Consider the following 56,060-nt stretch of genomic DNA (forward strand, 5'->3'; position numbering starts at 1 on the left):
GCTGGTCGGCGCCGGCCCGGGCGATCCCGAGTTGCTGACGCTGAAGGCGATCCGCGCCCTGCAGAGCGCCGACATCATCCTCTACGACGATCTCGTCTCGCCGGGCGTGCTCGAGCTGGCGCGGCGTGAGGCCAAACGCATGCTGGTCGGCAAGACCGGCTACGGCCCCTCGGTGAAGCAGGGCGACATCAACGCGCTGATCGTCTCGCTGGCGTCACAGGGCAAGCATGTCGTGCGGCTGAAGGGCGGGGACCCCGGCATCTTCGGACGCGCCGGCGAGGAGATCGAGGCCTGCCAGGCCGCCGGTGTTCCCGTCGCGATCGTGCCGGGCATCTCGGCCGCGCAAGGCGCGGCCGCCTCGCTCGGCCTGTCGCTGACCCATCGCGACCATGCGCGGCGCCTGCAATTCGTCACCGGCCATTCGCGCAAGGGCGAGTTGCCTGATGATCTCGACTGGCGCGCCATGGCCGATCCTGCCGCCTCGACCGTGATCTACATGGCGCGTGCCACCTTGCCCGGCTTCCGCGAGCGCGCCATCGCCGCCGGGCTCAACCCGGAAACGCCGGCCGTCGCCGTGCTCTCCGCCACCCGCCCGGACGAAAAGCGCGTCGCTGCGACCATCGCGACCCTGCCGGAGCGGCTAGGCGAACTACCGGCGAGCGGCCCCGTTCTGGTCCTGCTCGGCCACGCCTTCGGCCCGGCTCTGGCCGACGCCAATCCGGCAGCTGACCGCCGCCGTGCCTGATAGCGGCCCGGCCTCATCGCCGGGCGGGAACGTCATCGCCGGAGAAGCGTTTTCTCCTCCGGCGCCCAAGTTTGGAAGGCGCACATTGCGCTAGGTCATTGAGAAAAAACCGCCAATTCAGTACGTTTCGTTTGTTTTTCAGAACGGATCGAAGCTTGAACCGAGCCTCGCCGTGAACGCAACGGAGCCCTGACATGACGCGACCCGTTTACAGCCGCCTCCTCCGGGCCGGGCTTGTTCTGGGAGCCTTCACCCTCTGCTTCGGCGTCGTTGCCGGAGCCCGCGCCCAGACCGAACTCCTGAACGTTTCCTACGACCCCACCCGCGAACTGTATCGTGACATCAACGCGGCCTTCATTGCCGAGTGGAACGCGAAAAACCCCGACAAGAAGATCAGCACGATCCGTCAGTCGCATGGCGGCTCCGGCGCACAGGCTCGCACCGTCATCGACGGGCTCGATGCCGATGTCGTGACGCTGGCGCTCGCCGGCGACATCGACGCCATCGCCGAGCGCTCGAAGAAGCTGCCGCTCGACTGGCAGGCGCGTCTGCCGCATAACTCTTCGCCCTACACCTCGACGATCGTCTTCCTCGTCCGCAAGGGCAATCCGAAGTCGATCAAGGACTGGGGCGATCTGGTGAAGCCGGGCGTGCAGATCATCACGCCGAACCCGAAGACCTCAGGCGGGGCGCGCTGGAACTATCTCGCCGCCTGGGCCTATGCCGAGAAGGCCTTCAACAAGGACGAGGGGAAGGTGCGCGACTATATCGGCAAGCTCCTCGCCAACGTCCCGGTGCTCGACACCGGCGCGCGCGGCGCGACCACGACCTTCACCCAGCGCGGCATCGGCGACGTCTTCCTGTCCTGGGAGAACGAGGCCTTCCTCGCCCTCAAGGAGTTTGGCGCGGACAAGTTCGACATCGTGGTGCCCAGCCTGTCGATCCTGGCCGAGCCGCCGGTCGCCCTTGTCGACGCCAATGTCGACGCCAAGAAGACCCGCGAGCAGGCGCAGGCCTATCTCGAGTTCCTCTATACGCCGAAGGCGCAGGCGATCATCGCCAGGAACTTCTATCGCCCGCGCAACCCGGAAGCCGCCGACAGCAAGGACGTCGCCAACTTCCCGAAAATCGAGCTGGTGACCATCGATGGCGTCTTCGGCGGGTGGAAGAAGGCGCAGCCGACCCATTTCGGCGATGGCGGCACCTTCGACCAGCTCTACAAGCCGGCGCGCTGACGCCATGGCGGCGACGACGACGAGCTTCCGCTGGCGCGAGCCCAGCATCCTGCCGGGCTTCGGGCTGGCGCTCGGCGTCACCGTCGCCGCGTTGTCGCTGATCGTGCTGATCCCGCTGGCGGCCCTCTTCCTGAAGGCCGCCAGCGCGGGCCCCTCCGACATCTGGGCGGTGGCGACGTCCCCGCGCACGCTGGCAGCGCTCAAGCTTTCCTTCACGGCCGCGCTGTTCGCGGCGCTCGTCAACGCCGTGTTCGGCCTGATCCTGGCCTGGGTGCTGGTGCGCTACGAGTTTCCGGGCCGGCGCCTGATCGACGCGGCCGTCGACCTGCCCTTCGCCCTGCCGACCGCGGTGGCCGGCATCTCGCTGGCGGCGATCTATGCGCCGAACGGCTGGGTCGGGTCGCTGCTGGCGCCGCTGGCCTTCCGCGTCACCATCCCCTTCACCGATCTCTCCTTCGGCTTCGACGGCAAGGTCGCCTATACGCCGCTCGGCGTGATGGTGGCGCTGATCTTCATCGGCCTGCCCTTTGTGGTGCGCACCGTGCAACCGGTGCTGGAGGAGCTGCAGAGCGATGTCGAGGAGGCCGCGGCGCTGCTCGGCGCCAGCCGCTTCAGGACGATCTTCCGGGTGATCCTGCCGCAGGTCGCGCCGGCGCTGCTGACCGGCTTCGTGCTCTCCTTCGCACGGGCCGTCGGCGAATACGGCTCGGTGATCTTCATCGCCGGCAACGTGCCGATGGTGTCGGAAATCGCGCCCCTCCTGATCGTGATCCGGCTCGAGCAGTTCGACTATGCCGGAGCGGCCGTGGTGGCGACGACGATGCTGCTGATCTCCTTCGCACTGATCCTCGTAGGCAACCTGATCCAGGCCCGCGCCCGCAGGAGGTTCGGCGATGTCTGACGCCATTCTGCCCTCGGCCGTCGCGACGCAGGCACCTCGCAGCGCCAGCCGCGCGCGCGGCGAAAGCCTCGGCGTGCAGATCGTGCTGATCACCATCTCGCTCGCCTTTCTGCTGCTCTTCCTGCTGTTGCCACTCGTGACCGTCTTCATCGAGGCCGGCGCCAAAGGCTGGGATGCGTATCGCGCCGCGATCACGGAGCCCGATGCGCTGTCGGCGATCCGGCTGACGTTGCTCGTTGCGGCGATCGCGGTCCCGTTCAACATCGTCGTCGGCATCGCCGCTGCCTGGACCATCGCCAAGTTCGAATTCACAGGCAAGAACCTGCTGATCAGCCTGATCGACCTGCCGTTCTCGGTCTCGCCTGTGATCTCCGGCCTCGTCTTCGTGCTGCTTTTCGGCGCGCAGGGCTATTTCGGCCCTTGGCTGCAGGCGCACGATCTCAAGATTGTCTTCGCCCTGCCGGGCCTGATCCTGGCGACAGTCTTCGTCACTTTTCCTTTCGTGGCGCGCGAGCTGATCCCGCATATGCAGTCGCTCGGTTCGGCCGATGAGGAGGCGGCGCTGACGCTCGGCGCCTCACCCTGGCGCGTCTTCTTCATGGTGACGCTGCCGAACGTGAAGTGGAGCCTGTTCTACGGCGTCCTGCTCTGCAACGCTCGCGCCATGGGCGAATTCGGCGCGGTCGCGGTCGTCTCGGGCAAGATCCGCGGCGTGACCAACACCATGCCGCTGCACATCGAAATCCTCTATAATGAGTACATGGGAGCGGCCGCCTTCGCGGTGGCCTCGCTGCTGGCGGGCCTGGCCCTCGTCACCCTCGTGCTCAAGACCCTGCTGGAATGGCGCTACGGCGATGCGATCGCCGCCAGCCGCCGCCACTGACCCCGCGGACGAAGGAGCTGGGCCATGTCGGTCGCCGTCACCATCGAGACCATCGAGAAGCGCTTCGAGAACTTCCCGGCGCTGCGCGGCGTCTCGCTCGACATCCAGCCGGGAGAGCTCGTCGCGCTGCTCGGCCCGTCAGGCTCGGGCAAGACCACGCTGCTGCGCCTGATCGCCGGGCTGGAACAGGCCGATCGCGGCCGCGTCCTCTTCGGCGAGACCGACACGCGCGACCTCTCCCTGCGCGACCGCCGCATCGGCTTCGTCTTCCAGCAATATGCACTGTTCAAGACGATGAACGTCGCCGAGAACATCGCCTTCGGGCTGAGGTCCCGGCCGCGCCGCGAACGCCCGAGCAACGATGAGATTCGCAGGCGCGTCAGTGTCTTGCTCGAACTCGTTCAGCTTCCGGGTCTGGAGAAGCGCTATCCGAGCCAGCTTTCCGGCGGCCAGCGCCAGCGCGTGGCGCTGGCGCGAGCGCTCGCGATCGAGCCGCGGGTGCTGCTGCTCGACGAACCCTTCGGGGCCCTCGACGCCAAGGTCCGCAAGGACCTGCGCGCGTGGCTGCGGGAGCTGCACGGCCGCACCGGCCACACGACCGTCTTCGTGACGCACGACCAGGAAGAGGCGCTGGAGCTCGCCGACCGGGTCGCCATCCTCAATGACGGGCGCATCGAGCAGGTCGGCTCGGCCGACGACGTCTACGACCATCCGGCGACGCCCTTCATCTGCGAATTCCTCGGCGAGGTGAACAAGCTGCCGGTCAAGGTCGTCGGCAGCCAGGCCTTCTTCGGCGACCGGCCGGTGCTGGGCGGATTGTCGCAGAACCAGGGTGGCCCGGCCTCGCTCTATGTCCGCCCGCAGCATCTGCGCATCGTCGACGAGACGCCGCTGGCGCTGCCCGGCGTGGTCGAGCATCTGCGCCGCAACGGGCCGCTGCGCCGGGCTGAAGTGGCGGTCGAGGGGCTGAAGAAGCGTCTCGACGTCGATCTCGCCAGCCAGGTCGCGCCGGCGATCGGCGAGCGAATCCGCCTGCGCATCGCCCACGGCAATTTGTTCGCCGCTGCCTGATCCGGCATTTTTCGACATCGGCCGGTGCCGAAAACCGGTTTCCACTTTTCGGCCCGATGCCATAGCTTCCCTCCCGAATCCGGCCGGCGTTTCGCCGACGGTCCTCGATCCGGACAGGAGATCGCGATGAAAGCACGCGCGAAATGGGTGGAAGGCATGGCCTTCATGGGCGAGGCCGGCAGCGGCCATGCCGTGATGATGGACGGCGCGCCTGAATATGGCGGGCGCAACATCGGCATCCGGCCGATGGAGATGCTGCTGATCGGCCTTGCCGGCTGCACCGGCTTCGACGTCGTCAGCATTCTCAAGAAGGGCCGCGAGTCGGTCACTGGCTGCGAGGTCGAGGTCGAGGCCGAACGTGCCACGACCGACCCCAAGGTCTTCACCAAGATCCACCTCGCCTACCGCATCGCCGGCAAGGGCCTGTCGCACGCCAAGGCGGAGCGCGCCGTCACTTTGTCGAAGGAGAAATACTGTTCGGCTTCGATCATGCTCGGGGCGACCGCCGAGATGACCTACAGCCTCGAAGTGATCGACGAACTGCACAAGGAGGCTGCTGAATGAGCAGGGGCGAACTCGCAGGGCTGATCTCGCCGGAGGCGCTGGCCGCGCGGCTGGGCGACCAAAATCTTGTCGTCATCGACATCCGTACCGCCGCCGATGGCGGAAAGGCCGCCTTCGAGGCCGGGCATATCCCCGGCGCGGTCCATTCCGACTACGCGGCCGATGGCTGGCGGGCGAAGATCGGCAACGCGCCGGGCATGCTGCCGCCGCTCGACCATCTCGCGGCGCTCGCGGGAGGACTCGGCATCAAGCCGCATGACGACGTCGTCATCGTCCCGGCCGGCACCGCCGCCACCGATTTCGCCGCGGCGGCGCGGGTCTACTGGACTCTGAAGCTCATCGGCCACGGCCAGCAGGCGATCCTCGACGGCGGCTTCAAGGGCTGGACCGCCGATCTGCAGCGGCCGGTCGAACGCGGCGCTTCCGCGCCGAAGAGCACGGCCTCCTATCCCGTCGTGGCGCAGCAGCGCCTGCGCAGCACGACCGACGCCACCCTCGTCGCGTCGCGCAGCAAGCAGGCGAGCCTCGTCGATGCGCGCGGGCCGAGCTATTTCGAAGGGCGCGAGAAAGCTGCCGAGGCGACCCGCGCCGGCCATATCCCCGGCGCCATCCAGCGGGACTATGCCGGTGCCTTCGAGCCCGGCAGCGGCAAGCTCAAGGCGCCGGGCGAACTGGAGAAGCTGTTCTCGACCGTGCCGAAGGGGCCGGTCGTCTCCTACTGCAATACCGGCCATTCCGCTGCGGCGAACTGGTTCGTGCTGTCGGAAGTCCTCGGGCGCGACGAGGTCGCACTCTACGACGGTTCGATGACCGACTGGACGCAGGATCCCGAGCGCCCGGTGGCCACCGGCAAGGCGGCCTGATATCGCATCGTCATTGCGAGGAGCGAAGCGGCGAAGCAATCCAGGGTGCGTGGAGTTTTGTCGCCCTGGATTGCGTCGCTGCGCTCGCAATGACGTTTGAATTGCAAAACTGGTTGAAAAGGTTCAAAGGAAGCGCCGATCGCGTGCTGTGACGCGCGGCGCTTCCTGACATTTTTGACCGAGCCACCAGCCGATGAACGCCGTCGCGCCGAAAATCTCCTTCGTTTCGCTGGGCTGCCCGAAGGCGCTCGTCGATTCCGAGCGGATCATCACCTCGCTGCGCTCCGAGGGCTATGAGCTCTCCAAGAGCCATGCGGGCGCCGACCTCGTCATCGTCAACACCTGCGGCTTCCTCGATTCCGCCAAGGCCGAGTCGCTCGAGGCGATCGGCTCGGCGATGGCCGAGAACGGCAAGGTCATCGTCACCGGCTGCATGGGCGCCGAGCCGGAACAGATCCGCGACGCTTTCCCCAACGTGCTCGCGATCACCGGCCCGCAGGCCTATGAAAGCGTCGTCTCGGCCGTGCATCAGGCGGTGCCGCCGAAGCACGACCCCTTCGTCGACCTCGTGCCCGACCAGGGCGTGAAGCTGACGCCGCGGCACTACGCCTATCTCAAGATTTCAGAGGGTTGCAACAATCGCTGCACCTTCTGCATCATCCCGAAGCTGCGCGGCGACCTCGTCTCCCGGCCGATCGGCGACGTGCTGCGCGAGGCCGAGAAGCTGGCCAAGGCCGGCGTCAAGGAATTGCTGGTGATCTCGCAGGACACCAGCGCCTACGGGCTCGACATCAAATACGCGCCCTCGATGTTCAAGGATCGCGAGATCCGCACCCGCTTCTTCGAGCTCGCCCGCGAACTCGGCCAGATGGGGATGTGGGTGCGCCTGCACTATGTCTATCCCTACCCGCATGTCGATGAGGTGATCCCGCTGATGCAGGAGGGGCTCGTGCTGCCCTATCTCGACATCCCCTTCCAGCACGCCTCGCCGAATGTCCTGAAGGCGATGAAGCGCCCGGCCCATCAGGACCGCACGCTCGACCGCATCCGGAAGTGGCGCGACATCTGCCCGGACCTCGCGATACGCTCGACCTTCATCGTCGGCTTCCCCGGCGAGACCGAGGAGGACGTGCAGTTCCTGCTCGAATGGCTGAAGGAAGCGAAGCTGGAGCGCGTCGGCTGCTTCAAATACGAGCCGGTGAAGGGCGCGCCAGCCAACGACCTCGGCCTCAATCTCGTCCCCGAGGAGGAGAAGGAGGCCCGCTGGCACCGCTTCATGAAGGCCCAGGCCGAGATCTCGGCCCGCATCGTCAGGAGCCGCGTCGGCAAGCGCATCCCGGTGATCATCGACGAGGCCGGGCCGACCGTCGCCAAGGGCCGCTCCAAATGGGACGCACCCGAAATCGACGGCAATGTCTATGTCGCGAGCCGGCGTCCCCTGCGGCCGGGCGACATCGTCACGGTGAAGATCGAGCGTGCCGACGCCTACGATCTTCATGGCGTCGCCGTCTGAACAGTCACGTTCTCAATTGAAGGTGCAGAGCCGGCGGATGGTGCGGCCGTTGCGGTCGCGCGCCGTACCGAGGCTGCTGCATGCGTCGCTGGACGCCACGGTCTCGACCTGCGCCACCTGCCGGGGAGGCTCGCTGCAGACCCCGGCCGTGCAGCCGGTCTCGGCATAGCGCAGTCGGACCGAGCCGGGGACGCGCACGCGTCCCTTCTCGACGCCCTGCAGGATCGCATCGGTATGGGTGGCGGCTTGTCCACCGGTCCCTCGGGCCTGCTGGGCCAGCGCGACGCCCGAAAGGGCGACGACAGCGAAGAGGAACGCGGCGGCCTGAAACTTGGACGACATGAGCGTCGGGGTCCTGAATGGTCGCCAGCATGCGCTGGCACCGATTCGTCGCGGCACCCCGTGTCCGGGTTCATGCTTCGCATAAAAAATGCGCCCGGATGGCCGGGCGCATTGCTCCCACTTGGCGTCATTCCCGGGCTTGCCCCGGGAATCTCATGCCGAAAGGTCTCTGGTTTCCGAGATGCTCGGGGCAAGCCCGCGCATGACGGCCTTGGTCGAGCCCGATCAGGGAATCAGAACGGTCGAACCCGTCGTGCCGCGCGATTCCAGCAGGCGATGGGCTTCGGCCGCGTCCTTCAGCGGGAAGGTCGCGTTGACCGGTACCTTGACCTTGCCGCTCGTGACGGCGTCGAACAGGTTCTTCGCCATCGCGATCATGGTGTCGCGCTTGGCCGTGTGGGTATTGAGCGTCGGCCGGGTGACATAGAGCGAGCCCTTGCTGGCGAGGATGCCGAGATTGAAGGCCTCCACCGCGCCCGAGGCATTGCCGAAGCTCGCCAGCAGGCCGAAGGGCTTCAGCGTGTCCAGCGACTTCATGAAGGTGTCCTTGCCGACGCCGTCATAGACCACGTCGCAGAGCTTGCCGCCGGTGATCTCCTTCACCCGCGTCGCGAAATCCTCCTCGCGGTAGTTGATGACGTGGTCGGCGCCATGCGCCTTCGCCAGCTCCGCCTTCTCCTTCGAGCCGACGGTGCCGATCACAGTCGCACCCAGCGCCTTGCCCCATTGGCAGAGGATGAGGCCGGTCGCGCCGGCCGCGGCATGGACAAGGATCGTGTCGCCCGGCTTCACCTTGTAGGTCCGGTGCAGCAGATACTCGGCGGTGAGGCCCTTCAGCATCATGCTGGCGGCGGCCTCGTAGGCGATTCCCTCGGGCAGCGCGACGACGGAAGCCGCCGGCACGATGCGCTCCTCGGCATAGGCGCCGAGCGCCGAGACGACCGCGACGCGATCGCCGGCCTTGAATTCCGCAACGTTCGGGCCGACAGCGAGTACCTCGCCCGCGCTCTCATTGCCGAGCACGAACGGCAGTTGCGGTGCCGGATAGAGGCCCGAGCGGAAATAGGTGTCGATGAAGTTGAGGCCGATCGCCCGGTTCCGGATCAGGATTTCGCCGGGCCCCGGCTGCGGCAGGGTGATCTCTTCGAACTGAAGGACTTCCGGACCGCCGGTCTTGTGGGCGCGAATGGCTTTGACCATGAAATTCATCTCCCTCGGATGGATGGCCGACCATAGTTCATCGCACAGGAAAGCAGCATCCTTGCCGAACGCAGAACGCACCTTGCGACTTTGCGGACCGTGGCCAAGTCGCGGCTCATCGGATAGCGAAGAGCTATGAGCACGCACACCGCCGATCCGGTCGACATCGCCATCGTGGGCGCGGGCGCCGTCGGCCTCGCAGCCGCGCTGGCGTTGAGCCGCGAGGGGCGCAGCGTCGCCCTGCTCGGCCCCGTCGCGACGCCCCGCGACGGACGCACCGTCGCTCTGCTCGACGGCTCCTGGCGCCTGCTGGGCGAGCTCGGCGTCCAGGATGCCCTGCTGGCCAAGGCCGCTCCGCTCACGGTGATGCGCCTCGTCGACGACACCGGCAGCCTGTTCCGCCAGCCGCCGGTCGAGTTCCGCGCCTCCGAGATCGGGCTCGAAGCCTTCGGCTGGAATATCGAGAATGCCGACCTGACCACGATGCTGGCCGAAAAGGCCGGCAAGCTCCACGGCCTGCGGATGATCCCCGGCCTTGTGCGCGCCATCGAGCCGGAGGCCGGCGGAATCCGCCTCTCCGGAGATGATTTTGCCGTGCAGGCCCGGCTCGTCATCGGCGCCGACGGCCGCAATTCGCAGGTGCGTACCGCGGCCGGCATCACGAGCCGGGACTGGCGCTATCCACAGGTGGCGCTGACCGCGATCTTCGAGCACCGCCGCGACCATCGCGAGGCCTCGACCGAATTCCATACGCGCCAGGGGCCCTGCACGCTCGTCCCCCTGCCCGGGCGCCGCTCCTCGCTGGTCTGGCTGCTCGAGCCCGCGGAGGCGGAGAGCATCGCCGCGCTCGACGACGCGGCCTTCGCGCTGCGGGTCGAAAAGCAGGTGCAGTCGCTGCTCGGCGCCATGACCGTGAAAGGGCCGCGCGGCAAGGTTCCGATGGGAGGGCTTTCGGTCGATCGCTTCGGCGCCGGCCGCATGGCGCTGATCGGCGAGGCCGCACATGTCTTCCCGCCGATCGGCGCGCAGGGGCTCAATCTCGGCCTGCGCGACGTCGCGGCGCTGCGCGATGCGCTCGAAGGCGCCTCGGACCCCGGCGGCGAGGCCGTGATCGCAGCTTACGACGCCGCACGGCGGACCGATGTCCGGCTGCGGACCGGCGCGGTCGATGCGCTCAACCGCACGCTGCTGACGGATCTGCTGCCTGCCGACCTGATGCGCGGCGCGGGATTGCTGGCGCTCTCGCGGATCGGCCCCCTGCGGCGCTTCGTGATGCGGCAGGGGCTGGCGGGCGGCGCGGCCCATTGACGGCCGTCATGCTCGGGCTTGACCCGAGCATCTCCTGCCGGAGGAGGCTCCTGCTTTTTTCGGCCAGAGATTCTCAGGTCTACGCTTCGCTTCGCCCGAGAATGACGGCCTGCAACACCCTACTCGTGTCAGCGCCGCTGGCCGCGACCTTCCGCAACCCCTCGGCCCGCTCCCGAAACATTGGTGCCAGCGGCAGCGGCGTCGAAACAAGGCGCCGCCCGCCCGGTTCCTCGACCTGCGCATCGAGCAGGCCGCGGACCGTCATCTGCGGATCGGACACCGCCTCTTCCAGCGTGCGCACCACGGTGCAGCAGCAATCCAACGGCTCGACCACGGTGCGCCAGTAGTCGGCGCTTTCCCTCGCGATGATCTCTGCAATCGCGGCGCGGGTCGCTTCCGGATCGCGACGGTCGTCGCGCAACCGCTCGTCGAGACCGATCCCGTCGCAGAAGCTCTGCCAGAACTTGGGCTCGAGCGCCCCGACCGCGAGAAACCAGCCATCGGCCGTGGCGTAGAGCCCATAGCGCGGGCTCGCCCCGGTCAGGAGCCCCTCGCCGCCATCCGGGAAGGAGCCGGTCACCTGGCCCTGCGCCAGCCCGTACCAGGCGAAGGTCGGCATGGCATCGGCCATGGCGATATCGAGATGGCAGCCCTCGCCGGTGCGCTCGCGCTGGCGCAGCGCCAGCAGGATGTTGAGCACGGCCGGCATGGTGCCGCCGGCAATGTCGGCGACGAGCGGCGGCGGCAAGGGCGGCGCCTCGCCGCGCTTCAGCGACTGGCCGAGCAGGCCGCCGAGCGCCTGGTAGTTGATGTCATGGCCGGCCTCCTGCGCGCGCGGGCCGTCCTGGCCGAAGCCGCTGATCGAGCAGTAGATCAGCTGCGGATTATGGAATTTCAGCGCTTCATAGCCGAAGCCGAGTCGCTCCATCACGCCCGGCCGGAACTGCTCGATCAGGATATCGGCCTTTGCGATCAGCGGGGTAAGCCGCGCCAACGCGTCCGGCGCCTTCAGGTCGATCTCGACGCTCTCCTTGCCGCGATTGAGCACCGCGAAGGGCGCCGCCGTCTCACCGAAGCGCGGGGGGAATCCGCGCATATCCTCGCCGCCCGGCCGCTCGATCTTGATCACGCGCGCCCCAGCTTCGGAAAGGAAGAGGCTCGCCAGCGGGCCGGGCAGAAGCGTCGAGAAATCGAGGACCAGCAGATCGTCCAGCGGCAGCATCCGGCACCCTCAATGGAAGAGATCAGCCGTTATCCTGCCCGTCTTCACCAGCCACAGGAAGCCCGGCAGCGTGATCATCGACACGACGGTGCCGACGAGGATGCAGGCCGAGGCGCGCTCGATGCCGACGCGATACTGCGTCGCGATCACGAAGATGTTCAGGGCGGGCGGCAGCGCCGCCATGATGATCGCGGCATAGATCCAGTGCGCCGGGATGCCACCGAGCGCCGACAGCAGCACCCAGACCAGCAGCGGATGCAGCAGGAGCTTGATCACGACCAGCCCGGGAACCTCGCCCGGCATGGTCTTCATCGGCCTCAGCGCCACCGTGACGCCCAGCAGGAAGAGCGCGCAGGGCGCGGCCGCCTGCGAGAGCCAAAGCACCATCCGGTCGACCGCGACAGGTAGCTCGACCTTGAAATAGCTGGCCGCGACGCCGGCCAAGGTCGCGATGTTGAACGGATGCGTCAGCACCCGCCAGATCACCTCGCGCGTGGTGGCGAGCACGCTCTTCTTCTCGACGCCCGCCAGTGCCATCAGGAAAGGCACCAGCGAGAACAGCAGGATATTGTCGAAGACGAAGATCAGCACGACCGGGGCGCTGGCGCTGGGGCCGAGCGCCGCAAGGATCAGCGGCGGGCCCATATAGCCGATGTTGGAATAGGCCCCGGCAACGCCCTGCATCACCGCCTGCGGCATGTCGCCCTTGTTGTGCTTCAGCCCGAGCGCGAATGACAGGCAGAAGGCGCAGAATGTCGCCGTGGTCGTGCCGGCGATGAATTTCCAATTGGCGAGCTCGCTCAGCGGCTTGTCGGCGATCAGCCGATAGAACAGCGGCGGCAGCGCGACATAGATCAGGAAGAACTGCAGCCAGACGAGCCCCGCCTCCGGCAGCTGCTTGTAGCGGCCGATGGCGAAGCCGAGCAGGATCAGCCCGAAGAAGGGCGCGACCAGATTGAAGATGTTGAGAAGGTCGGCCATCCACAAGCAGTCGGTTCGGGGCTAGAACGCCCGCCGAGGTCGAGCCGCCCGCGGACACCTGCATCTAGCGCATGGGGCAGCGCCAGCAAGGCCATTCCAAGCGTGGACCTCTTCGCCAAGCGCAGAGGAGAGACTTCATGCCTAGGACTTAAAGCTCTCTCGTTCTTAGAGGCAAAGATTCCTAGTATTTAATACCTAAAACCCAATCGAAAGAACCATGGACGCGCGAAGTCGCCTCCGCCACATTCGCTGCGTCGCAGCATGGAGCGCCCGATGACAACAAAAACACCGCGCCAGTTCTTTCGCCCGCTCGCGATCGGCGCACCGGAGCCTTATCGGGAGCTTCCGCTCAGGCTCGAGCGCATGATCCATTTCGTGCCGCCCCATCTGGAGAAGGTCCGCGCCAAGGTCGGCGAGCTCGCCCCCCAGGTCGACATCGTGCTCGGCAATCTGGAAGACGCTATCCCGGTCGAGGCCAAGCAGGCCGCCCGCGACGGCTTCATCGCCATGGGCAAGGCCGTGGATTTCGGCAAGACTGGCCTGTGGACCCGCGTCAATGCGCTGAACTCGCCCTGGTTCCTCGATGACATCACCGCGATCATGGCCGAGATCGGCGGCAAGCTCGACGTCGTGATGGTGCCGAAGGTCGAGGGTCCCTGGGACATCCACTATGTCGATCAGCTCCTCGCCCAGTTCGAGGCGCGCCACGCCCTGCCGAAGCCGATCCTGATCCACGCGATCCTGGAAACCGCCGAGGGCGTGAAGAATGTCGACGCGATCGCGACCGCCTCGCCGCGCATGCACGGCATGAGCCTCGGCCCGGCCGACCTCGCCGCCTCGCGTGCCATGAAGACCACGCGCGTCGGCGGCGGGCATCCGGAGTACAAGGTGATTGCCGACCCCTCCCCCGATGGCGGGCCACGCGCCGTCGCGCAGCAGGATCTCTGGCACTATACGCTCGCCAAGATGGTCGACGCCTGCGCTGCTGCGGGGATCAAACCCTTCTACGGCCCCTTCGGCGATTTCGCCGATGGCGCAGCTTGCGAGGCGCAGTTCCGCAACGCCTTCCTGCTGGGCTGCGCCGGCGCCTGGACGCTGCATCCCTCGCAGATCGACATCGCCAAGCGCGTGTTCAGCCCCGACCCGGCCGAGATCGCCTTCGCCAAGCGCATCCTGGAGGCGATGCCGGACGGCTCCGGCGCCGTGATGATCGATGGCAAAATGCAGGACGATGCCACCTGGAAGCAGGCCAAGGTGATCGTCGACCTCGCCCGGCAGGTCGCCGCACGCGACCCCGACCTCGCGCAACGCTACGGAATGTGATTGGACAATACGGCGAGGTCGATTGATTTCGACGCATTTACGACGCATTGCTCTCGCAAGGGCGGCGAGAACGTAAGCCGGCGACGGATCGGCCGGCTCAGTATGGATGAGTCATGGAAGCGCGTTCGGCCAAATTCCGGATCGGGCAAGTGGTCAAGCACCGCATCTACCCCTTCCGCGGCGTGATCTTCGACGTCGACCCGGTCTTCTCCAACACCGAGGAATGGTGGGAGGCGATCCCGGAGAACATGCGCCCGTCGAAGGACCAGCCCTTCTACCATCTCTTCGCCGAAAACGAGGAGACGGAATACGTCGCCTATGTCTCGGAGCAGAACCTCGTCAGCGACGATTCCGGCGCGCCCATACGGCATCCGCGCGCCAAGGAGTTCTTCCGGCGCGACCGGAAGGGACGCTACCGAATCGACCATGCGGAGCTGCACTGAGGCCGCGGCTGCCTGTGCCGGGACGCACAGGCCATCACAATGATCAATGAAAAAGGGCCGGCTCCATCGAGCCGGCCCTTTCCGTTTGGTTCGTGCTCAGCCGATCAGGGCTTGGGCGGGGTCGCCGGAGCAGCACCCGGAGCCGGCGCCGCGCCGGGCGCCGGAGCAGCATTGGCGCCGCCGGCGCCGAGGCGCTGACGCAGCTCTTCCTGACGCTTGGCCAGCTCGTCCTGAAGCTGCTTCTGCTGATCCTCGAGCACCTTCGGATCGATCGGCGCGCCGTCGAAGCCCTTGGCGAAATCGGCGAGCGGAACGGCGAAGGTCACCTCGCGGGCGCCCTGGTTCTGGACGCTGATGTTGAGCGTGGTGCCCTTCTTCATCGCGTTGATGAAGTCCTCCTTGACCTGCGCCTCGGCGAAGCAGCCGTTCGGGAAGCAGATCGCGTAGCGGCCGCCCGTCGGCTGGGCGTTGTCGACGCCGAAGCGGATGCCGGGCTGCAGCATCAGGCCGAGCGGCATCAGGAAGCGGACGATCTTGTTCGGGTCACCCTTCACGTCATAGACGGCAGCCGCCAGCACCGGCTGGCCCTGATCCGAGACGAAATCGCGGGTGGTGTAGCAGATTTCCTTGTTGGCGGCCTGGTCCTTGCCGCAGACCTTGGTCCAGCTCGTCTGGGACGGCTCGGGCTTGACCTGGACGACGGCCGGGCCGCTGGCAGCGGCGGGCTGCTGCCCGGGGGCAGCCGGCTGCTGAGCCGGCGGGGCTGCAGGGCGGGCCGGGGCGGCGGGGCGCTGCGCCTGCGCGAAAGCCGCGACGGGCGCGAAGCCGACCGCCGCGCTGAGAACCAGCCCTAGAGCAGACGATGACAGGCGAAACGAAGCGGACATTCTCTGTCTTTCCTTATCAGGCGAATTCGGGGATCACGACTTCGCAAGCCGCGCGTCACCACCGACGGCCCAATCGCATGACGGCGCCGGCCATAGCAAGCCGTGCACATCAAGGGTGATTGAGGCGTTTGAATGACACCCGGACTCGGCTTTAGCGACTTCGCGCGCCGGATTCCAGCCCGAATAGCTAAGTGACGGCCGTCAGCCCATGCTATTCTTACGTAGGGAATCAGGTCTTACGATGGATTTTTGTCGATCGCCCTTGGCGATGAGCCGCCGCAGGGTCAACGCTATGCTCGCCTTGAGCCCGCTCGCCCTGTTGGCGCGCGGCGGCTCGGCGTTGGCTGATTCGGCCCCCGTGCAGCACGCCATAGCGATGCACGGCCAGCCTGCCCTGCCCCCTGGTTTCGCCCATCTGCCCTATGCCGATCCGAAGGCTCCGCGCGGCGGCCGGATCATCTTCGGCCTCCAGGGCACCTTCGACAGCCTGAACCCCCTGATCGTTCTCGGCGTCGCGCCCGATGCCGTGCCGAAATATGTGCAGCAGAGCCTGCTCTTCCGCTCGGCCGACGAGCCTTTCACCGCCTATGGCCTGCTGGCCTCGCAAGTGGAGCTCGACGCCGATCGCAGGAAGCTCGCCTTCGAGATCGACCCTCGCGCAACCTTCGCGGACGGCACGCCCGTCACCGCCGCGGACGTGCTCTTCACCGTCGAGATGCTGAAGACGAAGGGCAAGCCCTTCCACCGCTCCAGCCTCGCGCGCATCACCAAGGCATCGGCACCCTCGCAGAAGCGGGTCGAGTTCGAGCTCGGCGACGGCTCCAACCGCGAATTGCCGCTGGTGATCGGCGCGCTGCCGATCTTCGCCAGGCACGCGACCAATGCCGAGACATTTGGCGATACGAGCTTCAAGCCCGCGCTCGGCTCCGGCGCCTATGCCGTCGGGGAGGTCCGGCCCGGCGAATCGCTGACGCTCAAGAGGCGGAAGGATTTCTGGGCCGAGGACCATCCGCTGACCCGCGGCCTCTTCAATGCCGATGAAATCCGCTACGATTTCTACCGGGATTCCAACGCCCTGTTCGAGGCGTTCAAGGCCGGGCTCTACGATGTAAGACTCGAAGGCGATCCGACGCGCTGGATGACCGGCTACGATATCCCCGCGGTGCATGACGGGCGCATCGTTCGCCAGACCCTGCATTTCGACACGCCAAAGGGCATGACGGGGCTCGTCTTCAACACACGCCGCCCGGTGTTCTCCGACGTCCGGGCGCGCGAGGCGCTCGGCCTGTTGTTCGATTTCGAATGGGTCAACCGCAACCTGTTCCACGGCGTCTATCGGCGCGCCGGCAGCTTCTTTTCCGATTCACCCCTGTCCGCCCTCGGCGTCCCCGCCGATGGCCGCGAGAAGGCCTTGCTCGCCGCTTTCCCAGATGCAGTGCGCGAGGATATCCTTTCAGGCACGTGGAAACCCTCGGAAACCGATGGATCGGGCCGGGACCGCGAGCAGGCGCGCAGGGCGCTCGACCTGCTCAAGGGCGCCGGCTATGCGCTCCAGGACGGAGCCTTGCGCAACGGCAAGGGCGAACCCTTCGCCTTCGAGATCACCGTCACCAGCCGCCCACAGGAACGGCTGGCGCTGAACTACGCGCAGTCGCTCGGCCGCCTGGGGATCACCGCCACTGTCCGGCTGATCGACGACGTCCAGTACTGGCGGCGGCTCTCTGCCTTCGACTTCGACATGATCCAGTGGACCTGGCCGGCCTCCGCCTCGCCCGGCAACGAGCAGATCGGGCGCTGGGGCGCGGCGAACGCCGAGCGCAAGGGGTCGCTCAACTACGCAGGGGTGAGATCGCCCGCCGTCGATGCGGTGCTGCAGGCCCTGCTCGGCGCCCGCGAGCGCGAGGATTTCGTCGCCGCTGTGCGGGCGCTCGACCGGCTGCTGCTGTCGGGCTTCTACGTCGTGCCGCTCTACTACCTGCCCGACACCTGGCTCGCCCTTGCGCGGGACGTTGTGATGGCAGGGCGCCAGCCGGCCTATTTCCTCTCCAGTGAAACGCTGGCGCGCCTTCCGGCCACGCCCGCTCCTGCGAATTGAAGGGCCGTCGATGCGAGCAGAACAGGACGAGGCTTCCGCCCTGCTCGATGGGCTCGATATCGATACGCTGCTCAAGGCCCTGACGCGCAGGCGCGGCTATGAGGCCGCCCTGCGCGACCCGCCGGGGCGGCGCGGCTGGAGCGATGTCAGCCCGGCCTCGATCAATTTCCTGCAGCTCGATCAGCGCATCGACCAGCTCGCAAGGCTTCTTGCCGCCAACAAGGGACAGCCGGGCGCGAGCGTCGCGATCCTGGCGCCTTTGGGGCCCGAGGCGGTCGTTTCCGTGCTCGCCAGCCTGCGTGCCGGCCTCTCCCCGCTGATGCTGCCGCTGCACGGCAACGAGCTTGAACTGCTGCGCCTCATCGAGGCTTCAGGCGCGGTCATGGCGCTCGGCGTCAGTCGCGTCGGGCCATTGCGGCCGCTGTTGATGCTGCGCAATCTCGCGATGCGCGCCTTCAGCACCCGCTTTGTCGGCGGCTTCGGTCCGGACGTGCCCGATGGCGTCGCGCCGCTCGACACCCTCCTGGCCAATGCGAGCCTGCATCCCCTGCCCGGGCCGGTCGAGCGCCCTTGGCTGCAGGTCGCCGACGCCGTCTCGCTTCAAGGTCCGCAGCGGATTTCCGAGCGGGAGATTCTCGGCAAGGCGCTCGAGATCTCGCGGGCACTGAAGCCGATGACCTCCTCGCGGATCGTCAGCACCCTGGTCGGAGGCGATCTCGCGGCGCTCGCCAGCGGGCCGGGCATGGCGATGCTCACCGGCGTCGAATTACTGCCGCTCGGCCTGTTCCACCTCGGCGATCTCCAGGCCTGCATCGAAGGCGGGCGCAGCGTCCATCTCGTGCTGCCGGGCAACATGGAGCCGGCACTGGCCCATTCGCGACTGGCGGGCCATCCGGCGCTCGCCAGCCTTGTTTTCGTGCAGCGGACCGGCAGTCAGCTCTCCTATCCGGCAATTGATCGCCCCGATCTCGCCATCGTCGACATCGCGGTGCATAGTGCTTCGGACATCACCGTCATCAGGCGCCAGACGCCCACGGGCTGAACAGCGCGATGACGATGATGGGGCGCGCATTCTGCGGAGTGTTCACCATGCTTTCCGTCGGTCTTGTCCTGCTTTCGCTCTCCGCGAGCCCGGCACTTGCCGTCGCCGACAAGGTCCCGCGCTTCGATATCAACGCCTCCTGTGGCAGCGCCGATAAATCGGCCACGGGTATCGGCCGCCCCGCCAGCGCCTGCCGCGACGACGAGGAAAAGGCCCGCACCGCGCTGGAAGCGCGCTGGTCGGAATACCCCGCCCAGGCCCGGACGACCTGCACCGAAGGCGCGAGCCTCGGCGGGCCGCCGAGCTATGTCCAGCTCATCACCTGTCTGGAGTTGGCGAAGAAGTAGACTTGCCGCCGGAGAGCGCCGCGGCGCGCAGCAGCGCGTAGAGCACCAGCGCATTGAGCAGATGCCAGAGCCAATGCGTTCCGAGCGGCACAGCGCTGCAAAGCAGCCCGTCGATACTGCGCATCGTCAGCGAAACGGCGAAAACCACACCGGCCAAGGCCAGAAGCTTGCGCTGGCCGCTCAGGGCCGGATCGCGCGGCATGGCGAGCGCGATGCCGACAAGCCCGAGCAGGAAGGCCGCATAGCCGGTGGAGCCTGCCACCATCGCCGGCAGAACCGCACGCCCCGCCCAGGAGAGAACGAGCGCGAGGCCGAAGAACGCAAGCGTCCCGATCGCCGTGATCAACCCTGATGCACCAAGGAACCGGCTGAGCGCGAATGCGAAATAGCCGAAGGCGAAGAGCTGGATCGGCACGACATCGGCCAGCACCGCCCAGCGATTCGGCATGGTGTGGAACAGGAAGGAGCCGGCTCCGATCGCGACGACCAGCAGGATGAATGTGAGCGCGATGCCGTCGCGCCCTTCCTGCCGGTGCCAGAGCCGAAAGGCCATCAGCGCGGCCGCGAGAAAGGCCGCGTTCGTCACCGCATTGACGGGCTCGGCCCAGAAGCTCGCATCGAGTCTTTCGCAATAGCCGAACCGCATCGATCCGCCCGTCCCTTGCCCGCCTCAGCGAACCCCGCCGTTGCGACAGCGTCATGTCGCGTGCCGACTGTTGCCTTGCCGCGGCCGGTCCGCAAAGCTCACGCGCTCATGCCGGGGAACACCAATATGCGCAGCCTTCGCCTTTCATTGTCCGCAAGCCTCCTGCTCGCAGCCGGAGCCACTGCCCCGGCGTTTGCCAACCCCGAGACCTGCGCGAACCTCTGGACCGCCCGTAACGAGATCTACAAGGCGCAGGGCTACTGCTTCCGCACGCAGCGCGCGATCGCGGCATTCGGCAACGCGGGTTGCCAGTACGACAATATCGAGGACGTGCCGCTTTCCGCCAATGACCGCCGCGTGATCGCCGACATCGTCCGGCAGGAACGGGCGCTGCGCTGCCCGCGCTGACCCGAAATCGTTCACGGCGATTGCCTGTGGAAGGCAGGGCTGCCCTGCGTCCAGCGGGGGCGAGGCCGTGCTAGAAGCCCCGGTCGCGCGCCTGCGCCCGACCAAACAAGGCGATTCACGACCGGCATGACGACAGCGATCGAGATGGGAACGACAAGGACCGGCGAGCCCGGTCTCATCGATCTCGCCGAATTGCTGGCGACGCGCCTGCTCGTCCAGGGCAATTCGGGCTCGGGCAAGTCGCATCTGCTGCGCCGCCTGCTGGAGCAGAGCGCCCCGCTCGTCCAGCAGGCCATCATCGACCCGGAGGGCGATTTCGTCTCGCTCGCCGACCAGTTCGGCCATGTCGTTGTCGATGCCGAGTGCGGCGAGGCGGAGCTGCAGCGCGTCGCGCTGCGCGTGCGCCAGCACCGCGTCTCGGTGGTCCTGAACCTCGAAAACCTCGAGGCGGACGAGCAGCTGCGCGCCACGGCAGCCTTCCTCGGCGGGCTCTTCGACGTCGACCGCTCGCTCTGGTTCCCGATGCTGATCGTCGTCGACGAAGCCCAGCTCTTCGCCCCGGTGATGGCAGGCGAGGCCTCGGACGAGGCGCGCCGACTCTCGCTCGGCGCCATGACCAATCTGATGTGCCGCGGCCGCAAGCGCGGCCTTGCCGGCGTCATCGCGACCCAGCGCCTAGCCAAGCTCGCGAAGAACGTCGCGGCGGAAGCCTCGAACTTCCTGATGGGTCGCACCTTCCTCGACATCGACATGCAGCGCGCCGCCGACCTGCTCGGCATGGACCGGCGCCAGGCCGAAATGTTCCGCGATCTCGAACGCGGCCAGTTCGTGGCGCTCGGCCCTGCCCTGTCAAAGCGCCCGCTGCCGATCAGGATCGGCACCGTCAGCTCCGTCGATCGCGGCAGCGCGCCGGGGTTGATGCCGCTGCCCGAACAGGCGCCGGCGGAAGCAGGCAAGCTGATCTTCACGCCCGGCGAGGACGAGCCGCCGCCGATGGCGCGGCCGGTCCGCCCGGCGCCGCGCCCACGCCCGGACCCGAACGAGGTGCTGCGCCGGATCGAGACCTACCGCCCGGCTCCGCAGACCGAGCCCGAGCCCGAGATCGAGCTGGAGCCGGAAGAGCGCGAAGCGATCATGGTCGAGATTCTGCGCGAGCTGATGGCCGACCCTGAAGCACGCTCGCGCCAGGTCGCGGTGCTCTATCAGGATTTCACCGTGCGCTGCCGGATGCGCCGGCTCGGCCGGACGAATCTGAGCCTGGAGGAGTTCCGCCGCAGGCTCGCCGTGGCGCGGGCCGGCGTCAGCGACAGCGTCGCGACCAGCGAGGGCTGGCAGGCGGCAGTCGTGGCCTCGGGCACGCTGCCGGAAGACCTGCAGGGGCTCTTCCTCTACATCGCCCGCACCGCCATCGAGGGCAGGCCCTGCCCCAGCGATGCCGAGCTCGCCGAAGTCTATGGCAGCCACTCGCCCAGCCGGGCGCGGCGCCTGCTCGGCTATATCGAAGAGCGCGGCCTGATCGTCTGTCATGTCGACTTCCGCGGCCTGCGAACGCTCGCCCTGCCTGCGCTCGGCGTCGAGACCGCGCCGGGCCAGGCTCAGCCGCGCACGGCCGGGATGCCGCGCGGCGCCCGCGGATAGAAGCCAGCGCCGCGCGCTCGGTGACTTCAACTCACGAATGCTGTTCCAGCCGGCCGACTAATCACGCCGGCTTCGCACCACCATGTTCTGACCTCCACAGGAGATCTGGATCATGGAATATCGGCGTTTGGGCCATTCGGGACTGAAGGTTCCCGCCCTGAGTTTCGGCGCGGGCACCTTCGGCGGACAGGGACCGCTCTTCAGCGCCTGGGGCAACACGGACGCCAAGGAAGCGCACCGCCTCGTCGATATCTGCCTCGAAGCCGGGCTGAACCTCTTCGACACAGCCGACGTCTACTCGAACGGGGCGTCCGAGGAAGTCCTCGGCGAGGCGATCAAGGGCCGCCGCGACAAGGTGCTGATCTCGACCAAGACGACGCTGCCGATGGGCGACGGCCCGAACGATGCCGGCTCCTCGCGCAGCCGCCTGATCAAGGCGACCGAGGACGCGCTGCGCCGGCTCGGCACCGACTATATCGACCTGCTCCAGCTGCATGCCTTTGACGCCGGCACGCCGGTCGAGGAGGTTCTCTCGACGCTCGACGCGCTCGTCCGGGCGGGCAAGCTTCGCTATGTCGGCGTCTCCAACTTCTCCGGCTGGCAGCTGATGAAGTCTCTGGCCGCCGCCGAGCGTCATGGCTGGCCCCGCTATGTCGCGCATCAGGTCTACTACTCGCTCGTCGGGCGCGACTACGAATGGGAGCTGATGCCGCTCGGCCTCGACCAGGGCGTCGGCGCGCTGGTCTGGAGCCCGCTCGGCTGGGGCCGCCTCACTGGCAAGATCCGGCGCGGCCAGCCTCTTCCGGCCGGGAGCCGGCTGCACGAGACAGCCGAGTTCGGCCCGCCGGTCGAGGACGAGCAGCTCTACGCCATCGTCGACGTGCTCGATGCCATCGCGCAGGAGACCGGCAAGAGCGTGCCGCAGGTCGCGATCAACTGGCTGCTGCAGCGCCCGACGGTCTCCTCGGTCATCATCGGCGCCCGCAACGAGCAGCAGCTGCGCGACAATCTCGGAGCCGTCGGCTGGAACCTGACGGCCGAGCAGGTTGCGCGGCTCGATGCCGCGAGCGTCCGTACGGCGCCATACCCGTACTTCCCCTATCGGCGGCAGGAGGGTTTCGGCCGTCTCAATCCGCCGCTGGTCTGAGCCGTTATTGCGAGGAGCAGGGCGACGAAGCAATCCAGGGGCCGCAGGACGGACCACGTCAGCCGGATCCCCCTGGATTGCTTCCGTTCGCTCGCAATGACGGGCTGCTCCGTGCGAGCGCACTTCGGGAGATGACCGCCGCGCAAAACTTGACCACCCCGCCCCCGAACGTGCATGACCTGTGGCCGTATTCACGGGTCCAGCCATGCGCGTTCTGTTGATCGACAACTACGACAGCTTCACCTGGAACCTGGTCCACCTCATCGGTGGCCTGGGAGCCGAGGTCGATGTCTGGCGCAACGACGCGCTGTCGGTCGAAGAAGCGCTGGGCGGCGAGCATGATGCGATCGTGCTCTCGCCCGGCCCCTGCACGCCAAACGAGGCCGGGATCTGCCTCGATGTCGTCCGGCAGGGCGCCGCCCGCAAGCCAATTTTCGGCGTGTGCCTCGGCCTGCAGGCGATGGGGCAGGCCTTCGGCGGCGACGTCGTGCGGGCGCCCGTGCCGATGCACGGCAAGGTCTCGCCGATCAGGCACAGGGCACGCGGCCTGTTCCGCGGCATCAACGGGCCGCTGCAGGCGACGCGCTATCACTCCCTCGTGGTCGATCGCGATTCCTGCCCGACTGTCTTCGACATCGAGGCCGAAACCGATGACGGCCTGATCATGGCGCTCTCGCACCGGGAGCTGCCGGTCCACGGCGTCCAGTTTCATCCGGAGAGCATCGCCTCCGAGCATGGCGCGACGATCCTGCGGAATTTCCTCGATCTCGCCCAGCGATGGCGCAGCGAGCACGAAGCCGCCGCCCTGACCCCATCAGCCTGATTTCCGCAGAGTTTCCATGGACGACTTCAAACCCTTCATCGCCAAGGTCGCGACCGGAGCGACACTCTCGCGCGAGGAGGCGCGGGACGCCTTCGACACGATTCTCTCCGGCGAGGTCACCAACGCGCAGTCCGCCGCCTTCCTGATGGCGCTGCGCGTCCGCGGCGAGACGATCGACGAGATCGCCGGCGCCGTCGGCGCCATGCGCGGGAAGATGCTGCCGGTGAAGGCACCGGCCGAGGCGATCGACATCGTCGGCACCGGCGGCGATTCGTCCGGCTCCTACAACGTCTCGACGCTGGCTTCGATCATCACGGCAGCCTGCGGCGTGCCCGTCGCCAAGCACGGCAACCGCGCGGCATCCTCGCGCTCCGGCGCGGCCGACGTGCTCACCGCACTCGGCGTCAAGGTCGGGCTCGATTCGTCCGGGACGGAGCGCTGCATCGCCGAGGCCGGTGTCGGCTTCATGTTCGCGCCGACGCACCACGCCTCGATGCGCCATGTCGCGCCGGTGCGTACCGAGCTCGGCACGCGCACGATCTTCAACCTGCTCGGCCCGCTCTCGAACCCGGCCGGGGTGAAGCGCCAGCTGATCGGGGCCTTCTCCGAAACCTGGCTGGAGCCGATGGTCAAGGTGCTGGCCTCGCTCGGCTCGACTCGCGTCTGGGCCGTGCACGGCTCCGACGGGCTCGACGAGATCACCACGACCGGGCCGACCCGCGTCGTCTCGCTGGAGAACGGCAAGGTCGAAAGCTTTACGATCAGCCCCTCCGATGTCGGCCTCGAGCCGGCCAGGCCGGAGGAGCTGCGTGGCGGCACGCCCGAGCAGAATGCGGCTGCGCTGAACGCCGTGCTCGCCGGCGAGAGGACCGGCTTCCGCGACATCGCCGCCTTCAATGCCGCGGCAGCACTGCTCGTCGCCGGCAAGGCTGCGAACCTGAAGGACGGCTTCGCCCAGGCGACGTCCGTCCTCGACTCTGGCAAGGCCAAGGCGACGCTGGACGCCCTCATCAAAGCCTCGAACGCGTGAGGGCGGCATGACCGACATCCTCGCCAAGATCGAAGCCTACAAGCGCCAGGAGATCGCGGCCGCCAAGGCCGCCGTGCCGCTGGCCGAGATCGAACGCCGCGCCCGTGCCGCCGGCAAGCCGCGCGGATTCGCCGATGCTCTCGCCGCCAAGCTCGCGGACGGCAAGCCGGCCCTGATCGCCGAGATCAAGAAGGCGAGCCCGTCCAAGGGGCTGATCCGCGCCGATTTCGACCCGCCTTCGCTCGCCCGTGCCTATGCCGCCGGCGGCGCGGCCTGCCTCTCCGTGCTGACCGATGGGCCCTCCTTCCAGGGTCAGCCGGAATTCCTGACGCAGGCGCGCGAGGCCTCCGGCCTGCCGGCGCTGCGCAAGGATTTCCTCTACGAGCCCTATCAGGTCTACGAAGCCCGCAGCTGGGGCGCCGACTGCATCCTGATCATCATGGCTGGTGTCGACGACGACACCGCCAGGGCGCTCAACGAAACCGCGCGCGAACTCGGCATGGACGTGCTCGTCGAGGTTCATGACGACGCCGAGCTCGACCGGGCGCTCAAGCTCGAGAGCCGGCTGCTCGGCATCAACAACCGCGATCTGCGCAGCTTCCACGTCGATCTCGCGGTGACCGAGCGGCTCGCGCCGCGCGTCCCCTCCGACCGCATCGTCATCGGCGAGAGCGGCATCTTCGCCCATGCCGACATCGCCCGCCTCCACAAGGCCGGCGTCAACAGCTTCCTCGTCGGCGAGAGCCTGATGCGGCAGGCGGATGTCACGGCCGCGACGCGGGCGCTGCTGACCGGCACGGCGCAAGAGAGCGCGGCGTGAGCCGGCTCAGCCATCTCGACGCCCAGGGCCAGGCGCATATGGTCGATGTCAGCGACAAGGCCGAGACGACCCGCTTCGCCGTCGCCGAAGGGAGCGTCGTGATGGCGCCGGGGACGATCGCGATCGTGCGCGACGGCAACGCCAAGAAGGGCGACGTGCTCGGCACGGCGCGCCTCGCCGGAATCATGGCCGCCAAGCGCACACATGAGCTGATCCCGCTCTGCCACCCCCTGCTGCTCAGCAAGATCGGGGTCGATCTCACGATCGACGAGGCATTGCCGGGCGTGCGCGTGCGCGCCGAAGTGAAGATGAAAGGCCAGACCGGCGTCGAGATGGAGGCGCTCACGGCCGTCTCGGTCGCCTGCCTGACCGTCTACGACATGGTCAAGGCGGTCGACAGGGCGATGCGGATCGAGAACATCCGGCTCATACACAAATCCGGCGGCCAGTCCGGCGACTACGACGCAAAGGCTTCGCAGGAAGGAAGTCGAGCATGATGTCATCCGAAAACCGGTCCCAACTATTCGCTGCCGCGGACCTGCGGTTCGGCATCCTGCTCTGATGGCGCTCACCCCGGTCCCCGTCGCGCGCAAGGCGCTGCTCGACAGCATTCCAGGGCCGACCGGGGCCGAAACCCTGCCGCTCGCGCAATGCGCCTGGCGGGTGCTTGCCGGTGAGGTCAAGGCGCTCCGGACCCAGCCGCCCTTCGCCAATTCCGCCATGGACGGCTATGCCGTGCGCGGCGACGACATGGCGGCGGGCATCTCGCTCGCGGTGATCGGCGAATCCGCCGCTGGCCGGGCCTTCGAGGGCTCGGTCGGGCCGGGGCAGGCCGTGCGCATCTTCACGGGCGCGCCAATGCCGGAGGGCGCCGATACCGTCCTGATGCAGGAGGATGCCGACGGCGTCGACAGCCCGGCGATCCGCGTGCGGGTGCCGCCTGCCAGGGGCAAGTTCCTGCGCGCAGCCGGGCTGGATTTCCGCGAGGGCAACGTCCTGCTGCCGGCCGGACGCGTGCTCGACAGCGCTGCGCTGGGCCTTGCCGCCGCGATGGGACATCCGACCTTGCCCGTCCGGCGCAAGCCGCGCGTCGCGATCCTTGCCACTGGCGACGAGTTGGTGGCTCCGGGCGAGCCGGTCGGGCGCGACCAGATCGTCGCCTCGAACTCCTTCTCGCTCGCTGCACTGGTCGAGAAGGCCGGCGGTGCCGTTCTCGATCTCGGCATCGCCCGCGACGACCACGCCGACCTCGCGGCCAAGATCGGCCAGGCGCGGGACGCCGACGCCGACGTCCTCATCACACTCGGCGGGGCCTCGGTCGGCGCGCATGACCTCGTGCAGGAGGCGCTGACGCGGGCCGGCATGTCGCTCGGCTTCTGGAAGATCGCGATGCGGCCGGGCAAACCGATGATGACCGGCCGACTCGGCCGCATGGTCGTGGTCGGCTTGCCCGGAAACCCGGTCTCCTCGATCGTCTGCGGCCATCTCTTCGTCCTGCCGCTGATCGAGGCTCTGCTCGGCATTGGGGAGGCCGACCGCGACCGCAGCATCCCCGCCCGCCTCGGCCGTGACATGCCGGCCAATGACGAGCGCGAGGACTATCTGCGCTCGGAGCTCGCACTGAGGCCGGATGGCTGGGTGGCGACGCCCTTCGACCGGCAGGATTCCTCGATGCTCGGCACGCTGGCACGGGCGCAGGCATTGACGATCCGGCCTGCCCATGCCGCGCCGGCAAAAAAAGGCGACATCTGCCGCATCCTGCCGCTGCGCTAGATCACCGCTCATCCTGTCGGACGCGATCGTAGCGATCTGTATAGGGTTATCGCATCGGATCTGCCCGAAAAGTGGATTCCACTGTTCGCTTCGATGCCGGAGCCCGCTTGCGGAACACAAGTGGAACGCGTATGGTGTTCCTGCTTTGTTTCGAATCTAGCCTTCGAGAAGGCCGGCGGGGATCATGCTGACACGCAAGCAACACGAACTCCTGCGCTTCATCCAGGAACGCTTGCGTGAGAGCGGGGTGCCGCCCTCCTTCGACGAGATGAAGGATGCGCTCGATCTGCGCTCCAAGTCGGGCATTCACCGGCTGATCATGGCGCTGGAGGAGCGCGGATTCATCCGTCGCCTGCCCAACCGGGCGCGTGCGCTCGAGATCATCAAGATGCCCGACGGGCTCGGCGCCCCGCAGCAGCGGCAGCGTTTCAACCCTGCGGTCGTCCAGGGCGGCCTCGGCTCGCAGCCGAATCTCACCAAGCCACGCCCTGCGGCCGATGAGGACAGCCGCTCCTCCATCGCGATCCCGGTCATGGGCCGCATCGCCGCCGGCACGCCGATCTCGGCGATCCAGAACCGTAGCCACACCGTCTCGCTGCCGCCCGACATGCTCGGCTCCGGCGAGCATTACGCGCTGGAAGTGCGTGGTGACTCGATGGTCGAAGCCGGCATCCTCGACGGCGACACCGTCATCATCCGCAAGCAGGATTCGGCCAATACCGGCGACATCGTCGTGGCGCTGATCGATGACGAGGAAGCGACGCTCAAGCGACTGCGCAAGCGCGGCTCCTCGATCGCGCTCGAAGCCGCCAACCCCGCCTATGAGACGCGCGTGCTCGGGCCGGACCGGGTCAAGATCCAGGGCCGCCTCGTCAATCTGATGCGGCGCTACTGAAGGCGCTCGACCTCGGCTTCGCCGTCGGCGGAAGCCGGTGTCACACTCGGAGGCGCTGTCGAGGCTTGCGCAGGGCGCTGTTCACGGCGGCGGCTCCAGGGGCGGTCGGCAGCGTTCTGCTCCGAGACATGGCTGCTCCACCCCGATCCTGTTCGATAGAGCGAAGTCGCGCCGTCGCGCGATAACGCCATTCGCTCGATCAGCCGTGCCTTGCAGGTTCCGCTCCAGGGGATGGCCGTGACGACGAGGTCAGCTCGCATGCAGTCCTCGATAAGCCCCAACCTGTCGCGCGTGTAGGAGACGGTGCGCTGATCCGGCGTCCGTGCGACGCAGCCGAGCGCATCGCAGCTAATGCCGGCCCGCAGCGTCGGATCGTCCGGCGAACGGCGATCGCCATCAGCAGCGAGCCATTGCTGCAGCACGAAACGGCTCGGCTTGCCCGCAATCGCGAGGCGGCCATCCGGGCCCCGCACCGCCAGCCCCGAACCGTCGCGTTCGATCAGGATTTCCGGCCGCTCCGGCTTGCCGGCGATGGCCACGCCGAGCAGGAGCGGCAGCGCCGCCAGCCAGCGCCAGGGCGTGGTCCAGAGCGTCAGCCACAGCAGCGCCAGCACGAAGCAGGTCAGCACCGCCGGCCCGAAGGCTGCGATCATCACCGTGGAATGGTCGATGCTTGCGACCCAGTGCGCCACCTTGAGCACGACATCGGAAGCCAGCCCCATCAGCGCCCAGGCGGGCCAGTCCAGTCCGAAGGGGTAAGCCAGCACGCCGAAGACGGCCGCCGGCATGACGAAGAGCGAGACGAAGGGCAGCGCCATCGCATTGCCGAGCAGGCCGAAGGGATTGAAGGTCTGAAAATGATAGGCGCCGAAGGGCGCTGTCGCGGCCGTTGCCAGCAACGTGGTGACGACGATGCCGAGTGCCGCGGCCCAGACCGGCCCAAGCGGCCACGGCAAGGTCGGCGGCGGCTGGGAGCGCTTTCGGCTCTCCCAGCGTTCGGCAAAGGCGATCAATGCCGCGACGGCTCCGAAGGACATCTGGAAGCTCGGCCCGAGCAAGGCCTCCGGCTCGCGCAGGAGCACGATCATGGCCGCAAGCGCGAGATTGCGCATGCTCAGCGCCGCACGATCGACAAGGATCGCGCCGAGCATCACCAGCGTCATGATCAGCGAGCGCTCGGTCGCGACATCGCTGCCCGAGAAGATGCAGTAGGCGGTCGCGCCGAACATCGCTGCGGCCGCTGCGATCTTCTTGATCGGCCAGCGCAGCGCGGCGGTCTGGGAGAGCGCCAGCAGGGCGCGCACCAGCCAGAAGATCGTCCCGGCGGCGAGGACCATGTGCAGGCCGGAGATCGAAACGATGTGGTAGATGCCGGCGGCGCGCAGGTCGTTGTTCGTCGCCTCGGTGATCAGCCCGCGCTTTCCCGTAACGAGGGCGGCGGCGACTGCCCCGCCCTGTCCGCCACCGCCTTCCGCGATGCGTTGGGTCAAGGCATTGCGCGCCCTGTCGATGGCGACATCGACGGCAAGACGCGTCGGCATCGGATGCGGCGGTGGCGCCAGGGCAATCTTGCCCGCGATGCTGCCGACTGCGCCAATGCCCCGGAAGAAGGCATCGCGACCGAAATCATAGCCGCCGGCCCGGGCCGGCCCGGGCGGAGGCAGCAGCCGCGCCGTCGCGACGACATGATCGCCCGGCGCCACGGAAGCGGCGCGGATATTGACGCGCACGCGCCTTGGGCGCTCGGCTGCCGGCATCCCGGCGAATTCCGTTACCAGCAGGACGATACGGGCGCCGCTGTCGCGTGCCTCGACGCTCTCGACGAAACCCGTCACCTTGCCGATTCGTTGACGCTCCAGCATCGGCGCCGCGACATCCGCCGTACGCCAGGCACCGGCGGCAAAACCCGCGAAGGCGGCGGCCACCGCCAGGGAGGCCATCGAGGCTAGCCGACGGGTTCGCAGCACGAACGCGAAGATCGCACTGAGCGCGAAGCCAGCCAGAGGCGCCCATAAAACCGGCTCACGGTCGGCCGCGAAATAGAACAGGATGCCGGCGCCCATCGCCACGGGCAGCCACAGGAACGGACGGCGGCGCTCGGCCTCGAGTTCGAGCGCCTGACCGAACCGGGCCTGCCAGTCTTGCAGCCAGACTTCGAAGCGAACGGAGGTCAGCCAGCTTGGCAGCAGGCGCAGAGGCAAGGCCTCGGCTCGCGCGCCGCGCGGCTTGTCCTGCCCCGGCGGCCCCGGCTGCATTCTCCGCCCCTCCTCGCCGGCGCTGCGATTTGACCGCTTAACCTTTCCGGCCAAGCCATGTTACAGGGCGCGCGCCGGTTGTCATGTCATGACCTGCGCCATTTCCCTGTCTTGCCCCGGGCGGCTCCCGCCGCCCGGTCGGAGTTGCCTTCCATGAGCAATGCCGTCGTCACGCGCTTTGCGCCCTCGCCCACCGGATTCCTGCATATCGGCGGAGCTCGCACGGCGCTGTTCAACTGGCTCTATGCCCGCCGCCAAGGCGGCAAGATGCTGCTGCGCATCGAAGACACCGACCGCGAACGCTCGACCGATGCCGCTATCGCAGCGATCCTCGACGGGCTGGAATGGCTCGGCCTCGATTGGGACGGGCAGACCGTTTATCAGTTCCAGCGCGCGGCGCGGCACCGCGAGGTGGCCGAGCAGATGCTCGCCGCCGGCAGGGCCTATTACTGCTACGCCAGCCCGGCCGAGCTCGAGGAGATGCGCGAAAAGGCCCGCGCCGAGGGCAAGCCGCTGCGCTATGACGGCCGCTGGCGCGACCGCGACCCGTCGACTGCGCCGGACGGCGTCAAGCCCGTCATCCGCCTCAAGGCACCCCAGACCGGCGAGACGGTGGTGAACGACGAGGTGCAGGGCCGGGTCGTCTGGCAGAACGAGAATCTCGACGACCTCGTGCTGCTGCGCTCGGACGGCACGCCGACCTATATGCTCGCCGTCGTGGTCGACGACCACGACATGGGCGTGACCCATGTCATCCGCGGCGACGACCATCTCACCAACGCCGCCCGCCAGACCCAGATCTACGACGCGCTCGGCTGGGATGTGCCGAGCATGTCGCATATCCCGCTGATCCACGGGCCGGACGGCGCCAAGCTCTCGAAGCGCCACGGCGCGCTCGGCATCGATGCCTATCGCTCGATGGGCTACCTGCCGGCGGCCCTGCGCAACTATCTGGTGCGGCTGGGCTGGAGCCATGGCGACCAGGAGGTCTTCTCCACGCAGGAAATGATCGACGCCTTCAACCTCTCATCGATCGGCCGCTCGCCGGCGCGCTTCGACTACGCCAAGCTCGAGAACCTCAACGGGCTCTACATGCGCCAGTCGAGCGACCGCGAGCTCCTCGATGCGCTCAAGGTCATCCTGCCGGAGATCGGCCCGGCGCGCGGTATCGGCCAGACGCTGTCGCCGGAGCTGGAAGCGAAGTTCCTCGCAGCCATGCCCGGCCTCAAGGAGCGCGCCAAGACGCTGGTCGAGCTGCTCGACAGCGCCTTCTATCTCTATGCCCAGCGCCCGCTGCAGCTCGACGACAAGGCCAAGAGCCTGCTCGACGAAGCCGCGCGGCAGCGCCTGCCGAAGATCGCCGAGAAACTCGCCGTGGTCAGCGATTGGGCTCCTGCGCCGCTGGAGGCGGCCGTGCGCGCCTATGTCGAGGAGAGCGGCATCAAGCTCGGCCAGGCGGCGCAGCCGCTGCGCGCCGCGCTGACCGGCCGCGCCATGTCGCCCGGGCTCTTCGACGTGATGGCCGTGCTCGGTCGCGACGAGACGCTGGCGCGGCTCGCCGACCAAGCCTGAGCTGTCGTAAATGGGGCATCGCCGCTGCCGGGCGGTGCCCCTCTTTCAGCTTTCAAGCTTGCGCACGCCGCCTCGCGGTGGCGGCGTGCTCGCTGCTCGCGCAGATATGATCCAGGCGCGGTTCCAATCGCCTTTCGGCTTGGTTGAATGCACTGGGCAAATGGTCTAGTGACGCGCAAGTGCGTTGCGCGGCCACACCGTGGCGGAGCACGAATATTGCTTGTATATCAGCCACATGGGTCTCCTTCCACATCCCCTTCCGACATCATCCCGTCACATCGCGGGCCTCGGATGGGAAAAGGCTGGCGCGGAAGCGCCGGCGGATAGGCGAAACAGGTGCTGAACAGCAGCGAGCCTTGAAAGGATCGGTATCGATGAGCGGAAACACGAGCCAGCTCCAGGTCGGCGACAAGACCGTCGACATGGCGATCAAGCAAGGGTCGGTCGGCCCTGCCGTCATCGACATCGGCAAGCTCTACGCCCAGACGGGCATGTTCACCTACGACCCCGGCTTCACCTCGACGGCGAGCTGCGAGTCGCAGATCACCTATATCGACGGCGACCAGGGCGTGCTGCTCTATCGCGGCTACCCGATCGAGCAACTCGCCGAGCACGGCGACTTCCTCGAGACCTGCTATCTGCTGCTCTACGGGGAACTGCCGACCGCCGCGCAGAAGGCGGATTTCGACTACCGCGTCACGCGCCACACCATGGTGCATGAGCAGATGGCCCGCTTCTTCCAGGGCTTCCGCCGCGATGCCCATCCGATGGCCGTCATGGTCGGCTCGATCGGCGCGATGTCGGCCTTCTATCACGACTCCACCGACATCTCAGACCCGCATCAGCGCATGATCGCCTCGATGCGTATGATCGCGAAGGTGCCGACGCTGGCGGCGATGGCGTTCAAGTACACCGTTGGCCAGCCCTTCGTGTATCCGCTGAACTCGCTGGACTACACCTCGAACTTCCTGCGCATGTGCTTTGCGGTCCCGGCCGAGGAGTACAAGGTCAATCCGGTGCTGTCGCGCGCGCTCGACCGCATCTTCATCCTGCACGCCGACCACGAGCAGAACGCCTCGACCTCGACCGTGCGCCTCGCCGGATCCTCGGGCGCCAACCCCTTCGCCTGCATCGCGGCCGGCACGGCCTGCCTGTGGGGGCCCGCCCATGGCGGCGCCAATGAGGCGGCGCTCAAGATGCTCGAGGAAATCGGGACCGTCGACAACATCCCGAAATACATCGCCAAGGCCAAGGACAAGAACGATCCGTTCCGCCTGATGGGCTTCGGCCACCGGGTTTACAAGAACTACGACCCGCGCGCCAAGATCATGCAGAAGACCACGCATGAGGTGCTGAACGAGCTCGGCATCAAGGACGACCCGCTTCTGGACGTCGCCATCGAGCTGGAGCGCATCGCGCTGCACGACGAGTACTTCATCGAGAAGAAGCTCTATCCGAACATCGACTTCTATTCGGGCATCACGCTGAAGGCGATGGGCTTCCCGACCTCGATGTTCACTGTGCTCTTCGCCGTCGCCCGCACCGTCGGCTGGATCGCGCAGTGGAAGGAGATGATCGAAGATCCGTCCCAGAAGATCGGCCGCCCGCGCCAGCTCTATACCGGCGCGCCGCAGCGCGATTACACGCCGATCGGCCGTCGCTGATCCCGGCGCAGCACGAACGCCAGCAAGGGCGCGGTGGTTTCCACCGCGCCCTTATTGTTTCGGAAGATTGATCAAAGGCATGCGGGTGATCGGCGAGCGCGTCTGGGTAGAGTCGCGTCTTCCAACGGAGATCCGTGCATGACCGAAAACCATCTTCTCGACCGCCGCGCCTTCCTGATCGGCGCCGGAGCCGCGAGCCTCGCCGGCACGCAGGCGCAGGCCCAGGCCGCTTACCCGTCCCGTCCGATCACGCTGGTCGTGCCCTTCGCCGCCGGCGGCTCGACCGATATCGTCGCCCGCCTCGTCGGCCAGAAGATGAGCGAGCTGCTCGGTCAGAACGTGGTGATCGAGAACCGCGCCGGGGCCGGCGGCAATGTCGGCTCCACCGCCGTCGCCCGCGCCGCGCCGGACGGCTACACCCTCCTCCTCGGCACCATCTCGACCCATGCCCTCAACCCGGCGATCCTGAAGACCGTCACCTTCGACGCGGTGAAGGACTTCACCCCGATCTCGCTGCTCGCGATCGTTCCCAACGTGATGGTGGTGAACCCCAACTTCCCGGCCAAGACCGTGAAGGAAGTGCTGCAGGTGCTGAAGGACAATCCGGGCAAGTACTCTTATGCCTCCTCCGGCGTCGGCACGCCGCTGCACCTCTCCGGCGAGCTGTTCAAATCGCTCGGCGGCGTCCAGATGAACCATGTGCCCTATCGTGGCGCCGGCCCGGCGCTGAACGACGTCGTCTCGGGTGCGGTGCCGATCATGTTCGACAACCTGCCCTCCTCGGCCGGCGTCATCCGTAATGGCCAGCTTCGGGCGATCGGCGTCACCACCAAGGAGGGCGTCGCGTCCTTCCCGGACGTGCCGACCATCGCCGAGAGCGGCCTGCCGGGCTACGAGACCTATACCTGGAATGCGCTTTTCGGCCCGGCCAACCTGCCCCGCCCGATCGTCGAGAAGATCAACCAGGCCGCCAACCAGGCGCTCAGGGACGAGAAAGTGAAGAAGAAGCTCAACGACGTCAGCGCCGATATCGTCGGATCGACGCCGGAGCAGCTCGGCGAGCACGTCAAGACCGAACTGGCCAAATGGGCGCCGATCGCCAAGGCGTCCGGCGCGGTCGTCGAATAAGCCGGCTTACAAACTCAAGCCTCGAGGCGAGCAGGCGAGGAGACCAACGCCAACGCCGCTTCGACGGCGTTGGCAGCCGGGCTGGGCCCCGCCGAGCGCATGATGGTCTCAACCTCGGCGAAGCCGTCCAGCTGCGCCTGCCGTTCGGGCCCCTCGGCGAGCGCCGCCAGCAAATGCCGGCCCAAGGCCTCCGCCGTCGCATCATCCTGGATGAACTCCGGGACGACGTTCCGACCAAGGATCAGGTTCGGCAGGATGACGCTCGGCAGCTTGACGAGCCGCCGGGCCAGCACGGCCTCCCAGCCTGCCCCACGATAGGCTGCTACCGTCGGCACGCCAGACAAGGCCAACTCGAGCGTCACGGTACCGGAGGCGGCCAGGGCCACGCGGGCTTCTCGGAAGGCGGCGAGCTTGGCGGCCTCGCCGCTGACGATCTCCGGCGCGACCGACCAGCGCGCCGCGGCCTCAGCGATCATCGGTTGGAGCCGCGCGACGGCCGGCAGAACGAAGCGCGCCCCGGGAACAGCCGCTGCGACCCGTGCGATCGCCTCGCCAAAAACCGGCATCAGATGATGGATTTCCGAGCGGCGGCTGCCGGGCAAGACCAGCACCAGCGGCTGGGCCGCATCATCCCGGGCACCTTGCTCGGCCGGGTTCGGCCGCAATTCGGCGAGACGCTCCATCAACGGATGGCCGACATAGATCGTCTGAGGACCCTGCAGCCGCGCGAGAGCAGCCGGTTCGAACGGCAGCAGCGCCAGGATGCGATCGACATGCGGCGCCATGCGACGTGCCCGGCCGGAGCGCCAGGCCCAGACGCTCGGGCAAACCCAGTGCGCGATTGGGATATGAGGGGCCCGGGCCCGAACTTTCTTCGCCACGCGCAGGCAAAAATCCGGACTGTCGATCGTCAGCAGCAGATCCGGCTGAAAATCGGCAATCCCACGGGCAGCATCCTCCATCCGCCGCAGTAGCAGCGGCAGGCGCGCGATCACCGGGCCGAAGCCCATCACCGCGATGTCGGCTTGCGGAAAGAACGGCAACAGCCCCGCTTGCGGCAGGCCATGATCGCCCACCCCGCGCAGCTCGATGGGGCGATCGCCCAAGCGCTCGTGCAGGGCCGCCAGGAAGCGCAGCGCGAGCGCATCGCCTGAGGCCTCGCCCGCAATGATGGCGAGCTTGAAGGGTCGCATCAGGCGATGCCTTCGATGAACAGGCCGAGCTGATCCGCCTGCCGCCCAAGCGCCGCGCGGTCGCCGACCAACACCTCGCCCGCCTTGAGCCCGATGCCCGACAGGCCGGCGTCGGCGATGTTACGCAGGGTCTCCGGGCCGATGGCCGGCATATCGACGCGGAGATCCTGTCCCATTTTCGGGGCCTTCACGAGGACGCCATCGCCCTTGCCGATCTTGAGGCGTCCCCGCGCGACGAGATCCGCCACGCGCTTGATCATCGCGTCAGTGCCCTCGGCAGCCTCGATCGCGATGACCCGGTGGTCGGCAAGGATCGCCGCCTGGCCGACATCGAACGGCGACAGCGCCGCCAGCAGCGAGAAACCGCGCTCGAGCAGAGCCTGCTGCACGGGCGCCGCCTGCCTGCGGCCGAGCGCCCCGCGAGGCGCGGTCAGCTCCGGCGCGATGTCCGCCGGGCCGTGGACGCGGAAGCCTTGCTCCTCGAAGAAGCGGACGACACCACGCAAGAGATGGTCGTCGCCGCCCTGGAAGGCGCGGGCGAAGTAAGGCAGATATTTCAGGGTCGAGGCTTCAGGCCGCAGCGCCCCGAAGCTGGGTCGCGGCAGGCTTCCCAGCATGACGATGTCGACGATGCTGCGTCGGCGCAGCTCGCCGAGCAGGCTGCCGAGCTGGCCGAGACGGTAACTCTGCACATCGGCATCGCCGAAAGCAGCTGGGTCGGCCGCGCCCTCCAGTGCCGCGATGAAGGGACGCTCGCCATGGTCGGCGAGGTTGCGGGCCAATCGGAGCGGGTACTCGCCGGCACCCGCGATCAGCACGAGCGGGCCGCGTGCGGCTCCCGCGGCGCTCACCGCTCCGTCGGAGCGACGTCGCGCGGCATGCAGAGCGCCTTGTCGCCACCTTCCCTGATGAAGTCCAGGATCTCGTGGACCAGAGGGTGCGAAGCGAACTCGGCCGCGACGTCCTCGACCCGTTCGGTCAAGGTTCCTTCATCGGCGAACAGCAGGCGGTAGGCGCGGCGCAGCTCGTGGATCTGCTCGCGCGTGAAGCCCCGGCGCTTGAGGCCGACGAGATTCAACCCGACGAGGTGGGCGGGGTTGTCGCGGATGGTGCCGAAGGGAATGACATCGCTCAACACCCCGGCGCCACCGCCGATGAAGGCATGATCGCCGATACGGATGAATTGCTGCAAGCCGGCGCCGCCACCGACGATGACGAAGTTGCCGATCGTGACATGGCCGGCGCACATCACGTTGTTGGAGAAGATGACGTTGCTGCCGAGACGGCTGTCATGGCCGACATGCGAGTTGGCCAGGAAGAAGCAGCGGTCACCGACGGAGGTCACCATCCCGCCGCCTTCCGTGCCCGGATTCATCGTAACGCCCTCACGGATCTGGCAATCCGCGCCGATGGTCAGCGTCGAGGGTTCTCCCCGGTACTTCACGTCCTGCGGCGGATGACCGATCGAGGCGAAGGGATAGACCCGCGTGCGGGAACCGATCGTGGTGCGGCCGGCGACGGAGACGTGGCTGACAAGTTCCACGCCCTCCCCCAGCACGACATCCGGCCCGACCGTGCAGAACGGTCCGATCCGGACCCCCACGCCGAGCTGCGCCTTGGGGTCGACCACCGACATGGGATGGATGGAGGGGCTCATCGGGAGCTGGTCCTGATCTCGCAACACCGTGGCCTCAGACGACCATCGCCGAAATTTCGGCCTCGGCCACGAGCACGCCTTCCACCCGCGCCTCGCCGCGATAGAACCAGATGTTGCGCTTGCGGGCGAGCTTGGTGAGATGGAAGCGCAGCGTGTCGCCCGGGATGACCGGCTTGCGGAACTTGGCCTTGTCGATCGTCGTGAACAGGACCGTCTTGACCTCCTGCTCACCGACAGCCCGAGCATTGACAACCAGCACGCCGGCGGTCTGCGCCATTGCCTCGATCATCAGCACGCCCGGAAAAACCGGGCGCTCCGGGAAGTGGCCGGTGAACTGCGGTTCGTTGACGGTGACGTTCTTGATACCCACGCCGGAATCGTCGCCGTTGATCTCGACAACGCGGTCGACCAGCAGGAAAGGATAGCGGTGGGGGATGCTGGCCATGATCTTCTGGATGTCGATCACACCCAGCGTCGTCGTCGCCTCGCTCATCGTCTGTCTTCTCCTGGGCCCCGTCCCTGAGCGGCGGCTCGCATTCTCTTCAACATGGTCGACTGCGAAAACCGTTTCCGCAATCGGCAGCAATTCCAAAGCGTTCCGCCCGTTTGCCGGAAACAGGGCAGCTTCGGCAACAGAAATTTCTCAGCACTGCGAAAGAAAGAACCAGGAGCTTGTGCGCCGCTATCCGGCAGCCTGGCTTCATTCCTCGGGCGTTTGGGATTTCCGGCCGCGCTTCGCAACCAGCGTCTTGAGCAAGGCACTCTCCCGCGCCCATGCCAGCGCCGGCTGAGCCGGATAGCCGCCATACCGCGAGCCGCGCGGAACATCGCCGGCGACACCGCTCTGAGCGGCGATCTGGGCACCAGCCCCGACCGTGAGATGTCCAGCAAGGCCGACCTGCCCGCCCAGCACGACGAAGTCCTCGAGCGTGGAGGAGCCGGCGAGGCCGGTCTGAGCACAGATCACACAATGGCGGCCGATGACGCAGTTGTGCCCGATCTGTACGAGGTTATCGATCTTCGTACCTTCGCCGATCACCGTATCGCGACTGGCGCCGCGGTCGATGCAGCTGTTGGCGCCGATCTCGACGTCATCCTGGATGATGACGCGGCCGACCTGCGGCACCTTCATATGCCCTTTCGGGCTCATGGCGAAGCCGAAGCCATCCTGCCCGATGCGGGCGCCCGGATGGATGATCACGCGGTTGCCGATCAGTGCGGACTGGATCGTGCTGCCTGCTCCGATCGAGCAATTGCGCCCGATCCGAACCTGCGGACCGATCACCGCATGCGACGCAACGACAGTGCCCGCCCCGACTTCCGCGCCGGGGCCGATGACGGCCCCCGGGTCGATCGTCACGCCGGGCTCGATAACCGCCGTGGCATGAACGATGGCGCCGGGCGCCACGCCTTGGGAAGCGAACACGGACTCCGGCCGCAAGGCCGTGGGAAAGCACCGCGCCAGAACCTTGGCGAAGGCATGATACGGCGCAGGCGAAACCAACGCGACCGTGCCCGCAGGAACGCGGTCGGCGAAGCGCGGCGAAACCAGGCACAGGCCCGCTTTCGTTGCCGCCAGCGCCTCGGTGTACTTGGGATTGTCCATATAGGCCACGTCGGACGGGCCGGCCATTTCCAGGGCCGCCGCCCCCTCGACGCGACGCGACGCGTCGGCGCCTGCGGGCAATTGCGAGCCCGAAATGCCTGCGACCTCGCTGAAATCGAGCGAGGTCGCGAAAGGAAAGAAGATGGGATCTGCCATGACTGGGTCCGGAGCGGGGCGCTGGGCCCCGCCGCGTCAGAAGCGGGTGCCGCCCGAGAAGCGGAAGGCCTGGAGACGATCGCCGCCGTACTTGCCGGCCAATCCGGTAGCCGGGTTCACGCCGTACTGACCGTCGTCCTTGGTCAGAGCATAGGCGTAGTCGAACCGGATCGGGCCAAGCGGCGACTGCCAGAGCAAGCTGACGCCGACCGACGAACGCAGGACGTTCTTGTCGCGAATACAAGCGATGTTGCTCTGAGCACCGCCGGTGACGACGTTGAACTGACGCGCCTCCGAACCCGCCGGGCAGTTGAAGACAACCGCCTTCGAACCGCCGTCGTAATTGAACAGCGTGCCGGCGTCGGCGAAGACCGCGCCCCGCAGACCGATATCGCGCGGCAGGCCGAAGATCGGGAACTGCACTTCGACGGTGCCGCCGAAATAGGTCGTGCCACCCACGGCGTTCGCGGTCGGGTCGTTCAGCACGTCGCGCGGCCCGATGCCGGACGGCGCGAAACCGCGAACCAGTGTCGGTCCGAGGAAGTAGTGGTCGACCATGCGCAGGTTGCCGCTGGTCGCCTGAACGTGGCCGCCCTGAACGCGGACGAATCCGACGACGTCGTCGAAGATCTCGCGATAGTAGCGCGCGTCGGCCGCGACACGGAGGAACTTGGAGTCGCCACCGAGGCCAGCGAATTCCGGCTTCAGCTCCGCGATGAAGCCGTTGCGCGGGCTCTGCACGCTGTCGAGCGAGTTGTAGTTGAAGTTCAGGCCGACGAGCGAAGTCAGGGTGTCGCCCTGCGCTTCCTTGACCGCCACCGTCGCTTCGCCGTTGGTCACGCAGTTGTAGATATCGGTGGGGCCGCCCGTCGGCGTAATGCCGGGGATCGGGTAGGTACAATCGTTATAGGGACGATTTGCCTCGTTCGGAATGGTGATATTGGTCTGGTAGAGCGAGTAGCGCGGCGTGATCGAGAACTCTTCCGTGATCGGGAAGGTGAACCGCACCTGACCACCGGTCACGCGGCTCTCGAAACGGCCGGTGTTGTAGTTGTCATTGTACTTCGAGAACAGATCGATACCGGCCGCCACGCGATAGCCCAGGAAATAGGGCTCGGTGAACGAAAAATCGATGCCCTGCGTGCGCTGGCCGACCGTGCCCGCGATGCGAACGAACTGACCGCGGCCGAGGAAGTTCGACTCCGACAGCGAGATTTCGCCAATGACACCGTCCGAGGTCGAATAACCGCCGGCGATCGAGAACGAACCGGTCGCCTTGTCCTCGACGTCGATGTTGAGGATGACACGATCCGGCGCCGAGCCAGGCTCGTTGGTGATCCGGACCTTGTTGAAGAAGCCGAGATTGTTGAGACGGCGCTCAGCGCGGTCGATCATCACCTTGTTGTAGGCGTCGCCCTCGCCGAGATCGAGCTCACGGCGAACCACATAGTCGCGGGTACGGGTGTTGCCGCGCACGTTGATGCGCTCGACATAGACCCGCGGCCCCTCGTCGACGACGTAGGTGATGCCGATCGTGCGGCCAGACGCGTCGCGATCGCCGCGCGGGCGGACCTGAGCGAAAGCATGGCCGCGACGAGCAACCTCGGTCGTCAGCGCAACCAGCGACTTCTCGACCGCCTCGGCATTATAGGTATCGCCTGCCGACGTAGCGACGTAGCGCTGAAGCGCCGCCTGATCGACATCGCGCAGCGCGGAATCAACGGCGACGTTGCCGACCTTGTATTGCGGACCTTCCTCGATCTGGATGTCGACGACCCAACCGCCAGCCGCATCGTCGAAGCGAGCCGTGTTGTTGACGACCTGGAAGTCGGCAAAGCCGTTCTTCAGGTAGAAACGCCGAATGAGATCTAGGTCGGAGCTGATCCGGTCCGGATCGTAAACGTCGGAGGTCTTGATCCAGCTCAGGAAATTCGACTCGGTGGAGCTCATCAGGCCGCGCAGCCGGCTCGCCGAGTATGCCTCGTTGCCGCTGAAATTGATCGACTTGATGCCGGTCTTGCCGCTCTCGTTGATGGTGAAGACCACGTCCTGGCGACCATTCGGCAGCGGCGCGATACGGCCGCTGACCGAGGACAGGCCATAGCCGGCGCGGCGATAGGCCTCGCGCAGGCGCTGGATGTCGGAATCGATGAGCGCCTGGCTGAGCGGACCACCGGCGCGCGACTGCACCAGCGGCGCGAGCTGATCGCTCTTCAGGCGACGGTTACCCTCGAAAGCGACACGGTTGACCGTGCCGTTCTGCTCCTGGACCGTCACGACGGTCTGCGAACCGCGGCGGCTGACCTGAACATTGCTGAACAGGCCAGTGGCAAGAAGGCTCTCGCGAATCTCCTGGGGGTTCTCGCGCCCGGCGGCATAGGAGCGAATGGTCTCCGCATCGACGCGCCGATTGCCGTGGACGACCACAGCCTGCGCAAACGCCACACCACCACTCACGGCCAGCATCAAAGCCGAAAGTCCGATCGATCGAGAGAGCCGCAGTTTGGTCGGCCGGCTCTGTTGGGTCGACGTCATCGGGTCGCCTATTCCATATCTCTGGTCACCACCCCAAACGGGGACCGCCGTCAGACGACGGCAGCACGGGGACATTGCGGTTCAATCGCTTCTACAAAGTTTCCGGCAGGGTGCAAACCGGGATCATCGTTAACAAAAGATTTTTAACGACCTCGTTGCGGACGAGCCACGCGGCTCGCCGCGATTTTGCCCCAAAGCGCCACGGCGCCCGGATTTCAGAGCATTCCACGCACGTGGACAATGTCGTTCCAGGTCACGAACAACATCAGCATCAGCACCAGCGCAAGCCCCAGCCGGAAGCCGATCTCCTGCGCGCGGGGGCTCAGCGGGCGGCCGCGCAGCGCCTCGTACAGGTAAAACATCAGGTGGCCGCCATCGAGCATCGGCACCGGCAGAAGATTCATCAGCCCGATCGAAACGGACAGGATCGCCGCGAGATTGAGCAGTCCGAGCAAGCCGCCACTGGAAGCAACGAGGCCGGAAACCTGTGCGATCCGAATCGGCCCCGAGAGCTGGTCGGTGGATTCGCGCCCCTTCAGCAGCTTCGCGATATAGTCGTAGGTGCGGGTGACGACGAACCAGGTCTCGGCACCGCCCATCCGCAGGGAATCGATCGCGCCGAAGCGCTGCGTCGTCCAATCCTCGGGCTTCGGCGACGCCCTGACTCCGATGACGCCGATCCGCTGCGTCCCGACCGGCGTCTTGAGCTCGGACAGAGCCGGCGTGACCGGCAGATCCAGCGCACTGCCGTTGCGGTCCACTGTGACCGTCAGGCGCTCCTCCGGCCGGGAGGAGATGATGCGCTGCATTTCGGAGAAGCTGTCGACCTTGTGCCCGTCGATCGCAATGACGATGTCGCCGGCCTTCAGCCCGGCGCTCTCCGCAGCACTCCCGGCCACGACGGCATCGACGCGCGGGATCAGGACCTGCTTGCCGAACAGGAAGACCGTGCCGGCGAAGATCAGAATCGCCAGCAGGAAATTGGCGATCGGGCCGGCGGCGACAATGGCTGCGCGTTCGGCGATCGATTGTGCCGGAAGCGAACGGGCGCGCTCCTCCGGCGTCATTCGCCGGACGGCCGCGTCATCGGGGGCGCTCGCGGCATCGGCATCGCCCGAGAATTTCACATAGCCGCCGAGCGGAATCAGCGCGAAGCGCCAGCGCGTACCGTGGCGATCCGTGAAGCCGAACAACTCCCGCCCGAAACCGATAGAGAAAGTCTGCACGTCGACGCCGCACCAGCGGCCGACGAGAAAGTGCCCGAGCTCGTGAACGAAGACGACAAGCGTGAGAACGAACAGGAACGGCAGCAGATAGCCGAGCGCGAAATGCCCAGCATTCCAGAGTGACGCCGCAAATTCCATCGAGCTCTCCCGTTCCTCGTCCTTAGGTGGCAGTGAACGGCGCTTGCGACAAGAGCGAGGCGGCTCGGCGCCTGGAATCTTGGTCAACGGCCAGCGCGGCCGCGATATCGCGCGGGGCTTCTCTTGTCACAGGCATGGCCGCGCAGACCGCCTCGACGAGCGCGGGGATTCCGGTAAAGCGCAGCCGCCCGGTCAGAAACGCTGCGACGGCCACTTCATTTGCGGCGTTCAGCACAGCGGGCATGGCTCCCCCTTCGCGCAATGCGGCGATCGCAAGGCCAAGCGCCGGAAACCGGTCGAGATCCGGTCTCTCGAAACTCAGCGGTGCCGAGGTCGCCAAATCGAGGAACCGTGCGGGCGGCGCATCGAGGCGGCCATCGATGCCGAGACAATGGGCCGCAGCAACCCGCATATCCGGCAAGGCCATGCCCGCACTCACCGAGCCGTCCCGGAAAGTGACCAGCCCGTGGACGATCTGCTGGGGATGGACGAGCACGTCGAGCTGATCGGCTTCCAGCCCGAACAGGAAGCGGGCCTCGATCAACTCGAGCCCCTTGTTCATCATGCTCGCGGAATCGACGGTGATCTTCGCGCCCATCGTATAATTTGGGTGCTTCAGCGCCTGCTCGGGTCCGGCCGCTGCGATCCGCTCCGCGCTCCAGGTCCGGAAAGGACCACCGGACGCAGTCAGGGTCATGCTGTGGACCGCGGAGAGAGGCTCCGCCCCGAGAACCTGGAACAGCGCGTTGTGCTCGGAGTCGAGCGGCAACAAGCGGGCAGCGACCTGGGCCGCCCGGATCATGACGGCCTCGCCGGCACAAACGAGGCTCTCCTTGTTGGCGAGCGCGATCGTTCGACCGGGCAAGAGTGCAGCGAAAGTCGCCTCCAGCCCCGCCGCTCCTGAAATCGCGCTGACGACGATATCGGCAGGGCGCGCTACCGCCTCCAGCACGGCCGTTCGCCCTGCCCCGCTCGCAATACCGGTGCCCGTCAGCGCCTCCCGCAATGCCGGCCCGCCGGCCTCATCAGCCAATGCGGCGAAGGAAGCTCCCGTTTCGATCGCGACTTGCGCCAGCGCGGCCGCATCCTGCCCGCCGACAACCGTTCGGATCGCCAGCCGTTCCGGGTTTTCCGAGACGATGTCGCGGACCGAACGTCCGACGGAGCCGGTCGCTCCGAGAAGGGTCACAGTACGAAGCGGCATCGGCTCAGATGTTGAGATGGATCGCGAAAAGCGCAAGCCCGGCCAGTACGAGGACAGCCCAGTAGCCGTCGAGCCGGTCCAGAAAACCGCCATGCCCGGGGATCAGCTTGCTTGAATCCTTGGCATCGAAGCGGCGCTTCAGCGCGGACTCGAACAGATCGCCCGCCTGGCTGACAATCGATCCGGCCAGCGATGCGGCAATGACCGGGCCGGCTGCAGTCAGCCCTTCGAACACCGGCGACAGCCGCCAGACCAGATAGCCCCCGATCGTCCCGGCCACCGCGCCTCCGATCGCGCCGGACCAGGTCTTCTTCGGACTGACACTCGGCATCAGCTTGGGACCGCCGAGGCTGCGCCCCGTAAAATAGGCGGCGATGTCCGTGAACCAGACCACCGCGAAGCTCCACAGGATAAGAGCAAGCCCGATGCCCGGCAGATCGCGCATGGCCGGCGTGACCAGCGCAAAGGCGAGCGCATAGGCGAGCCCGCAGAACTCCAGCGCGAGGCGAGAGCGCACGAAAGGCGTGGCCAGCGCACCCAGCAGCGCCGCCGCGGCCGCCGCGCCCGCCAGCGCAGCCGGGCTCGCAGGAGAGAAGGCCAGGGCGAGGCCGGCAACGACCACGCCGATGCCGGCCGGAACCGCATTGCCGCGGCTGACGATGGCCAGCCATTCATAGGCCACGACGCCGGCCACCAGGGTCCAGATCAGGCGAAACGGCCAGCCACCCCAGATCGTCACAAGCAGGATCAGCGCCGCGAGCACGAGCGCCGAGACGACCCGGAGCTTCAGCTCGCCCGGGCCCGGTCGCGGCGCAGCTGGAACAGGCTCATTCACGCGACGCCCACGCTGCGGCCGGCGGGAGCGGACACACCGCCGAAGCGGCGCTCGCGCTGCCGGTATTGCGCCAGAGCGTCCTCGAACACGGCGCGATCGAAATCCGGCCACAGCACCGGCACGAAGACGAACTCGGCATAGGCGGCCTGCCACAGCAGGAAGTTGGAGATGCGCGTCTCGCCCGAGGTGCGGATCACCAGCTCGGGATCCGGCAGGTCATGGGTATCGAGATGGCCGCCAATCGCAGCTTCGTCAATCGCGGCCGGGTCGATGCGCCCCGCCACCGCATCGGCGGCAAGGCGCCGCGCCACGCGCACGATCTCGTCGCGCGAGCCGTAGTTGAAGGCGATGACCACAACCAGGCCGGTATTGGCGCGGGTGCTGGTCTCGGCATGCTCGACCAGCCGGCGCAGATCGGCGGCAAGGTTCTCGCGATTGCCGATGATGCGGACCCTGACATTGGCCGCCGAGAGCTCCGCCAGATCCTTTTCGACGAAATGCTTGAGCAGCCCCATCAGGAAGGTAACTTCCGCATAGGGACGGCGCCAGTTCTCGGTCGAGAAGCTGTAGAGGGTCAGGACCGAGAGGCCGAGATCGCTGGCGTTGCGGACGGTGCGACGCAGCGCCTCAAGCCCGCGGCGATGGCCCTCCTGACGCGGCAGGCCGCGCATCTGCGCCCAGCGGCCATTGCCGTCCATGATGATGGCGACATGGGCCGGGTTGGGCACATCTGCCTCACGCTGACCGGATGACATGCGGATGTGCCTCGCTCGGCCGGAAGGGCGCAGGACAGATCCTGCGCTGGGGATCAGACGTGCAGGATTTCCTTTTCCTTCGCCGCGAGCGCCTGATCGATCTCGGCGATGTGCTGGTCCGTCGCCTTCTGGACAAGGTCGGAATTGCGGGCGGCATCGTCCTTGGTCATGTCGCCGTCCTTCTCCAGCTTCTTGACGACATCGATGCCGTCGCGGCGGACATGGCGCACCGAGACCTTGGCCTCCTCGGCATATTTATGCGCGACCTTGACCATCTCCTTGCGGCGCTGCTCGTTCAGCTCGGGGATGCGGATGCGCAGCACCTGGCCTTCCGTCTGCGGGTTGAGGCCGAGATCGGATTCGCGCACCGCCTTGTCGACGGCGTTGACCATCGAGCGGTCCCAGACCTGGACGCTGAGCAGGCGCGGCTCCGGCACAGAGACCGTGGCGAGCTGGCTGAGTGGGGTGCGGGCGCCATAGGCCTCGACCTGGATCGGGTCGAGCATGTTGGCAGAGGCGCGGCCGGAGCGCAGCGAGGCGAGGTCGCCCTTGAAGGACTGCACCGCACCGGCCATGCGGCGCTTGATGTCGGCGAGGTCGAACGTCGTCTGGGCCATTTCAATCGGGACCTTGCAGATAATCCAAAATCGGCGCGACCATGGCGGCGAGGCCGCGCAGGGTCAAGAATTACATGCTCGAACAGCATGTTCCCCCACGCCGGGCAAGGGGAAAGCGGCGGATCGAGCTGAATCACGATGAGGCGGCAGGACGGGCTGGTCCGCCGCCTCGGGATACATAGATCAGTCTAGAGGCTCACAGCGCCGCAAGCCAGCACCGCCGGCAAAGAACCACGGAGAAAAACGTGCCCCGCCTGAACCGCATCGTCGAGACCGCGCTCTATGTCGAGGACCTCGACCGCGCCCGCGACTTCTATGAAGGCAAGCTCGGCCTCGCGCCCCTGCTCAAGACGAAGACCCTGTTCGCCTATGATGTCGGTGGCGCGAGCGTGCTGCTGCTGTTCCTGCGCGGAGGATCGTTGCAGACCCAGAGCTTCGACAACGGGAGCATTCCGCCGCATGATGGCAGCGGCGCGCTGCACATCGCCTTCGCCATCGATGCCGAGGAGCTGGCCGCCTGGGAGGCGAAGCTGGCTCAGCTCGGCATCGTGGTCGAGGGGCGCATGCAATGGGATCGCGGTAGCAAGAGCCTCTACTTCCGCGACCCGGACGGGCACATGCTAGAACTGGCGACTCCCGGCCTGTGGCGGACCTACTGAACGAGGAGGGCTCCGCTCAGGGCGTTACGTAGGTCGCCCTGCCCTCGCCGCGCAGCACGGCGGCGAGCGCCCCCGTCTCGGCAATCGAGAAGACGACGATGGTCAGGCTCGCATCGCGAGCGAGCGCGAAGGCGGCCGTGTCCATCACCTTGAGGTCGCGCCTGATCGCATCCTCATGAGTCAGCGTGTCGTAGCGGGTCGCAGCCGGATCCTTCTTCGGATCGGCACTGTAGACGCCGTCGACCTGCGTCGCCTTGAGCAGATGGCTGCAGCCGAGCTCCGCCGCGCGCAGGGCCGCGCCTGTGTCGGTGGTGAAGTACGGGTTGCCGGTGCCGCCGCCGAGGATAACCACCTTGCCATTGCTGAGATGGTCGAGCGCGCGCTTGCGGGCGTAGCTCTCGCAGAGCGACGGCATCGGCACCGCGGACATCGCACGGGCCGGCGCGCCGGCGGCTTCGATCGCGTGCTCCAGAGCCAGCGCATTCATGACAGTGCCGAGCATGCCGATCGAATCGGCAGTCGTCCGATCGAGCCCCTTGTTGAGGCCCTGCACGCCGCGGAAGAAGTTGCCGCCACCGACCACGATGCCGATCTCGACCCCCTCCCGCGAGGCATGGGCGATGTCGGCGGCGAGCGCCGTCAGCGTGTGGCCATCGAGGCCGGAACCCTGCGGTCCCGCAAGGGCTTCGCCGGAGAGCTTCACGAGAACACGTTGGGGTCTCATCGATATCTCTCCGTCAGTTCTGGGCTGGCCGCGAACGATGCGACCCCCTTCCTACAAAAAAGGCCGCGCAATGCGCGGCCTTTTTCGCATTCGTTCCCAGGCTTGTCAGCCCGTGGTGCCGCCGGCGGCCGCAACTTCAGCCGCGAAGTCCTGCTCTTCCTTCTCGATGCCCTCGCCAAGCGCGAAGCGGGCGAAGCCGGTGAGCTTGACCGGAGCGCCGACCTTGCCCTCGATCTCCTTGAGGACCTGCGAGACCGACTTCGAGCCGTCATGGATATAGGCCTGCTCCAGCAGGCAGTACTCCTTGGCGTAGCTCTTCAGGCCGCTCTCGGTGATCTTGGCGAGGACATGCTCGGGCTTGCCGGCGTTCTTCTCGGCCAGGATCGCCTTCTCGCGCTCCAGAACCTCCGGGGCGACGGAAGCGAGGTCGAGCGCAACCGGGTTGGTCGCCGCGACATGCATGGCGAGCTGGCGGCCGAGCGTGGCGAGCTCATCCGAATTGCCGGTCGACTCCAGCGCGACGATAACGCCGATCTTGCCGAGGCCGTCGGCGATCGCGCCGTGGACATAGGAGCCGATCACGCCCGCGGAAACCTTGAGCGAGGAAACGCGGCGCAGCGTCATGTTCTCGCCGATGGTGGCGATGGCATTGGCGATCGCGTCCTGCACGGAGCCGCCGCCAGGATAGTGATGGCCGAGCAGCGCCTCGACATCGCCGCCACGCTCCAGCGCGACATCGGCGATGGTCTTGGCAAGTGCCTGGAATTCCGGGTTGCGGGCGACGAAGTCAGTCTCGGAATTGACCTCGACGACAACGCCTTCGTTGCCCTGCACGGCGACGGCGACGAGGCCCTCGGCGGCGACGCGGCCGGCCTTCTTGGCGGCCTTCGACAGGCCCTTTGCGCGCAGCCAGTCGACGGCGGCTTCCATGTTGCCGTCGGTCGCAGAAAGGGCGGTCTTACAATCCATCATGCCCGCGCCGGTCTTGTCGCGGAGTTCCTTCACGAGTGCGGCGGTGATCGCTGCCATCTGTCCTGTCCTTGCTGTCGTTGCGGCACAGGCCCGAGGGCCGGCCGCGGATCGGAATGTCCGGACGCCTTATGGGGCAACGCCGACGCTCCGTTTCCGGTCGTCGGCGCTGGTCGGCGTCAAATCGAGAGCCTGATTGCGACGCGCCGATGACGCGCCGCCATCATGCAGTCTGTATCAAGCGTCGGCGAGTTCGCGCGCCTGGGCAACCCAGCCCTCGCGCTCGATCTTGCCGCCGAGCTTGAGGTCGTGGTCGACCTTGGTCACGTCGGCCGGCGACATCGCCGCGATCTGCCAGAAGTGATAGATGCCGCCGTCGTTCAGCTTCTGGACCGCGTCGGGGCCCATGCCGGAGAGCTTGGTCAGATCGTCCGGAGCGCCGCGCGGAGTGGTCAGCGTCTCGAAGGCCTGGCCCTCGCCGGCGACCGGCTCGAGAGCCTCTTCGACGACCGGAGCGGCCGAGGCGCCAAGGTCGATGCCCTGGTCGCCCGAGGCGCGGCCGATGCCGTCGATCGCCGCGCGGGCGATCAGGTCGCAGTAGAGCTGGATGGCGCGGCCGGCGTCGTCATTGGCCGGGACCGGGAAGGTGATGCCGTCCGGATCCGAGTTCGAGTCGACGATCGCGGCGACCGGGATGCCGAGGCGCTGAGCCTCCTTGATCGCCAGCTGCTCCTTGTTGGTGTCGATCACGAAGATCATGTCGGGCGTGCCGCCCATATCCTTGATGCCGCCGAGCGCCTTCTCGAGCTTGTCGCGCTCGCGCGCCAGCATCAGGCGCTCCTTCTTGGTCAGGCCGCTGCCGCCGCCGTTGAGCATCTCGTCGACCTTGCGCAGGCGCTGGATCGAAGCCGAGATGGTCTTCCAGTTGGTCAGCATGCCGCCGAGCCAGCGGGAGTTGACGTAGTACTGGGCCGAGCGCTTGGCCGCATCGGCGATCGAGTCCTGCGCCTGGCGCTTGGTGCCGACGAAGAGGACGCGACCGCCGCGGGCGACGGTGTCCGAGACCGCCTGCAGGGCGCGATGCAGCATCGGCACCGACTGCGACAGGTCGAGGATGTGGATGTTGTTGCGGACGCCGAAGATGAACGGCGACATCTTCGGGTTCCAGCGGTGGGACTGGTGGCCGAAGTGGGCACCGGCCTCAAGGAGCTGGCGCATGGAGAAATCAGGCAGAGCCATGGTATTCTTGTCCTTCCGGTTGAGCCTCTGGAGCGCGAATGAACAGGCATGAGCTGCCGCGTCACCGGAACGCCTCGTAGGAAAGAGGCGATACGCTCCATGTGGGATGGGCTGCGCCTTACTAGGGATGGCGCCGCATTGCAAGTCGCCGAGCCAAGAAAGGCCGGTTCGACTTGTGAAAATCCCGCGCGAACGACGCGCGGGACGATTGATCGGTTACTCCGGTGCGGGCGGGAGGCCCCGGCCCGTCGTCACTGCGGCAGCTTGGCGCCCACCTGCTTCACGAGATCGCCAATCTGCTTGCAATAGGCGGCCGGCGTGCCGTTCTGCGCCTTCGCGATCACCTCGATGTTCTGCTCCATGCCCATGGCCGAGATCGTGCCCTTGCGGCGGGCGGCCTCCGCGGCGTCGCCGCCGCTTGCGTCGGCCGGCGCGGGGATGAGAGCGATCAGCTTCTTCTGCACCTCGACGGCTGCACCGTCGATATGGCCCCTCTCGGCGCAATAGCCGAGAATGCCGAGCTGATTGCGGGCTGCCTGATACGCGACTTTCAACTGGTCTGCCTGCGTCTGGGCGAAGGACGGAGCGGCGGACGATAGAACCGCGACGGCTGACGCGGCGATCAACGACTTATAAAAGATCATATTGGATATCCTCGGGCTATTATGATCCCAAGCATGCCACCATGCTCGCCCCCCAAGCGCATTCTGACTAGCCTCTGCGTCCAGCTTGCTCAACCTGCGACAATGCAGGCCCGGCAGGAAGGCGACAGCGGGCATGGACAGCGGCGCCCCCTCGCCCTCCTCTTGCTCGGCCGCCCTTCGCAGCGCACAGAGACGCCGGTCGCGCTCGCTCCGCGTCTGCGAAACGGACCGGCACGGGCATGATTCTCGACCTCAGGACGATCTTCGTTACCGGTGCGCTGACCTGCTTCATCATCGGTGTGATGCAGCTGATGACCTTTGCCACCGGGCGCTTCAGCCGCAGCCCCGTCTGGTGGGGAACAAGCAGCCTTTGCATCGGAACGGGCCTCCTCGGCGCGGCGTTCCGCGACGCTATTCCGGACCTGATCTCGATCGAGTTTGCCAATACGGCGATGCTGGCCGGCTGCCTGCTGCTGCTGTTTGGCATCCGCCATTTCGGCGGGCGCGAGCTGCACTGGTTCGGCTTCGGGATCACCCTCCTCGCAGTCTGGATCCTGCTTTCGCTTTCGCCGGGCGAGCAGGGTTATGCGACACGAGTCATGATCGTTGCAGGCGTGATGGCATTCTGCGACGCCGCAATCGTGCGGGAAGCCATTCGCCTCGGATTGCAGGAGAAACTGCGCTCGGCCTGGCTGCTTGCGGCGCTGTTTGCTCCGACAGTCCTGATCTATGTCGGGCGCATCGGGTTGGCGGCGTTTGATCGCGTCGGCACGACGCTCTTTCCGCGCGACGCCGGAGCGAATGCCTGGCTCGCGGCGACCGGCGTCGCCTTCATCATCCTGCGCGGGCAGGCGCTGCTGTTGCTCGCCACGGAACGCTCCAACCGTATGCTGGCGTCGCTTGCCCGGCGCGACCCCCTGACCGGCGCGATGAACCGCTCCGGTGTCGAGCAATGGCTCGACCAACAGGTCCGCGGGCGGCAACGGGGCGAAGTGCGGGTCTCAGTCCTTCTCGTGGACATCGACCACTTCAAGGCGCTGAACGACACGCGCGGCCATGCGGCGGGCGACGAAATCCTGCGGGTCTTCGCCCATGCCGTGCGGGGTCAATTGCGCAGCGACGACATCCTCGCCCGGCAGGGTGGCGACGAATTTGCGGTCATCCTCCCCGGCGTCGGCGTGCGCGAGGCCGTCCGGGTGGCCGAACGGATTCGCGGTGTCTTCAAGGATGCGCTGGCCGGGGCCAACGACCTGGCGGGTCCGCCGACGCTCAGCATCGGCGTCGCCGAAACCGACCTGCGCACCAGCAACCTCGACCAGTTGCTGGCTGAGGCCGACGAAGCGCTCTACCGGGCCAAGCGCCTCGGCCGCGACCGTGTCCAGGCGCAGCTCAAATTGGCCGAAGCCTGAGTACCTGGCCCCGGCGCGTTCAAGCCTCCCCGGAAAAGGGATGGAACACCCGCAACCGGTGCCCGTCCGGGTCGCGCGCAGTGAAGGTGCGGCCGAAATCGAGGTCGGTCGGCTCCTGCAGGATGGCGATGCCGCGTTTACGCCAATCCGAGCAGGCTGCATCGACGGCCCCAGCGCTCGCGACCACCATGGCGATCTCGGCCGCGCCGCCGGATCCGGCCGTAGCCGGCTCGACGGTATGGCGCGACCACAGGCCGAGCCTGACCCCAGACGGAAGCGCAAACATTGCGAAGGTAGGCGACAGCTCGAGCGGCTCGCTGCCCAGCAATTCCGCATAGAAGCGGGCACTCGCTTCAGGGCTGTCAACATGAAGCAGGATGAAGTGGGCGTCGAACATGATGGCCTCCGAAGGTTTCGAGATAGCGGGAGACTAGAATCAGATGCTGCCAATTTCCGGCAGCGTCGTTCACGCTGATGGGGCAATCCCTTCCTTCTCGCGCCAGACCTTGAGCAGCGCCTGCCGCCGTTGTGGATAGCGGCTCTCCTGCGTCTCGAACCGCGTGAGCCGGTCCGTTCGAAAATGCCGGAAATCCTGCCGCAGCTCGCACCAGGCGACGAGCACGCGGACATGCTCGAAGAAGGACAGCGCGAGCGGCCAGACCACACGCCCGCTGACGTGGCCCTTGTCGTCGCAATAGCCGATGGCGGCCTTGCGCCCCGCGCGGATGGCCTGACGGATCGCTGCGAGATCGATTTCGGGTGCATCCACGGCCTTTCGCCCCGGGCCGAGAATCAGCGCCGCCTCCTCGACGCGGCCGGCCATGTCGGCAGGCAGAACGGCGACGATCTTGGCCATGGCGTCGCGCGCCGCAAGCGCGAGCGCTCCGTCCGCGCGGTCCGCCACCCAGCGCGCACCCAGCGCCAGCGCCTCGATTTCCTCCTCGCTGAACATCAGCGGAGGCAGCATGAAGCCCGGCTTCAGCACATAGCCGAGCCCGGGCTCGCCTTCGATCGGCGCACCCTGCCCCTGCAAAGTGACGATGTCGCGATAGAGCGTGCGAATGCTGACACCGAGCTCGGCTGCAAGCTTGCGCCCCGAGACCGGACGGCGGTGTCGGCGCAGCACCTGGACAAGATCGAGCAGACGCTGCGCGCGCGACAAGGGCTTGAACCTCAGCCCGGCAGATCGCTGGCCTTGATCCGCGTCACGTCGAGTTCGGCCATCTCGGCCCAGGCCTTGGCGAGCGAGCCTTCGAGATCGATGGCGCGGCAGGCATCTTCGACGACATAGGTGTCGAAACCGGCTCGGGCCGCATCCTGCGCCGTCCAGCTCACGCAGAAATCGGTCGCCAGGCCGACGATGACGGCCCGCAGGATGCCGCGCTCCCGAAGATAGCCGGTCAGGCCCGTCGGCGTCCGGCGGTCCGCCTCGACGAAACCGGAGTAGCTGTCGACCTCGCGGCGATAGCCCTTGCGGATAATTGTCTGAGCCCGAGCCAGATCGAGATCGGCGCGGAACTCCGCCCCCTTCGTGCCCTGCACGCAGTGATCCGGCCAGAGCACCTGCGGCCCATAGGGCATCTGGACCATCTCGAACGGCTTCTTGCCCGGATGGCTCGACGCGAAGGAGGAATGGCCGGCCGGATGCCAATCCTGCGTCAACACGATGTTGGAGAAGCTTTTTGCCAGCGCGTTGATGACCGGGACGACTTCATCGCCTTTGGTGACGGCGAGGCTGCCGCCGGGGCAGAAATCGTTCTGGACATCGACGACGATGAGGACGGTACGCTCGTCGATCACGGGCTGCTCCTGTGCCTTGGCTGCGCGCGAGGCCGCCGCCGCGGTCAGGATCGTCGCTCCTGCGATCAACCCGCGCCTGTCGATCCCGCCCCGATCCGTCATGACCCGCCTCCCACCGACACTAACCTGCGCCAGCGGCGCGCCAGCGGCAAGGCAACAACCGTGCCCGCGATGAATGACTAGCGCAGTTCGACGCTGACCACGCCGGGCGCGGCGCGCACCGCGTTGGCGATCTGCTGGTTGATCGGGAACTTGCCCGGCAGCTCGATCTCGACCTCCTGGGCACCGTCATCGAGAATCATCACGATCGAGACCTTGCCCTCTGCCCGCACGGCCTCGCGCGGGCGGATGCGCTCGGCGATGGAAGCGACTGCTTTCTCGTCGCGCAGATAGATCAGCAAATCCTGCTTCTGCCGCGAGGCGAGGTCGTCCAGCACCTCGACATCCTCGATGCGGGGGCGCACCTCCTCGCCGTCGAGCACGGCCGAGAGGCGCAGCACCAGCGCCCTGCCCGGCTCGAGCAGATCGCGGAAGCGCATCAGCCCTTCCGAAAACAGCACTGCCTCGAACTGGCCGCTCGGATCGGACAGGTTGACGATGCCCATCTTCGAGCCGGACTTGGTGCGACGCTCCGACTTGTCGATGACCGAGACCGCAACCTTGCCGACGCCGGTGCCGTTGGCGCGCACCGTTTGGGCAAAATCGGTATAGCGCTGCACCCGCAGACGCTTCAGCACATGCTCGTAATCGTCGAGCGGATGGCCCGAGAGGAAGAAGCCGACCGCCTCGTGCTCGCGCTTGAGCTTCTCGGCCGGAGCCCAGGGCTCGACTTGCGGGATGCGGAAGGCTTCCTGGATCACGCTGCCGCCCAACAGATCGAACTGGCCGGCCGCTGCCTCGTCGCGGGTGCGGTTGGAGAGCGCCAGCATGCCGTCGATCGCCGCCATGGCGCGGGCGCGGTCCTCCTCCATTTCGTCGAGCGCGCCGGCGGCGATAAGGGCTTCGAGCGTGCGGCGGTTGACCAGCTTGGTGTCGATGCGGCGCGCGAGATCCGCAAGGTCGCGGAAGGGGCCGCCGGACTGGCGCGCCGTCACCACGGATTCCACAGCCGCCCGGCCGACACCCTTGATGGCGCCGAGCGCGTAGAAAATCTTGCCGTCGGCAACGTCGAACTCGACGCCGGAGCGGTTGATCGCGGGGCGTTCGACCTTGATGCCGAGACGCTCGGCATCGCGGCGGAATTCCGAGAGCTTGTCGGTATTGCCCATATCGAGCGTCATCGACGCTGCCAGGAATTCGACGGGGTAGTTTGCCTTCAGATAGGCAGTCTGGAAGGCGACGACGGCATAGGCCGCCGCATGGCTTTTGTTGAAGCCGTAATCGGCGAACTTGGCGAGCAGGTCGAAGATTTCGGAGGCCGTGTCCTTCTTGATGCTGTTCTCGATGGCGCCTTTCACGAAACGGTCGCGCTGGGCGTCCATCTCGGCCTTGATCTTCTTGCCCATGGCGCGGCGCAGCAGATCGGCTTCGCCGAGCGAATAGCCCGAGAGCGCCTGCGCCACCTGCATCACCTGTTCCTGGTAGACGATGATGCCGTGGGTTTCGCGCAGGTACGGCTCCATCCCCGGATGGAGATAGGTCGGATCCTCCAGCCCGAGCTTGCGTCGGCAATAGGTCGGGATGTTGTCCATCGGGCCCGGCCGGTACAGCGCCACCAGCGCGATCAGATCCTCGATGCGGTCGGCCTTCATCTCGACCAGCGCCTTGCGCATACCGACCGATTCCACCTGGAACACGCCGACCGTCTCGCCGCGGGCCAGCATGGCGTAGGTCGTCGGATCGTCGAAGGGCAGCTGGGCGAGGTCGATATGGATGTCGCGCTGGGCGATGAGCTTCACCGCCGTGGTCAGCGTCGTCAGCGTCTTCAGGC

Annotated in this window: 54 protein-coding genes (2 of these 54 running past the window's edge); 28 read left to right on the forward strand and 26 right to left on the reverse strand. The window is 67.0% G+C overall.

Going from position 1 to position 56,060, the window contains the following annotated elements; all coding sequences use genetic code 11:
- The 8 genes from cysG to rimO all read left to right on the forward strand — a co-directional run.
- A protein-coding gene (cysG, locus tag AB4Z10_RS11410) for a siroheme synthase CysG (RefSeq protein ID WP_441470517.1) crosses the window boundary here: on the forward strand, window positions 1–745 show its 3' portion. The gene continues 713 nt to the left of window position 1, outside the view; 745 of the gene's 1,458 nt are visible here — the last part of the coding sequence; its start codon lies beyond the left edge, outside the window; the stop codon is at window positions 743–745.
- Between the two features lie 194 nt (window positions 746–939).
- The gene (locus tag AB4Z10_RS11415) at window positions 940–1,980 is read left to right on the forward strand and encodes a sulfate ABC transporter substrate-binding protein (RefSeq protein ID WP_441470518.1); all 1,041 of its coding nucleotides are present in this window, start codon (window positions 940–942) and stop codon (window positions 1,978–1,980) included.
- 4 nt (window positions 1,981–1,984) lie between these two features.
- Entirely contained in the window at window positions 1,985–2,881 is an 897-nt protein-coding gene (gene cysT / locus AB4Z10_RS11420; protein WP_441470519.1) for a sulfate ABC transporter permease subunit CysT, read from the forward strand.
- Complete coding sequence (gene cysW / locus AB4Z10_RS11425; protein WP_441470520.1) at window positions 2,874–3,764, forward strand: sulfate ABC transporter permease subunit CysW; 891 nt, start codon at window positions 2,874–2,876, stop codon at window positions 3,762–3,764. The genes cysT and cysW overlap by 8 nt, the downstream gene beginning before the upstream one ends.
- A gap of 24 nt (window positions 3,765–3,788) precedes the next feature.
- Window positions 3,789–4,835 carry a sulfate/molybdate ABC transporter ATP-binding protein gene (locus AB4Z10_RS11430; protein ID WP_441470521.1) on the forward strand — a complete coding sequence of 349 codons (1,047 nt, stop codon included), beginning with the start codon at window positions 3,789–3,791 and terminating at the stop codon, window positions 4,833–4,835.
- Between the two features lie 126 nt (window positions 4,836–4,961).
- Window positions 4,962–5,399, forward strand: a complete 438-nt coding sequence (locus tag AB4Z10_RS11435) for an OsmC family protein (protein WP_441470522.1) — start codon at window positions 4,962–4,964, stop codon at window positions 5,397–5,399.
- Window positions 5,396–6,262, forward strand: coding sequence for a sulfurtransferase (locus AB4Z10_RS11440; RefSeq protein WP_441470523.1), 867 nt, complete (start codon window positions 5,396–5,398; stop codon window positions 6,260–6,262). Before AB4Z10_RS11435 ends, AB4Z10_RS11440 begins: the two co-directional genes overlap by 4 nt.
- Window positions 6,263–6,455: 193 nt before the next feature.
- The gene (rimO, locus tag AB4Z10_RS11445; protein ID WP_441470524.1) at window positions 6,456–7,775 is read left to right on the forward strand and encodes a 30S ribosomal protein S12 methylthiotransferase RimO; all 1,320 of its coding nucleotides are present in this window, start codon (window positions 6,456–6,458) and stop codon (window positions 7,773–7,775) included.
- Window positions 7,776–7,787: 12 nt separating this feature from the next.
- Here the strand turns inward: rimO and AB4Z10_RS11450 are convergent, their stop codons facing one another.
- Together AB4Z10_RS11450 and AB4Z10_RS11455 are read right to left on the reverse strand one after the other, a co-directional pair.
- Window positions 7,788–8,117 carry a hypothetical protein gene (locus tag AB4Z10_RS11450; protein ID WP_441470525.1) on the reverse strand — a complete coding sequence of 110 codons (330 nt, stop codon included), beginning with the start codon at window positions 8,115–8,117 and terminating at the stop codon, window positions 7,788–7,790.
- 225 nt (window positions 8,118–8,342) lie between these two features.
- Complete coding sequence (locus tag AB4Z10_RS11455; protein WP_441470526.1) at window positions 8,343–9,317, reverse strand: quinone oxidoreductase family protein; 975 nt, start codon at window positions 9,315–9,317, stop codon at window positions 8,343–8,345.
- Window positions 9,318–9,452: 135 nt separating this feature from the next.
- Between AB4Z10_RS11455 and AB4Z10_RS11460 the strand changes: the two genes are divergently transcribed.
- Window positions 9,453–10,625: a UbiH/UbiF family hydroxylase gene (locus AB4Z10_RS11460; RefSeq protein ID WP_441470527.1), complete on the forward strand. Its 1,173-nt coding sequence runs from the start codon at window positions 9,453–9,455 to the stop codon at window positions 10,623–10,625.
- A gap of 79 nt (window positions 10,626–10,704) precedes the next feature.
- Here the strand turns inward: AB4Z10_RS11460 and AB4Z10_RS11465 are convergent, their stop codons facing one another.
- Entirely contained in the window at window positions 10,705–11,847 is a 1,143-nt protein-coding gene (locus tag AB4Z10_RS11465; protein WP_441470528.1) for a CaiB/BaiF CoA transferase family protein, read from the reverse strand.
- Window positions 11,848–11,856: 9 nt separating this feature from the next.
- Window positions 11,857–12,828 carry an AEC family transporter gene (locus tag AB4Z10_RS11470; protein ID WP_441470529.1) on the reverse strand — a complete coding sequence of 324 codons (972 nt, stop codon included), beginning with the start codon at window positions 12,826–12,828 and terminating at the stop codon, window positions 11,857–11,859.
- 273 nt (window positions 12,829–13,101) lie between these two features.
- On the opposite strand from AB4Z10_RS11470, the gene AB4Z10_RS11475 reads away from it, so the two are divergent.
- Window positions 13,102–14,151 (forward strand): HpcH/HpaI aldolase/citrate lyase family protein, encoded by a 1,050-nt coding sequence (locus AB4Z10_RS11475; RefSeq protein ID WP_441470530.1) that lies wholly within the window; start codon window positions 13,102–13,104, stop codon window positions 14,149–14,151.
- A 113-nt stretch (window positions 14,152–14,264) separates the two neighbouring features.
- A complete protein-coding gene (gene hspQ, locus AB4Z10_RS11480; protein WP_441470531.1) occupies window positions 14,265–14,594 on the forward strand; it encodes a heat shock protein HspQ in 330 nt (109 codons plus the stop codon).
- A gap of 104 nt (window positions 14,595–14,698) precedes the next feature.
- Here the strand turns inward: hspQ and AB4Z10_RS11485 are convergent, their stop codons facing one another.
- Window positions 14,699–15,481: an invasion associated locus B family protein gene (locus AB4Z10_RS11485; RefSeq protein WP_441470532.1), complete on the reverse strand. Its 783-nt coding sequence runs from the start codon at window positions 15,479–15,481 to the stop codon at window positions 14,699–14,701.
- 268 nt (window positions 15,482–15,749) lie between these two features.
- Between AB4Z10_RS11485 and AB4Z10_RS11490 the strand changes: the two genes are divergently transcribed.
- From AB4Z10_RS11490 to AB4Z10_RS11500, 3 genes are read left to right on the forward strand one after another with little or no spacing between them, the layout of a single operon-like run.
- Window positions 15,750–17,576 carry an extracellular solute-binding protein gene (locus AB4Z10_RS11490; protein WP_441470533.1) on the forward strand — a complete coding sequence of 609 codons (1,827 nt, stop codon included), beginning with the start codon at window positions 15,750–15,752 and terminating at the stop codon, window positions 17,574–17,576.
- Window positions 17,577–17,586: 10 nt separating this feature from the next.
- Complete coding sequence (locus AB4Z10_RS11495; RefSeq protein WP_441470534.1) at window positions 17,587–18,618, forward strand: AMP-binding protein; 1,032 nt, start codon at window positions 17,587–17,589, stop codon at window positions 18,616–18,618.
- Window positions 18,619–18,665: 47 nt separating this feature from the next.
- Entirely contained in the window at window positions 18,666–18,965 is a 300-nt protein-coding gene (locus AB4Z10_RS11500) for a hypothetical protein (protein WP_441470535.1), read from the forward strand.
- Here AB4Z10_RS11500 and AB4Z10_RS11505 read toward each other — a convergent pair.
- Window positions 18,937–19,611: a ceramidase domain-containing protein gene (locus tag AB4Z10_RS11505; protein WP_441470536.1), complete on the reverse strand. Its 675-nt coding sequence runs from the start codon at window positions 19,609–19,611 to the stop codon at window positions 18,937–18,939. The genes AB4Z10_RS11500 and AB4Z10_RS11505 overlap by 29 nt on opposite strands.
- Before the next feature lie 126 nt (window positions 19,612–19,737).
- On the opposite strand from AB4Z10_RS11505, the gene AB4Z10_RS11510 reads away from it, so the two are divergent.
- The 9 genes from AB4Z10_RS11510 (at window position 19,738) to lexA (ending at window position 28,145) form a co-directional block, all read left to right on the forward strand.
- Window positions 19,738–20,019: a YARHG domain-containing protein gene (locus AB4Z10_RS11510; RefSeq protein WP_441470537.1), complete on the forward strand. Its 282-nt coding sequence runs from the start codon at window positions 19,738–19,740 to the stop codon at window positions 20,017–20,019.
- 126 nt (window positions 20,020–20,145) lie between these two features.
- A complete protein-coding gene (locus tag AB4Z10_RS11515) occupies window positions 20,146–21,657 on the forward strand; it encodes a helicase HerA domain-containing protein (protein WP_441470538.1) in 1,512 nt (503 codons plus the stop codon).
- A gap of 112 nt (window positions 21,658–21,769) precedes the next feature.
- A complete protein-coding gene (locus AB4Z10_RS11520; RefSeq protein WP_441470539.1) occupies window positions 21,770–22,804 on the forward strand; it encodes an aldo/keto reductase in 1,035 nt (344 codons plus the stop codon).
- A 205-nt stretch (window positions 22,805–23,009) separates the two neighbouring features.
- Window positions 23,010–23,627 (forward strand): anthranilate synthase component II, encoded by a 618-nt coding sequence (locus tag AB4Z10_RS11525; protein WP_441470540.1) that lies wholly within the window; start codon window positions 23,010–23,012, stop codon window positions 23,625–23,627.
- Between the two features lie 16 nt (window positions 23,628–23,643).
- Window positions 23,644–24,657: an anthranilate phosphoribosyltransferase gene (trpD, locus tag AB4Z10_RS11530; protein ID WP_441470541.1), complete on the forward strand. Its 1,014-nt coding sequence runs from the start codon at window positions 23,644–23,646 to the stop codon at window positions 24,655–24,657.
- Window positions 24,658–24,664: 7 nt separating this feature from the next.
- Window positions 24,665–25,477, forward strand: a complete 813-nt coding sequence (gene trpC, locus AB4Z10_RS11535; RefSeq protein ID WP_441470542.1) for an indole-3-glycerol phosphate synthase TrpC — start codon at window positions 24,665–24,667, stop codon at window positions 25,475–25,477.
- Window positions 25,474–25,974 (forward strand): cyclic pyranopterin monophosphate synthase MoaC, encoded by a 501-nt coding sequence (moaC, locus tag AB4Z10_RS11540; protein ID WP_441470543.1) that lies wholly within the window; start codon window positions 25,474–25,476, stop codon window positions 25,972–25,974. The genes trpC and moaC overlap by 4 nt, the downstream gene beginning before the upstream one ends.
- A 64-nt stretch (window positions 25,975–26,038) precedes the next feature.
- Window positions 26,039–27,250, forward strand: a complete 1,212-nt coding sequence (locus tag AB4Z10_RS11545) for a molybdopterin molybdotransferase MoeA (protein ID WP_441470544.1) — start codon at window positions 26,039–26,041, stop codon at window positions 27,248–27,250.
- Between the two features lie 184 nt (window positions 27,251–27,434).
- Window positions 27,435–28,145 (forward strand): transcriptional repressor LexA, encoded by a 711-nt coding sequence (gene lexA, locus AB4Z10_RS11550; RefSeq protein WP_441470545.1) that lies wholly within the window; start codon window positions 27,435–27,437, stop codon window positions 28,143–28,145.
- On the opposite strand, the gene AB4Z10_RS11555 is transcribed toward lexA, so the two are convergent.
- The gene (locus AB4Z10_RS11555) at window positions 28,139–30,400 is read right to left on the reverse strand and encodes a ComEC/Rec2 family competence protein (protein WP_441470546.1); all 2,262 of its coding nucleotides are present in this window, start codon (window positions 30,398–30,400) and stop codon (window positions 28,139–28,141) included. The two genes, lexA and AB4Z10_RS11555, sit on opposite strands and share 7 nt — an antisense overlap.
- Window positions 30,401–30,553: 153 nt before the next feature.
- Between AB4Z10_RS11555 and gltX the strand changes: the two genes are divergently transcribed.
- From gltX to AB4Z10_RS11570, 3 genes are all read left to right on the forward strand, one after another.
- The gene (gene gltX / locus AB4Z10_RS11560) at window positions 30,554–31,972 is read left to right on the forward strand and encodes a glutamate--tRNA ligase (protein WP_441470547.1); all 1,419 of its coding nucleotides are present in this window, start codon (window positions 30,554–30,556) and stop codon (window positions 31,970–31,972) included.
- Window positions 31,973–32,346: 374 nt separating this feature from the next.
- Entirely contained in the window at window positions 32,347–33,636 is a 1,290-nt protein-coding gene (gene gltA / locus AB4Z10_RS11565) for a citrate synthase (RefSeq protein WP_441470548.1), read from the forward strand.
- A gap of 138 nt (window positions 33,637–33,774) precedes the next feature.
- The gene (locus AB4Z10_RS11570) at window positions 33,775–34,764 is read left to right on the forward strand and encodes a Bug family tripartite tricarboxylate transporter substrate binding protein (RefSeq protein ID WP_441470549.1); all 990 of its coding nucleotides are present in this window, start codon (window positions 33,775–33,777) and stop codon (window positions 34,762–34,764) included.
- Window positions 34,765–34,778: 14 nt separating this feature from the next.
- On the opposite strand, the gene lpxB is transcribed toward AB4Z10_RS11570, so the two are convergent.
- The 11 genes from lpxB to frr form a co-directional block, all read right to left on the reverse strand.
- Window positions 34,779–35,957, reverse strand: coding sequence for a lipid-A-disaccharide synthase (gene lpxB / locus AB4Z10_RS11575; protein WP_441470550.1), 1,179 nt, complete (start codon window positions 35,955–35,957; stop codon window positions 34,779–34,781).
- Complete coding sequence (locus AB4Z10_RS11580) at window positions 35,957–36,808, reverse strand: LpxI family protein (protein WP_441470551.1); 852 nt, start codon at window positions 36,806–36,808, stop codon at window positions 35,957–35,959. Before AB4Z10_RS11580 ends, lpxB begins: the two co-directional genes overlap by 1 nt.
- The gene (gene lpxA, locus AB4Z10_RS11585; RefSeq protein ID WP_441470552.1) at window positions 36,805–37,614 is read right to left on the reverse strand and encodes an acyl-ACP--UDP-N-acetylglucosamine O-acyltransferase; all 810 of its coding nucleotides are present in this window, start codon (window positions 37,612–37,614) and stop codon (window positions 36,805–36,807) included. Before lpxA ends, AB4Z10_RS11580 begins: the two co-directional genes overlap by 4 nt.
- A gap of 34 nt (window positions 37,615–37,648) precedes the next feature.
- Entirely contained in the window at window positions 37,649–38,107 is a 459-nt protein-coding gene (gene fabZ / locus AB4Z10_RS11590; protein WP_441470553.1) for a 3-hydroxyacyl-ACP dehydratase FabZ, read from the reverse strand.
- Window positions 38,108–38,314: 207 nt separating this feature from the next.
- Window positions 38,315–39,376, reverse strand: coding sequence for a UDP-3-O-(3-hydroxymyristoyl)glucosamine N-acyltransferase (gene lpxD / locus AB4Z10_RS11595; protein ID WP_441470554.1), 1,062 nt, complete (start codon window positions 39,374–39,376; stop codon window positions 38,315–38,317).
- Window positions 39,377–39,412: 36 nt separating this feature from the next.
- Window positions 39,413–41,911: an outer membrane protein assembly factor BamA gene (bamA, locus tag AB4Z10_RS11600; protein WP_441470555.1), complete on the reverse strand. Its 2,499-nt coding sequence runs from the start codon at window positions 41,909–41,911 to the stop codon at window positions 39,413–39,415.
- A 215-nt stretch (window positions 41,912–42,126) separates the two neighbouring features.
- Window positions 42,127–43,275 carry an RIP metalloprotease RseP gene (rseP, locus tag AB4Z10_RS11605; RefSeq protein ID WP_441470556.1) on the reverse strand — a complete coding sequence of 383 codons (1,149 nt, stop codon included), beginning with the start codon at window positions 43,273–43,275 and terminating at the stop codon, window positions 42,127–42,129.
- Window positions 43,276–43,297: 22 nt separating this feature from the next.
- Entirely contained in the window at window positions 43,298–44,479 is a 1,182-nt protein-coding gene (gene dxr / locus AB4Z10_RS11610) for a 1-deoxy-D-xylulose-5-phosphate reductoisomerase (RefSeq protein ID WP_441470557.1), read from the reverse strand.
- Between the two features lie 4 nt (window positions 44,480–44,483).
- Window positions 44,484–45,314 (reverse strand): phosphatidate cytidylyltransferase, encoded by an 831-nt coding sequence (locus AB4Z10_RS11615; RefSeq protein WP_441470558.1) that lies wholly within the window; start codon window positions 45,312–45,314, stop codon window positions 44,484–44,486.
- Window positions 45,311–46,069 carry an isoprenyl transferase gene (locus AB4Z10_RS11620; RefSeq protein ID WP_441470559.1) on the reverse strand — a complete coding sequence of 253 codons (759 nt, stop codon included), beginning with the start codon at window positions 46,067–46,069 and terminating at the stop codon, window positions 45,311–45,313. Before AB4Z10_RS11620 ends, AB4Z10_RS11615 begins: the two co-directional genes overlap by 4 nt.
- 53 nt (window positions 46,070–46,122) lie before the next feature.
- Window positions 46,123–46,686 (reverse strand): ribosome recycling factor, encoded by a 564-nt coding sequence (gene frr / locus AB4Z10_RS11625; RefSeq protein WP_441470560.1) that lies wholly within the window; start codon window positions 46,684–46,686, stop codon window positions 46,123–46,125.
- A gap of 245 nt (window positions 46,687–46,931) precedes the next feature.
- Here frr and AB4Z10_RS11630 point away from each other — a divergent pair, with 245 nt between their 5' ends.
- Entirely contained in the window at window positions 46,932–47,345 is a 414-nt protein-coding gene (locus AB4Z10_RS11630) for a VOC family protein (RefSeq protein ID WP_441470561.1), read from the forward strand.
- Between the two features lie 16 nt (window positions 47,346–47,361).
- On the opposite strand, the gene pyrH is transcribed toward AB4Z10_RS11630, so the two are convergent.
- The 4 genes from pyrH to AB4Z10_RS11650 form a co-directional block, all read right to left on the reverse strand.
- Window positions 47,362–48,069 (reverse strand): UMP kinase, encoded by a 708-nt coding sequence (gene pyrH / locus AB4Z10_RS11635; protein ID WP_441470562.1) that lies wholly within the window; start codon window positions 48,067–48,069, stop codon window positions 47,362–47,364.
- Window positions 48,070–48,174: 105 nt separating this feature from the next.
- A complete protein-coding gene (gene tsf / locus AB4Z10_RS11640) occupies window positions 48,175–49,098 on the reverse strand; it encodes a translation elongation factor Ts (protein WP_441470563.1) in 924 nt (307 codons plus the stop codon).
- A 177-nt stretch (window positions 49,099–49,275) separates the two neighbouring features.
- A complete protein-coding gene (locus AB4Z10_RS11645) occupies window positions 49,276–50,277 on the reverse strand; it encodes a 30S ribosomal protein S2 (protein ID WP_441470564.1) in 1,002 nt (333 codons plus the stop codon).
- 251 nt (window positions 50,278–50,528) lie between these two features.
- Window positions 50,529–50,921 (reverse strand): pore-forming ESAT-6 family protein, encoded by a 393-nt coding sequence (locus AB4Z10_RS11650; RefSeq protein WP_441470565.1) that lies wholly within the window; start codon window positions 50,919–50,921, stop codon window positions 50,529–50,531.
- Between the two features lie 239 nt (window positions 50,922–51,160).
- Here AB4Z10_RS11650 and AB4Z10_RS11655 point away from each other — a divergent pair, with 239 nt between their 5' ends.
- Window positions 51,161–52,330 (forward strand): GGDEF domain-containing protein, encoded by a 1,170-nt coding sequence (locus AB4Z10_RS11655; protein ID WP_441470566.1) that lies wholly within the window; start codon window positions 51,161–51,163, stop codon window positions 52,328–52,330.
- 19 nt (window positions 52,331–52,349) lie between these two features.
- On the opposite strand, the gene AB4Z10_RS11660 is transcribed toward AB4Z10_RS11655, so the two are convergent.
- From AB4Z10_RS11660 to dnaE, 4 genes are all read right to left on the reverse strand, one after another.
- Complete coding sequence (locus AB4Z10_RS11660) at window positions 52,350–52,727, reverse strand: VOC family protein (protein WP_441470567.1); 378 nt, start codon at window positions 52,725–52,727, stop codon at window positions 52,350–52,352.
- A gap of 69 nt (window positions 52,728–52,796) precedes the next feature.
- Window positions 52,797–53,492 (reverse strand): helix-turn-helix transcriptional regulator, encoded by a 696-nt coding sequence (locus tag AB4Z10_RS11665; protein ID WP_441470568.1) that lies wholly within the window; start codon window positions 53,490–53,492, stop codon window positions 52,797–52,799.
- 11 nt (window positions 53,493–53,503) lie between these two features.
- The gene (pncA, locus tag AB4Z10_RS11670) at window positions 53,504–54,232 is read right to left on the reverse strand and encodes a bifunctional nicotinamidase/pyrazinamidase (RefSeq protein ID WP_441470569.1); all 729 of its coding nucleotides are present in this window, start codon (window positions 54,230–54,232) and stop codon (window positions 53,504–53,506) included.
- 77 nt (window positions 54,233–54,309) lie between these two features.
- Window positions 54,310–56,060: the 3' portion of a DNA polymerase III subunit alpha gene (gene dnaE / locus AB4Z10_RS11675; protein ID WP_441470570.1), read on the reverse strand. It continues 1,723 nt past the right edge of the window; only the last 1,751 of its 3,474 coding nucleotides appear in the window; the start codon falls outside the window, past its right edge — the gene reads right to left on this strand; the stop codon is at window positions 54,310–54,312.

This window comes from Allobosea sp. RAF48, assembly GCF_052114025.1.
Classification (GTDB): Bacteria; Pseudomonadota; Alphaproteobacteria; order Rhizobiales; family Beijerinckiaceae; genus Allobosea.

Bases quoted from the DNA above. Each gene is read 5' to 3' on its own strand.
- AB4Z10_RS11415 (WP_441470518.1), top strand. From the start codon at position 940: ATGACGCGACCCGTTTACAGCCGCCTCCTCCGGGCCGGGCTTGTTCTG.
- cysT (WP_441470519.1), top strand. From the start codon at position 1,985: ATGGCGGCGACGACGACGAGCTTCCGCTGGCGCGAGCCCAGCATCCTG.
- cysW (WP_441470520.1), top strand. From the start codon at position 2,874: ATGTCTGACGCCATTCTGCCCTCGGCCGTCGCGACGCAGGCACCTCGC.
- AB4Z10_RS11430 (WP_441470521.1), top strand. From the start codon at position 3,789: ATGTCGGTCGCCGTCACCATCGAGACCATCGAGAAGCGCTTCGAGAAC.
- AB4Z10_RS11435 (WP_441470522.1), top strand. From the start codon at position 4,962: ATGAAAGCACGCGCGAAATGGGTGGAAGGCATGGCCTTCATGGGCGAG.
- AB4Z10_RS11440 (WP_441470523.1), top strand. From the start codon at position 5,396: ATGAGCAGGGGCGAACTCGCAGGGCTGATCTCGCCGGAGGCGCTGGCC.
- rimO (WP_441470524.1), top strand. From the start codon at position 6,456: ATGAACGCCGTCGCGCCGAAAATCTCCTTCGTTTCGCTGGGCTGCCCG.
- AB4Z10_RS11450 (WP_441470525.1), bottom strand. From the start codon at position 8,117: ATGTCGTCCAAGTTTCAGGCCGCCGCGTTCCTCTTCGCTGTCGTCGCC.
- AB4Z10_RS11455 (WP_441470526.1), bottom strand. From the start codon at position 9,317: ATGGTCAAAGCCATTCGCGCCCACAAGACCGGCGGTCCGGAAGTCCTT.
- AB4Z10_RS11460 (WP_441470527.1), top strand. From the start codon at position 9,453: ATGAGCACGCACACCGCCGATCCGGTCGACATCGCCATCGTGGGCGCG.
- AB4Z10_RS11465 (WP_441470528.1), bottom strand. From the start codon at position 11,847: ATGCTGCCGCTGGACGATCTGCTGGTCCTCGATTTCTCGACGCTTCTG.
- AB4Z10_RS11470 (WP_441470529.1), bottom strand. From the start codon at position 12,828: ATGGCCGACCTTCTCAACATCTTCAATCTGGTCGCGCCCTTCTTCGGG.
- AB4Z10_RS11475 (WP_441470530.1), top strand. From the start codon at position 13,102: ATGACAACAAAAACACCGCGCCAGTTCTTTCGCCCGCTCGCGATCGGC.
- hspQ (WP_441470531.1), top strand. From the start codon at position 14,265: ATGGAAGCGCGTTCGGCCAAATTCCGGATCGGGCAAGTGGTCAAGCAC.
- AB4Z10_RS11485 (WP_441470532.1), bottom strand. From the start codon at position 15,481: ATGTCCGCTTCGTTTCGCCTGTCATCGTCTGCTCTAGGGCTGGTTCTC.
- AB4Z10_RS11490 (WP_441470533.1), top strand. From the start codon at position 15,750: ATGAGCCGCCGCAGGGTCAACGCTATGCTCGCCTTGAGCCCGCTCGCC.
- AB4Z10_RS11495 (WP_441470534.1), top strand. From the start codon at position 17,587: ATGCGAGCAGAACAGGACGAGGCTTCCGCCCTGCTCGATGGGCTCGAT.
- AB4Z10_RS11500 (WP_441470535.1), top strand. From the start codon at position 18,666: ATGCTTTCCGTCGGTCTTGTCCTGCTTTCGCTCTCCGCGAGCCCGGCA.
- AB4Z10_RS11505 (WP_441470536.1), bottom strand. From the start codon at position 19,611: ATGCGGTTCGGCTATTGCGAAAGACTCGATGCGAGCTTCTGGGCCGAG.
- AB4Z10_RS11510 (WP_441470537.1), top strand. From the start codon at position 19,738: ATGCGCAGCCTTCGCCTTTCATTGTCCGCAAGCCTCCTGCTCGCAGCC.
- AB4Z10_RS11515 (WP_441470538.1), top strand. From the start codon at position 20,146: ATGACGACAGCGATCGAGATGGGAACGACAAGGACCGGCGAGCCCGGT.
- AB4Z10_RS11520 (WP_441470539.1), top strand. From the start codon at position 21,770: ATGGAATATCGGCGTTTGGGCCATTCGGGACTGAAGGTTCCCGCCCTG.
- AB4Z10_RS11525 (WP_441470540.1), top strand. From the start codon at position 23,010: ATGCGCGTTCTGTTGATCGACAACTACGACAGCTTCACCTGGAACCTG.
- trpD (WP_441470541.1), top strand. From the start codon at position 23,644: ATGGACGACTTCAAACCCTTCATCGCCAAGGTCGCGACCGGAGCGACA.
- trpC (WP_441470542.1), top strand. From the start codon at position 24,665: ATGACCGACATCCTCGCCAAGATCGAAGCCTACAAGCGCCAGGAGATC.
- AB4Z10_RS11545 (WP_441470544.1), top strand. From the start codon at position 26,039: ATGGCGCTCACCCCGGTCCCCGTCGCGCGCAAGGCGCTGCTCGACAGC.
- lexA (WP_441470545.1), top strand. From the start codon at position 27,435: ATGCTGACACGCAAGCAACACGAACTCCTGCGCTTCATCCAGGAACGC.
- AB4Z10_RS11555 (WP_441470546.1), bottom strand. From the start codon at position 30,400: ATGCAGCCGGGGCCGCCGGGGCAGGACAAGCCGCGCGGCGCGCGAGCC.
- gltX (WP_441470547.1), top strand. From the start codon at position 30,554: ATGAGCAATGCCGTCGTCACGCGCTTTGCGCCCTCGCCCACCGGATTC.
- gltA (WP_441470548.1), top strand. From the start codon at position 32,347: ATGAGCGGAAACACGAGCCAGCTCCAGGTCGGCGACAAGACCGTCGAC.
- AB4Z10_RS11570 (WP_441470549.1), top strand. From the start codon at position 33,775: ATGACCGAAAACCATCTTCTCGACCGCCGCGCCTTCCTGATCGGCGCC.
- lpxB (WP_441470550.1), bottom strand. From the start codon at position 35,957: ATGCGACCCTTCAAGCTCGCCATCATTGCGGGCGAGGCCTCAGGCGAT.
- lpxA (WP_441470552.1), bottom strand. From the start codon at position 37,614: ATGAGCCCCTCCATCCATCCCATGTCGGTGGTCGACCCCAAGGCGCAG.
- fabZ (WP_441470553.1), bottom strand. From the start codon at position 38,107: ATGAGCGAGGCGACGACGACGCTGGGTGTGATCGACATCCAGAAGATC.
- lpxD (WP_441470554.1), bottom strand. From the start codon at position 39,376: ATGGCAGATCCCATCTTCTTTCCTTTCGCGACCTCGCTCGATTTCAGC.
- bamA (WP_441470555.1), bottom strand. From the start codon at position 41,911: ATGACGTCGACCCAACAGAGCCGGCCGACCAAACTGCGGCTCTCTCGA.
- rseP (WP_441470556.1), bottom strand. From the start codon at position 43,275: ATGGAATTTGCGGCGTCACTCTGGAATGCTGGGCATTTCGCGCTCGGC.
- dxr (WP_441470557.1), bottom strand. From the start codon at position 44,479: ATGCCGCTTCGTACTGTGACCCTTCTCGGAGCGACCGGCTCCGTCGGA.
- AB4Z10_RS11620 (WP_441470559.1), bottom strand. From the start codon at position 46,069: ATGTCATCCGGTCAGCGTGAGGCAGATGTGCCCAACCCGGCCCATGTC.
- frr (WP_441470560.1), bottom strand. From the start codon at position 46,686: ATGGCCCAGACGACGTTCGACCTCGCCGACATCAAGCGCCGCATGGCC.
- pyrH (WP_441470562.1), bottom strand. From the start codon at position 48,069: ATGAGACCCCAACGTGTTCTCGTGAAGCTCTCCGGCGAAGCCCTTGCG.
- tsf (WP_441470563.1), bottom strand. From the start codon at position 49,098: ATGGCAGCGATCACCGCCGCACTCGTGAAGGAACTCCGCGACAAGACC.
- AB4Z10_RS11645 (WP_441470564.1), bottom strand. From the start codon at position 50,277: ATGGCTCTGCCTGATTTCTCCATGCGCCAGCTCCTTGAGGCCGGTGCC.
- AB4Z10_RS11650 (WP_441470565.1), bottom strand. From the start codon at position 50,921: ATGATCTTTTATAAGTCGTTGATCGCCGCGTCAGCCGTCGCGGTTCTA.
- AB4Z10_RS11655 (WP_441470566.1), top strand. From the start codon at position 51,161: ATGATTCTCGACCTCAGGACGATCTTCGTTACCGGTGCGCTGACCTGC.
- AB4Z10_RS11660 (WP_441470567.1), bottom strand. From the start codon at position 52,727: ATGTTCGACGCCCACTTCATCCTGCTTCATGTTGACAGCCCTGAAGCG.
- pncA (WP_441470569.1), bottom strand. From the start codon at position 54,232: ATGACGGATCGGGGCGGGATCGACAGGCGCGGGTTGATCGCAGGAGCG.